48 protein-coding genes (2 of these 48 only partly in view) are annotated in these 57,671 nt (G+C 61.6%); 21 read left to right on the plus strand and 27 right to left on the minus strand.

Features of this window, described 5'->3' with window-relative positions; translation table 11 throughout:
- From rsmH to lpxC, 15 genes are all read left to right on the plus strand, one after another.
- Positions 1–902, plus strand: the 3' portion of a protein-coding gene (rsmH, locus tag M2397_RS01405; RefSeq protein WP_010213048.1) for a 16S rRNA (cytosine(1402)-N(4))-methyltransferase RsmH. Its footprint begins 46 nt before the window's first position; 902 of the gene's 948 nt are visible here — the last part of the coding sequence; its start codon lies beyond the left edge, outside the window; its stop codon occupies positions 900–902.
- Complete coding sequence (gene ftsL / locus M2397_RS01410) at positions 899–1,192, plus strand: cell division protein FtsL (protein WP_003216203.1); 294 nt, start codon at positions 899–901, stop codon at positions 1,190–1,192. The genes rsmH and ftsL overlap by 4 nt, the downstream gene beginning before the upstream one ends.
- A complete protein-coding gene (locus tag M2397_RS01415; RefSeq protein WP_167654876.1) occupies positions 1,192–2,934 on the plus strand; it encodes a penicillin-binding protein 2 in 1,743 nt (580 codons plus the stop codon). The genes ftsL and M2397_RS01415 overlap by 1 nt, the downstream gene beginning before the upstream one ends.
- Entirely contained in the window at positions 2,934–4,397 is a 1,464-nt protein-coding gene (gene murE / locus M2397_RS01420) for a UDP-N-acetylmuramoyl-L-alanyl-D-glutamate--2,6-diaminopimelate ligase (RefSeq protein ID WP_145335309.1), read from the plus strand. Before M2397_RS01415 ends, murE begins: the two co-directional genes overlap by 1 nt.
- Positions 4,390–5,760: a UDP-N-acetylmuramoyl-tripeptide--D-alanyl-D-alanine ligase gene (gene murF, locus M2397_RS01425; protein WP_259242165.1), complete on the plus strand. Its 1,371-nt coding sequence runs from the start codon at positions 4,390–4,392 to the stop codon at positions 5,758–5,760. Before murE ends, murF begins: the two co-directional genes overlap by 8 nt.
- Positions 5,760–6,842, plus strand: a complete 1,083-nt coding sequence (gene mraY / locus M2397_RS01430) for a phospho-N-acetylmuramoyl-pentapeptide-transferase (RefSeq protein ID WP_003171875.1) — start codon at positions 5,760–5,762, stop codon at positions 6,840–6,842. The genes murF and mraY overlap by 1 nt, the downstream gene beginning before the upstream one ends.
- A gap of 6 nt (positions 6,843–6,848) precedes the next feature.
- A complete protein-coding gene (gene murD / locus M2397_RS01435) occupies positions 6,849–8,195 on the plus strand; it encodes a UDP-N-acetylmuramoyl-L-alanine--D-glutamate ligase (protein WP_131698383.1) in 1,347 nt (448 codons plus the stop codon).
- Positions 8,192–9,415 carry a putative lipid II flippase FtsW gene (ftsW, locus tag M2397_RS01440; RefSeq protein ID WP_259242166.1) on the plus strand — a complete coding sequence of 408 codons (1,224 nt, stop codon included), beginning with the start codon at positions 8,192–8,194 and terminating at the stop codon, positions 9,413–9,415. Before murD ends, ftsW begins: the two co-directional genes overlap by 4 nt.
- Entirely contained in the window at positions 9,405–10,475 is a 1,071-nt protein-coding gene (gene murG / locus M2397_RS01445) for an undecaprenyldiphospho-muramoylpentapeptide beta-N-acetylglucosaminyltransferase (RefSeq protein WP_131698382.1), read from the plus strand. The genes ftsW and murG overlap by 11 nt, the downstream gene beginning before the upstream one ends.
- On the plus strand, positions 10,468–11,913 hold the full coding sequence (gene murC / locus M2397_RS01450; RefSeq protein ID WP_131698381.1) for a UDP-N-acetylmuramate--L-alanine ligase: 1,446 nt from the start codon (positions 10,468–10,470) through the stop codon (positions 11,911–11,913). The genes murG and murC overlap by 8 nt, the downstream gene beginning before the upstream one ends.
- Positions 11,910–12,866, plus strand: a complete 957-nt coding sequence (locus M2397_RS01455) for a D-alanine--D-alanine ligase (protein WP_012722298.1) — start codon at positions 11,910–11,912, stop codon at positions 12,864–12,866. The genes murC and M2397_RS01455 overlap by 4 nt, the downstream gene beginning before the upstream one ends.
- A 4-nt stretch (positions 12,867–12,870) precedes the next feature.
- Positions 12,871–13,740, plus strand: a complete 870-nt coding sequence (locus M2397_RS01460) for a cell division protein FtsQ/DivIB (RefSeq protein ID WP_131698380.1) — start codon at positions 12,871–12,873, stop codon at positions 13,738–13,740.
- 15 nt (positions 13,741–13,755) lie between these two features.
- Entirely contained in the window at positions 13,756–15,018 is a 1,263-nt protein-coding gene (gene ftsA, locus M2397_RS01465) for a cell division protein FtsA (protein WP_027604757.1), read from the plus strand.
- Positions 15,019–15,092: 74 nt separating this feature from the next.
- Positions 15,093–16,289 (plus strand): cell division protein FtsZ, encoded by a 1,197-nt coding sequence (ftsZ, locus tag M2397_RS01470; protein WP_053131424.1) that lies wholly within the window; start codon positions 15,093–15,095, stop codon positions 16,287–16,289.
- A 112-nt stretch (positions 16,290–16,401) separates the two neighbouring features.
- Positions 16,402–17,313, plus strand: coding sequence for a UDP-3-O-acyl-N-acetylglucosamine deacetylase (lpxC, locus tag M2397_RS01475; protein ID WP_003171886.1), 912 nt, complete (start codon positions 16,402–16,404; stop codon positions 17,311–17,313).
- A 113-nt stretch (positions 17,314–17,426) separates the two neighbouring features.
- Here lpxC and M2397_RS01480 read toward each other — a convergent pair whose 3' ends face one another.
- The 6 genes from M2397_RS01480 to M2397_RS01505 form a co-directional block, all read right to left on the minus strand.
- Positions 17,427–18,920, minus strand: coding sequence for a sensor domain-containing diguanylate cyclase (locus M2397_RS01480; protein WP_184744621.1), 1,494 nt, complete (start codon positions 18,918–18,920; stop codon positions 17,427–17,429).
- Between the two features lie 85 nt (positions 18,921–19,005).
- Positions 19,006–20,334, minus strand: coding sequence for an OprD family porin (locus M2397_RS01485; protein ID WP_259242167.1), 1,329 nt, complete (start codon positions 20,332–20,334; stop codon positions 19,006–19,008).
- Between the two features lie 288 nt (positions 20,335–20,622).
- Positions 20,623–21,987: a heavy metal sensor histidine kinase gene (locus M2397_RS01490; RefSeq protein ID WP_259242168.1), complete on the minus strand. Its 1,365-nt coding sequence runs from the start codon at positions 21,985–21,987 to the stop codon at positions 20,623–20,625.
- A complete protein-coding gene (locus tag M2397_RS01495) occupies positions 21,977–22,654 on the minus strand; it encodes a heavy metal response regulator transcription factor (RefSeq protein WP_027604753.1) in 678 nt (225 codons plus the stop codon). Before M2397_RS01495 ends, M2397_RS01490 begins: the two co-directional genes overlap by 11 nt.
- A 31-nt stretch (positions 22,655–22,685) precedes the next feature.
- Entirely contained in the window at positions 22,686–25,775 is a 3,090-nt protein-coding gene (locus M2397_RS01500; protein ID WP_259242169.1) for a multidrug efflux RND transporter permease subunit, read from the minus strand.
- On the minus strand, positions 25,772–26,938 hold the full coding sequence (locus M2397_RS01505) for an efflux RND transporter periplasmic adaptor subunit (RefSeq protein WP_259242170.1): 1,167 nt from the start codon (positions 26,936–26,938) through the stop codon (positions 25,772–25,774). Before M2397_RS01505 ends, M2397_RS01500 begins: the two co-directional genes overlap by 4 nt.
- 213 nt (positions 26,939–27,151) lie before the next feature.
- Between M2397_RS01505 and M2397_RS01510 the strand changes: the two genes are divergently transcribed.
- Both M2397_RS01510 and M2397_RS01515 read left to right on the plus strand, forming a co-directional pair.
- Entirely contained in the window at positions 27,152–27,385 is a 234-nt protein-coding gene (locus tag M2397_RS01510) for a hypothetical protein (RefSeq protein WP_131698374.1), read from the plus strand.
- Between the two features lie 166 nt (positions 27,386–27,551).
- On the plus strand, positions 27,552–28,334 hold the full coding sequence (locus tag M2397_RS01515; protein ID WP_259242171.1) for a transporter substrate-binding domain-containing protein: 783 nt from the start codon (positions 27,552–27,554) through the stop codon (positions 28,332–28,334).
- 30 nt (positions 28,335–28,364) lie between these two features.
- On the opposite strand, the gene M2397_RS01520 is transcribed toward M2397_RS01515, so the two are convergent.
- The 6 genes from M2397_RS01520 to M2397_RS01545 form a co-directional block, all read right to left on the minus strand.
- Positions 28,365–29,108, minus strand: a complete 744-nt coding sequence (locus M2397_RS01520) for a YkgJ family cysteine cluster protein (protein ID WP_131698372.1) — start codon at positions 29,106–29,108, stop codon at positions 28,365–28,367.
- A gap of 108 nt (positions 29,109–29,216) precedes the next feature.
- Positions 29,217–29,699: an N-acetyltransferase gene (locus M2397_RS01525; protein ID WP_131698371.1), complete on the minus strand. Its 483-nt coding sequence runs from the start codon at positions 29,697–29,699 to the stop codon at positions 29,217–29,219.
- Between the two features lie 3 nt (positions 29,700–29,702).
- The gene (locus M2397_RS01530; protein WP_131698370.1) at positions 29,703–30,605 is read right to left on the minus strand and encodes a chemotaxis protein CheV; all 903 of its coding nucleotides are present in this window, start codon (positions 30,603–30,605) and stop codon (positions 29,703–29,705) included.
- 99 nt (positions 30,606–30,704) lie between these two features.
- Entirely contained in the window at positions 30,705–31,679 is a 975-nt protein-coding gene (locus tag M2397_RS01535; protein ID WP_259242172.1) for a D-glycerate dehydrogenase, read from the minus strand.
- Between the two features lie 213 nt (positions 31,680–31,892).
- A complete protein-coding gene (locus tag M2397_RS01540; protein ID WP_027604744.1) occupies positions 31,893–32,861 on the minus strand; it encodes a LysR family transcriptional regulator in 969 nt (322 codons plus the stop codon).
- Between the two features lie 96 nt (positions 32,862–32,957).
- Complete coding sequence (locus M2397_RS01545; protein ID WP_259242173.1) at positions 32,958–35,147, minus strand: hypothetical protein; 2,190 nt, start codon at positions 35,145–35,147, stop codon at positions 32,958–32,960.
- Between the two features lie 229 nt (positions 35,148–35,376).
- Between M2397_RS01545 and M2397_RS01550 the strand changes: the two genes are divergently transcribed.
- Genes M2397_RS01550 through M2397_RS01565 form a run of 4 tightly spaced genes read left to right on the plus strand, consistent with a single transcriptional unit; the run spans position 35,377 to position 40,136 of the window.
- A complete protein-coding gene (locus M2397_RS01550; protein ID WP_259242174.1) occupies positions 35,377–36,888 on the plus strand; it encodes an efflux transporter outer membrane subunit in 1,512 nt (503 codons plus the stop codon).
- A 10-nt stretch (positions 36,889–36,898) separates the two neighbouring features.
- Positions 36,899–39,076, plus strand: coding sequence for an FUSC family protein (locus M2397_RS01555; protein ID WP_259242175.1), 2,178 nt, complete (start codon positions 36,899–36,901; stop codon positions 39,074–39,076).
- Positions 39,066–39,266 (plus strand): DUF1656 domain-containing protein, encoded by a 201-nt coding sequence (locus tag M2397_RS01560; RefSeq protein ID WP_017738673.1) that lies wholly within the window; start codon positions 39,066–39,068, stop codon positions 39,264–39,266. Before M2397_RS01555 ends, M2397_RS01560 begins: the two co-directional genes overlap by 11 nt.
- A 9-nt stretch (positions 39,267–39,275) precedes the next feature.
- Positions 39,276–40,136 carry an HlyD family secretion protein gene (locus M2397_RS01565; RefSeq protein WP_167654752.1) on the plus strand — a complete coding sequence of 287 codons (861 nt, stop codon included), beginning with the start codon at positions 39,276–39,278 and terminating at the stop codon, positions 40,134–40,136.
- A 102-nt stretch (positions 40,137–40,238) separates the two neighbouring features.
- Here the strand turns inward: M2397_RS01565 and M2397_RS01570 are convergent, their stop codons facing one another.
- The 15 genes from M2397_RS01570 to M2397_RS01640 all read right to left on the minus strand — a co-directional run.
- Positions 40,239–40,640 carry a nuclear transport factor 2 family protein gene (locus tag M2397_RS01570; protein ID WP_145335283.1) on the minus strand — a complete coding sequence of 134 codons (402 nt, stop codon included), beginning with the start codon at positions 40,638–40,640 and terminating at the stop codon, positions 40,239–40,241.
- Positions 40,641–41,453: an SDR family oxidoreductase gene (locus M2397_RS01575; protein WP_259242176.1), complete on the minus strand. Its 813-nt coding sequence runs from the start codon at positions 41,451–41,453 to the stop codon at positions 40,641–40,643.
- 14 nt (positions 41,454–41,467) lie between these two features.
- Positions 41,468–41,932, minus strand: coding sequence for a multidrug transporter (locus M2397_RS01580; protein ID WP_131698358.1), 465 nt, complete (start codon positions 41,930–41,932; stop codon positions 41,468–41,470).
- A gap of 264 nt (positions 41,933–42,196) precedes the next feature.
- On the minus strand, positions 42,197–43,648 hold the full coding sequence (locus M2397_RS01585; RefSeq protein ID WP_027604735.1) for a mannose-1-phosphate guanylyltransferase/mannose-6-phosphate isomerase: 1,452 nt from the start codon (positions 43,646–43,648) through the stop codon (positions 42,197–42,199).
- Positions 43,649–43,797: 149 nt separating this feature from the next.
- The gene (locus tag M2397_RS01590) at positions 43,798–44,454 is read right to left on the minus strand and encodes an alginate O-acetyltransferase AlgF (RefSeq protein ID WP_259242177.1); all 657 of its coding nucleotides are present in this window, start codon (positions 44,452–44,454) and stop codon (positions 43,798–43,800) included.
- Between the two features lie 16 nt (positions 44,455–44,470).
- Positions 44,471–45,655 (minus strand): alginate O-acetyltransferase, encoded by a 1,185-nt coding sequence (locus tag M2397_RS01595; protein WP_145335279.1) that lies wholly within the window; start codon positions 45,653–45,655, stop codon positions 44,471–44,473.
- An 11-nt stretch (positions 45,656–45,666) separates the two neighbouring features.
- Positions 45,667–47,199 carry an MBOAT family protein gene (locus M2397_RS01600; RefSeq protein ID WP_053131362.1) on the minus strand — a complete coding sequence of 511 codons (1,533 nt, stop codon included), beginning with the start codon at positions 47,197–47,199 and terminating at the stop codon, positions 45,667–45,669.
- Between the two features lie 219 nt (positions 47,200–47,418).
- Positions 47,419–48,528 carry a mannuronate-specific alginate lyase gene (locus tag M2397_RS01605; protein WP_090409225.1) on the minus strand — a complete coding sequence of 370 codons (1,110 nt, stop codon included), beginning with the start codon at positions 48,526–48,528 and terminating at the stop codon, positions 47,419–47,421.
- An 8-nt stretch (positions 48,529–48,536) separates the two neighbouring features.
- On the minus strand, positions 48,537–49,985 hold the full coding sequence (locus M2397_RS01610) for an alginate O-acetyltransferase (RefSeq protein WP_131698534.1): 1,449 nt from the start codon (positions 49,983–49,985) through the stop codon (positions 48,537–48,539).
- A gap of 11 nt (positions 49,986–49,996) precedes the next feature.
- Complete coding sequence (gene algG / locus M2397_RS01615; protein ID WP_167654756.1) at positions 49,997–51,565, minus strand: mannuronan 5-epimerase AlgG; 1,569 nt, start codon at positions 51,563–51,565, stop codon at positions 49,997–49,999.
- The gene (locus M2397_RS01620) at positions 51,565–53,052 is read right to left on the minus strand and encodes an alginate export family protein (protein WP_259242178.1); all 1,488 of its coding nucleotides are present in this window, start codon (positions 53,050–53,052) and stop codon (positions 51,565–51,567) included. Before M2397_RS01620 ends, algG begins: the two co-directional genes overlap by 1 nt.
- Positions 53,049–54,440, minus strand: coding sequence for an alginate biosynthesis TPR repeat lipoprotein AlgK (gene algK, locus M2397_RS01625; RefSeq protein ID WP_259242179.1), 1,392 nt, complete (start codon positions 54,438–54,440; stop codon positions 53,049–53,051). The genes M2397_RS01620 and algK overlap by 4 nt, the downstream gene beginning before the upstream one ends.
- 2 nt (positions 54,441–54,442) lie before the next feature.
- A complete protein-coding gene (locus M2397_RS01630; RefSeq protein ID WP_131698351.1) occupies positions 54,443–55,609 on the minus strand; it encodes an alginate biosynthesis protein Alg44 in 1,167 nt (388 codons plus the stop codon).
- Positions 55,610–55,647: 38 nt separating this feature from the next.
- Complete coding sequence (gene alg8 / locus M2397_RS01635) at positions 55,648–57,129, minus strand: mannuronan synthase (protein WP_053131348.1); 1,482 nt, start codon at positions 57,127–57,129, stop codon at positions 55,648–55,650.
- 83 nt (positions 57,130–57,212) lie between these two features.
- Positions 57,213–57,671 carry the 3' end of a nucleotide sugar dehydrogenase gene (locus tag M2397_RS01640; RefSeq protein ID WP_131698349.1) on the minus strand. It continues 858 nt past the right edge of the window, so only the last 459 of its 1,317 coding nucleotides appear in the window; the start codon falls outside the window, past its right edge — the gene reads right to left on this strand; it ends in the stop codon at positions 57,213–57,215.

A 57,671-nucleotide genomic window follows, 5' to 3' on the forward strand; every position in this document is an offset into this window, starting at 1 on the left:
AAGCCGTTGAGGCTCTCGCCGTACGCGCGGATGGCTGCTATTTGGACGGTACCTTCGGCAGGGGCGGGCATAGCCGGTTGATACTCAGCCAGCTCGGGCCCGACGGCAAGCTCCTCGGGTTTGACAAAGACCCCCAAGCGATTGCCACCGGGCAAGCGCTAGCGGCCGAAGACGGCCGCTTTGTCGTTGTGCAGCGCAGCTTTGCCGAGCTGGGTGCCGAAGTCGCCGAGCGCGGCATGGCGGGCAAGGTGGCCGGGGTTTTGCTCGACCTGGGCGTGTCTTCGCCGCAGCTGGATGACCCGGAGCGCGGGTTCAGCTTCATGAACGACGGCCCCCTCGACATGCGCATGGACCCTACCCGTGGCGTCAGTGCCGCGCAGTTCATTGCCACCGCGCCGGTGGAAGAAATTGCCCGCGTGTTCAAGGAGTACGGTGAAGAACGCTTCGCCGGCCGCATGGCCCGTGCCGTGGTGGAGCGCCGCGAAATCCAGCCGTTCGAGCGCACCGCCGACCTGGCCGAAGTGCTTAAAGTCGCCAACCCAGCGTGGGAAAAGGGCAAAAACCCGGCGACCCGTGCGTTCCAGGGCCTGCGTATTCACGTCAACAACGAATTGGGCGACCTGGAGGCTGGCCTTGAGGCTGCCCTTGAGGCGCTGGAAGTGGGCGGTCGCCTGGTGGTGATCAGTTTCCATTCCCTGGAAGACCGCATCGTCAAGCTGTTCATGCGCCGCCTGGTCAAGGGCGAGTCCGATAACCTGCCGCGCAACCTGCCGGTACGTTTCGAAGCCTTTGTGCCGAAAATCAAAATCCATGGCAAAGCGCAGTTCGCTTCCGAAGCCGAACTCAAGGCCAACCCACGTTCCCGTAGCGCCGTCATGCGCGTTGCGGAGAAGCTGCGGTGAGCAAGCTTTTCGCCAAGCCCCTCCCGGGCGGCAGCTTCTTTATGTTGCTGCTGTTTGTCGGCGTGCTGGTGTCCGCAATTGCGGTGTCCTACAGCGCCCACTACAACCGTCAACTGCTCAATACCCTCTATGGGGAATTGAGCGTGCGTGACAAAGCGCAGGCGGAGTGGGGCCGGTTGATCCTCGAGCAAAGCACCTGGACGGCCCATAGCCGTATCGAAGTGCTGGCCACCGAACAGCTGAAAATGCACATCCCGGGCGCGGCCGAAGTTCGCATGGTGGCGCCATGATGAAACTTGAAGGTGCACTCTACCCATGGCGCTTCCGCCTGATGCTCGGCTTGCTGGCATTGATGGTGGGGGCGATTACCTGGCGGATCATCGATCTGCAAGTGGTCGATCGTGACTTCCTGATCGGCCAGGGCGATGCCCGTAGCCTGCGTCATATTCCGATCCCTGCGCACCGCGGCCTGATCACCGACCGTAACGGCGAGCCGTTGGCGGTGAGTACGCCGGTGACCACCCTGTGGGCCAACGCCAAGGAATTGCAGGTTGCCAAGGACAAGTGGCCGCAACTGGCTGCCGCCCTGGGCCAGGACCCGAAAGCCTTGGCCGAGCGCCTTGAAGCCCAGGCAAATAAAGAATTTATCTACCTCGTTCGCGGCCTTACCCCCGAGCAAGGCCAGCAAGTGCTCGACCTTAAAGTCCCCGGTGTCTACGGCATCGAGGAATTCCGTCGTTTCTACCCGGCCGGTGAAACCACTGCCCATATGGTGGGTTTTACCGACATCGATGATCACGGTCGTGAAGGCGTGGAACTCGCCTACGATGAATGGCTCGCCGGGGTTCCCGGCAAACGACAAGTCATCAAGGATCGGCGCGGCAGACTGATCAAGGATGTCCAGGTCACCAAGAACGCCAAGGCCGGTAAGCCCTTGGCGTTGTCGATTGACCTGCGCCTGCAATATCTGGCCAACCGCGAGCTGCGTAACGCGATCATCGAGAACGGCGCAAAGGCCGGTAGCCTGGTGATCATGGACGTGAAGACCGGCGAGATCCTCGCCATGGTCAACCAGCCGACCTACAACCCGAACAACCGTCGCAACCTGCAACCGGCGATGATGCGTAACCGCGCAATGATCGACGTGTTCGAGCCGGGTTCGACCATGAAAGCCATCTCCATGAGTGCCGCCCTGGAAACCGGTCGCTGGAAGCCCAGCGACAAGGTCGAGGTGTATCCGGGTACTTTGCAGCTGGGTAAATACACCATTCGTGACGTGTCCCGTACTGAAGGTCCGGTGCTGGATTTGACAGGTATCCTGATCAACTCCAGTAACGTGGGCATGAGTAAGGTCGCCTTCGATATCGGTGGTGAAACCATCTACCACCTCGCGCAGAAGATCGGCCTGGGGCAACCCACCGGCCTGGATTTTCCAGGTGAGCGCGTCGGCAACCTGCCCAACTACCGCGAATGGAAAAAAGCCGAGACCGCCACGCTTTCCTACGGCTACGGCCTGTCGGTGACCGCGATCCAACTGGCCCATGCCTTCTCCGTGCTGGCCAACAACGGTCGCATGGTGCCGCTGAGCCTGATCCACGTCGATGAGGCGCCGAAAGCAACCCAGGTGATCCCTGAAAACGTCGCCAAGACCATGCAAGGCATGCTGCAACAAGTGATCGAAGCGCCGCGCGGTGTATTCCGCGCCCAGGTGCCGGCGTATCACGTGGCGGGCAAGTCCGGTACCGCGCGTAAAACGTCGGTCGGCACCAAGGGCTATGCCGAAAACTCCTACCGCTCGCTGTTCGCCGGATTCGGCCCGATGAGCGACCCGCGCTACGCCATCGTCGTTGTGATCGATGAGCCGAGCAAAGCCGGTTACTTCGGTGGCCTGGTATCGGCGCCGGTGTTCAGCAAAGTGATGTCCGGCACCCTGCGCCTGATGAACATCACGCCGGATAACCTGCCGCCGACCCAACAAGCGAATGCCGGACCACCGGCCGCTGCAGTAAAAGCCAATGGAGGGCGCGGCTGATGTCTCTTAGCCTGAACAAGATTTTTGCCCACGCCGGCCGCGATCTGCTGATTCGCGAGTTGACCCTGGACAGCCGTAACGTGCGCGCTGGCGACCTGTTCCTGGCGGTGCCGGGCGGCAAGTACGATGGCCGTGCGCACATCGCCGACGCCTTGCAGCGCGGCGCGGCTGCCGTGGCGTATGAAGTGGAAGGCGCCACCGTGCTGCCGATCACCGACGTGCCGCTGATTCCGGTCAAGGGTCTGGCCAAGCAGCTGTCCGATATTGCCGGGCGCTTTTATGGCGACCCTAGCCGCCACCTCAATCTGGTGGGCGTGACGGGCACCAATGGCAAGACCAGCGTGACCCAACTGGTTGCCCAGGCCCTCGACCTGCTGGGCCAGCATTGCGGCATTGTCGGCACCCTGGGCACCGGTTTTTATGGCGCGCTGCAAAGCGGCCTGCACACCACGCCGAACCCTATCGCCGTGCAAGCGACCCTGGCCGACCTGAAGAAGGCCGGTGCCAAGGCGGTTGCCATGGAAGTGTCGTCCCACGGCCTGGACCAGGGCCGCGTCACCGCCCTGGCCTTTGATGTGGCGGTGATGACCAACCTGTCCCGCGATCACCTGGATTATCACGGCACCATGGAGGCGTACGCCGCCGCCAAGGCCAAGCTGTTTGCCTGGAATGACCTCAAGTGCCGGGTGGTCAACCTGGATGACGCCTTTGGTCGCCAACTGGCCGCCCAAGACAGCGAAGCGCGCCTGATCACCTACAGCCTGGAAGACTCCAGGGCGTACCTGTATTGCCGTGAAGCCCAATTCAATGATGAAGGCGTGCGCGCCACGCTGGTGACGCCTCAGGGCGAGCACCACTTGCGCAGCACCCTGCTCGGGCGTTTCAACCTGAGCAACGTACTCGCCGCCATCGGCGCGTTGCTCGGCCTGGATTACGCCCTCGACGAAATCCTCAAGGTACTGCCGAAGCTGGACGGCCCGGCCGGTCGCATGCAGCGCCTGGGTGGGGGTACTCAACCGTTGGTGGTGGTCGATTACGCCCATACCCCGGACGCCCTGGAAAAAGTCCTCGAAGCCTTGCGCCCTCACGCCAAGGGCAAATTGCTTTGCCTGTTCGGCTGCGGTGGTGATCGTGATCGCGGCAAGCGTCCGTTGATGGCCGAGATCGTCGAGCGTCTGGCCGATGGTGTAGTGGTCACCGATGACAACCCACGCAGCGAAGATCCGAGCCGGATTTTCGATGATATCCGCACCGGCTTCAAAGACGCGTCCAAGGTCACCTTCGTTGCCGGTCGCGGCGCGGCAATTGCCCAGTTGATCGCCAGTGCCAGCGCTGACGACGTGGTCGTGTTGGCCGGTAAAGGGCACGAGGATTACCAGGAAATCAACGGCGAGCGTCATGCCTTCTCCGATCTGGTCGAGGCCGATCACGCCTTGACCGCCTGGGAGGTCGCCCATGCTTAAGGCGATGACGTTCAGCGAACTGACTCAAGCCCTGTCGGCACGCTTACTGTCGAGCGATTGCAGCTTCAGCGGCGTGAGCATCGACAGCCGTGCTATCAAACCGGGGCAACTGTTTGTCGCCCTGGCCGGCCCGCGTTTCGACGGTCACGACTACCTGAACGAAGTCGCCGCCAAAGGTGCTGTAGGTGCCTTGGTACAGCGCGAAGTGGCCGATTCCACCTTGCCGCAACTGCTGGTCGCCGATACTCGCCTGGCCCTCGGCCAATTGGGGGCGCTGAACCGCGCCGCTTTCGATAAGCCCGTTGCCGCCATCACCGGCTCCAGCGGCAAGACCACGGTCAAGGAACTGCTCGCCGGTGTCCTGCGTACGCGCGGCCCCGTGTTGGCGACCCGTGGCAACCTGAACAATGATTTCGGCGCTCCGCTGACCCTGCTCGAACTGGCCCCGGAACACACGGCGGCGGTGATCGAACTGGGGGCTTCGCGCATCGGCGAAATCGCCTACACCGTGGCGCTGACCAAGCCCCACGTTGCAATTATCAACAACGCCGGTACTGCCCATGTTGGCGAGTTCGGCGGCCCGGAAAAAATCGTCGAAGCCAAGGGCGAGATCCTTGAGGGCCTCGATGCATCGGGCACCGCAGTCTTGAACCTGGACGACAAGGCCTTCGAGACCTGGCGTGTACGCGCCGCCGGTCGCAAGGTCCTGACGTTTGCCGTGCTTAACGCAGCGGCTGATTTCCATGCCTCCAACATCACCGTCGATGCCCGTGGCTGCCCGTCCTTCACCTTGCACACCCCGCAAGGTGACGAACACGTACAACTGAATTTGTTGGGCAACCATAACGTCGCCAATGCCTTGGCCGCCGCCGCTGCCGCCCATGCCTTGGGCGTGTCGCTGTTCGGCATCGCCACAGGCCTGGGCGCGGTGCAACCGGTCAAGGGCCGTACCGTGGCGCAGTTGGCAACCAACGGCATGCGTGTGATTGATGACACCTACAACGCCAACCCATCCTCCATTAATGCCGCTGTAGACCTGCTCAAGGGTTTTGACGGTCGCAAGGTGCTGGTACTGGGTGATATCGGCGAATTGGGCGACTGGGCTGAACAAGGCCACCGCGAAGTCGGCGCGTATGCCGCAGGCAAAGTCGACGCCCTCTACGCCGTTGGCACGAACATGGCCCATGCGGTAAGCGCCTTCGGCCCCGGTGCGCGACATTTCGCAACCCAGGCCGAGTTGATCCAGGCGCTGGGCGTGGCAGAACAAGACAAACACACAACCATTTTGATCAAGGGATCGCGCAGCGCGGTGATGGAAAACGTCGTCGCGGCCTTGTGTGGCTCAAGTACGGAGAAACATTAATGCTGCTGCTGCTGGCTGAGTATCTGCAACAGTTCCACAAAGGCTTCGCGGTCTTTCAGTACCTGACCCTGCGCGGGATCCTGGGTGTGCTGACCGCGCTGTCTTTGTCGCTGTTTTTGGGGCCGTGGATGATCCGCACCCTGCAGAACCTGCAAATTGGTCAATCGGTTCGTAATGACGGCCCGCAGTCGCACCTGTCCAAGTCCGGCACCCCGACCATGGGCGGCGCGCTGATCCTCTCGTCCATCGGTATCAGCACCTTGCTGTGGGCTGACCTGCACAACCGCTACGTGTGGGTGGTGTTGCTGGTGACCCTGCTGTTCGGCGCCATCGGCTGGGTCGATGACTACCGCAAAGTGATCGAGAAAAACTCCAAGGGGCTGCCAAGCCGCTGGAAGTATTTCTGGCAGTCGGTGTTCGGCCTGGCCGCCGCGATCTTCCTCTACACCACCGCGCCAAGCGCCGTGGAAACCACCTTGATCATCCCGATGCTCAAGGACGCCAGCATCCCACTGGGCATCGGCTTCGTGGTGCTGACCTACTTCGTGATCGTCGGCTCCAGCAACGCGGTGAACCTGACCGACGGCCTCGACGGCCTGGCGATCATGCCGACGGTGATGGTAGGCGGCGCGCTGGGCATTTTCTGCTACCTGTCGGGTAACGTGAAATTCGCTGAGTACCTGCTGATCCCTTACGTGCCGGGCGCGGGTGAGCTGATCGTGTTCTGCGGTGCCCTGATCGGTGCCGGGCTGGGGTTCCTGTGGTTCAACACCTACCCCGCACAAGTCTTCATGGGTGACGTCGGCGCACTGGCGCTGGGCGCAGCCCTGGGCACCATCGCGGTGATCGTTCGCCAGGAAATCGTGCTGTTCATCATGGGCGGTGTGTTCGTGATGGAAACCCTGTCGGTGGTCATCCAGGTGGCGTCCTTCAAATTGACCGGGCGCCGCGTGTTCCGCATGGCGCCGATTCACCACCACTTTGAACTCAAGGGCTGGCCTGAGCCGCGTGTGATTGTCCGTTTCTGGATCATCACCGTGATTCTGGTCCTGGTCGGCCTTGCCACCCTGAAACTGAGGTAGAAACGAGTGTCCCTGATCGCTTCAGACCACTTCCGCATCGTTGTCGGCCTCGGCAAGAGCGGCATGTCCCTGGTTCGCTTCCTGGCGAACCGGGGCACGTCGTTTGCCGTGGCCGATACGCGGGAAAATCCACCGGAGCTGGTCACGCTGCGCCGTGACTACCCGCACGTGGAAGTGCGTTGTGGCGAGTTGGATGTCGAGTTTCTGTGCCGCGCCGATGAGCTCTACGTGAGCCCCGGCCTGGCCCTGGCGACTCCGGCCCTGCAAGCCGCTGCGGCGCGTGGCGTGAAGCTGTCCGGCGACATCGACCTGTTCGCGCGTAATGCGAAGGCGCCGATCGTGGCCATCAGCGGTTCCAACGCGAAAAGTACCGTGACCACCCTGGTCGGCGAGATGGCGATGGCGGCCGGCAAGCGCGTGGCCGTGGGCGGTAACCTCGGCACGCCGGCGTTGGACCTGCTCAGCGACGACATCGAGCTGTACGTGATGGAGCTGTCGAGCTTCCAACTGGAAACCACCCACGACCTGGGCGCTGAAGTGGCCACCGTGTTGAACGTCAGCGAAGACCACATGGACCGCTACAGCGGCCTGCCGGCGTACCACTTGGCCAAGCACCGGATCTTCCGCGGCGCCAAGCAATTTGTTGTCAATCGCCAGGACGCGCTGAGCCGTCCGCTGATGGGCGATGGCATGCCGTGCTGGACCTTCGGCCTGAGCAAACCCGACTTCAAGGCCTTCGGCATTCGTGAAGAGAACGGCGAGAAATACCTGGCCTTCGAATTCCAGAACCTGATGCCGGTGCGCGAGCTGAAAATTCGTGGCGCCCATAACCAGTCCAACGCCTTGGCCGCATTGGCGTTGGGGCATGCCGTGGGTTTGCCGTTCGACGCCATGCTGTCGAGCCTGCGCACCTTCGGCGGCCTTGAGCATCGTTGCCAGTGGGTACGCGACCTTAATGGTGTCAGTTACTACAACGACTCCAAAGCCACCAACGTGGGGGCCGCATTGGCCGCCATCGAAGGCCTGGGTGCCGATATCGACGGCAAACTGGTGCTGATCGCCGGTGGCGACGGCAAGGGTGCCGATTTCAAAGACCTCAAGGCACCGGTGGCTGCGCATTGCCGCGCCGTGGTGTTGATGGGCCGCGACTCCGATTTGATCGCCGCCGCGCTTGGCGACGCGGTGCCACAGGTGCGTGCCACCTCCCTGGACGACGCCATTGCCCAGTGCCAAGCCCTGGCCCAACCAGGCGATGCGGTACTGCTGTCGCCGGCGTGCGCCAGTTTCGACATGTTCAAGAACTACGAAGAGCGTGGCCAGTTGTTCGCCCGCGCCGTGGAGGGCTTGGCATGAGCATCGATTTCAGAAGCATCATCAAACCGTACCCGTCGCCGATTATCACCGGGCGTGGCATCGACCTTGATTTCCCAATGCTCGCCGGTTGCCTCGCGCTGCTGGGCCTGGGCCTGGTGATGATCACCTCGGCCTCTTCCGAAGTGGCCGCCGTGCAGTCGGGCAACACCCTGTACATGATGATCCGTCACCTGGTGTACCTGATCATCGGCCTGGGCACGTGCATCGTGACCATGATGATCCCGATTGCCACCTGGCAGCGCCTGGGTTGGCTGATGCTGATCGGCGCGTTCGGCTTGCTGATCATGGTGATCCTGCCCGGCATCGGCCGTGAGGTGAACGGCTCCATGCGCTGGATCGGTTTCGGCGCGTTCAACGTGCAGCCGTCGGAAATCGCCAAGGTCTTCGTGGTGATCTACCTGGCCGGTTACCTGGTGCGTCGCCAGAAAGAAGTGCGCGAAAGCTGGATGGGCTTCTTCAAGCCATTCATCGTGCTGCTGCCCATGGCCGGCCTGTTGCTGATGGAACCCGACTTCGGCGCGACCGTCGTGATGATGGGCGCGGCGGCGGCGATGCTGTTCCTCGGTGGCGTGGGCTTGTTCCGCTTCAGCTTGATGGTGGTGCTGGCGGTGGCTGCGGTGACCATCCTGGTGCAGGCGCAACCCTACCGGATGGCGCGTCTGATCACCTTCACCGACCCTTGGTCCGACCAGTTCGGCTCCGGCTACCAATTGACTCAGGCATTGATCGCCTTCGGTCGCGGCGAATGGCTGGGCGTCGGCCTGGGCAACAGCGTGCAGAAGCAGTTCTACCTGCCGGAAGCGCACACCGACTTCGTGTTCTCCGTACTCGCCGAAGAACTCGGCGTGGTGGGGTCGCTGTGCACCGTCGCGCTGTTCGTATTCGTGTGTGTCCGCGGCATGTACATCGGCTTGTGGGCCGAAAGGGCTAAACAGTATTTCGCCGCTTACGTGGCGTACGGCTTGTCGTTCCTGTGGATCGGCCAGTTCCTGATCAACATCGGGGTGAACGTCGGCCTGCTGCCGACCAAGGGCCTGACCTTGCCGTTCCTCAGTTACGGCGGCAGTTCGTTGGTGATCTGCTGCGCCTGTCTTGGCTTGTTGCTGCGCATCGAGTGGGAGAGTCGAACCCATCTGGGCAGCGAAGAGATGGAGTTCAGCGAAAGCGACTTCGCCGAGGAGCCGACCCATGGGCGCTAACGTGCTGATCATGGCCGGCGGCACCGGGGGCCATGTGTTCCCGGCCCTGGCGTGCGCGCGGGAATTCCAGAACCGTGGCTACACCGTGCACTGGCTGGGTACACCGCGCGGCATCGAAAACGAGTTGGTACCGAATGCCGGTCTGCCGTTGCATCTGATCAACGTCACGGGCCTGCGCGGCAAGGGCAAATTGTCCCTGCTCAAGGCACCGTTCGTGTTGCTCAAGGCGGTGTGGCAGGCGCGCAAGGTCATCCGTGACTTGCAGCCGGTGTGCGTGCTCGGCTTCGGTGGTTATGTGACTGGCCCGGGTGGCGTCGCCGCCAGACTTGCTGGCGTGCCGGTGATCGTGCACGAGCAGAACGCCGTGGCCGGTACCGCCAACCGTTTGCTGGTGCCGTTGGCTGCGCGGGTGTGTGAAGCGTTTCCCAACACCTTCAGTGTGTCGGATAAGCGCCGTACCACCGGCAACCCGGTGCGCACCGAGCTGTTTATGGACATCGCCCGCGAAGCACTCGCAGGGCGTAAGGCGCACCTGCTGATCCTGGGCGGAAGCCTGGGCGCCGAGCCGCTGAATAAATTGCTGCCGGAAGCCGTGGCGCAACTCCCTGTGGAATTGCGCCCGGAGATTTTCCACCAGGCCGGCAAGAACCACGATGAAGTCACCGCCACGCGTTATCGCGACGCCGGTGTGGAGGCCAATGTGCAGCCCTTCATCAAAGACATGGCCCATGCCTATGGCTGGGCCGACCTGGTGGTCTGTCGCGCGGGTGCGCTGACCGTCAGTGAACTGGCCGCCGCCGGTCTGCCGTCCTTGCTGGTGCCTTTGCCCCACGCCATCGACGATCACCAGACCCGCAACGCCGAATATTTGGCCGGGGAGGGCGCTGCCTTCCTGCTGCCGCAAAGAACGACTGGCGCCGCCGATTTGGCCGCACGCCTGACTGAGGTTTTGATGCAACCGGAACGACTCAACAACATGGCGAGCACTGCAAGCCGCCTGGCCAAACCTGACGCAACCCGCACCGTGGTCGATATCTGCCTGGAGGTGGCCCATGGTTGAGAATCAGAAAGCCATGCCACAACCGGAAATGCGCCGCATCCGTCGCATCCACTTCGTCGGTATCGGCGGCGTGGGCATGTGCGGTATCGCCGAAGTGTTGCTGAACCTGGGCTACCAGGTGTCCGGCTCGGACTTGAAAGAGTCGCCGGTCACCGAGCGCCTGAAGTCCTTTGGCGCGCAGATCTTTATCGGCCACCGCGCCGAGAACGCCGCCGACGCTGACGTGCTGGTGGTGTCGAGCGCCGTGAACACCTCCAACCCGGAAGTGGCCACCGCCCTCGAGCGCCGCATTCCCGTGGTGCCACGCGCCGAGATGCTCGCCGAGCTGATGCGCTATCGCCACGGCATCGCCGTCGCCGGTACCCATGGCAAGACCACCACCACCAGCCTGATCGCTTCGGTGTTCGCCGCCGGTGGCCTGGACCCGACCTTCGTGATCGGTGGCCGCCTGAATGCAGCCGGTACCAATGCCCAGCTCGGTACCAGCCGCTACCTGATCGCCGAAGCCGATGAAAGCGACGCCAGCTTCCTGCACCTGCAACCGCTGGTCGCCGTCGTCACCAACATCGACGAAGATCACATGGCTACCTACGACGGTGACTTCAACAAGTTGAAGAAAACCTTCGTCGAGTTCCTGCACAACCTGCCGTTCTACGGTTTGGCCGTGGTGTGCCTGGACGACCCGGTGGTGCGTGAAATCCTGCCGCAGGTCAAGCGTCCGACCGTGACCTACGGCTTCAGCGAAGACGCTGACGTGCGCGCAATCAATGTGCGCCAGGAAGGCATGCAGACCTACTTCACCGTGCTGCGTCCCGACCGTGAGCCGCTGGATGTGTCGGTGAACATGCCGGGCAACCACAACGTGTTGAATTCCCTGGCGACCATCTGCATCGCCTCCGATGAGGGCGTCAGCGATGAGGCCATCGTCGAAGGCCTGTCGCGCTTTGCCGGTGTCGGCAGGCGCTTCCAGGTCTACGGCCAACTGCCGGTGGAAGGCGGTGACGTGATGCTGGTGGATGACTACGGCCACCACCCGACCGAAGTCGCCGCAGTCATCAAGGCCGTACGGGGTGGTTGGCCGGAGCGTCGCCTGGTGATGATTTACCAGCCGCACCGCTACAGCCGCACCCGCGATTTGTACGACGATTTCGTCAATGTATTGGCCGATGCCAACGTACTGCTGTTGATGGAAGTCTATCCGGCCGGTGAAGAACCGATCCCGGGCGCCGACAGCCGCAAGCTGTGCAACAGCATTCGCCAGCGCGGCCAGTTGGACCCCATCTACATCGAGCGCGGTGTGGACCTGGCTCCGATCGTCAAGCCGCTGCTGCGTGCCGGCGACATCCTGCTGTGCCAGGGTGCCGGTGATATCGGTGGCCTTGCCCCTAAACTATTGGCGAGCTCGCTGTTTGCCGCCGAGAAGGGGAAGTCGAAATGACCACTGACTACGGCTCCCTGTTCTCCACCATCACGCCTGCCGATTTCGGCCGCGTGGCCGTGCTGTTCGGCGGCAAGAGCGCCGAGCGCGAAGTGTCGCTCAAGTCCGGCAATGCCGTGCTCGAAGCGCTGCAAAGCGCCGGTGTGAATGCGTTCGGTATCGACGTGGGCGATGACTTCCTCGCCCGCCTGCAGGCCGAGAAGATCGACCGTGCCTTCATCATTCTGCACGGCCGTGGCGGTGAAGACGGCAGCATGCAGGGCCTGTTGGAGTGCGCCGGTATTCCTTATACCGGCAGCGGCATCCTTGCTTCGGCACTGGCCATGGACAAGTTGCGCACCAAGCAGGTGTGGCACAGCCTGGGCATTCCAACGCCGCGTCACAGTGTTCTGTGCAGTGAAGACGATTGTATTTCTGCAGCCAAGGAACTGGGCCTGCCTTTGATCGTCAAACCAGCCCATGAAGGCTCCAGTATCGGCATGGCTAAAGTGAACTCGGCCGCCGAATTGATCGACGCATGGAAAGCGGCAAGTACCTACGATTCGCAAGTGTTGGTGGAACAGTGGATCCAGGGTCCCGAGTACACCATCGCCACCCTGCGTGGCCAGGTATTGCCGCCTATCGCATTGGGCACACCCCACACCTTTTACGACTACGACGCCAAGTACGTGGCTTCCGATACTCAGTACCGGATCCCGTGCGGCCTGGACGCAACCAAAGAACAGGAATTGATGGACCTCACGGCGAAAGCCTGTGAGGCGTTGGGTATTGCCGGTTGGGCACGGGCAGACGTGATGCAGGATGACCAAGGGAATTTCTGGTTCCTGGAAGTCAACACTGCGCCGGGTATGACCGACCACAGCCTGGTACCTATGGCCGCTCGCGCAGCCGGCCTGGATTTCCAGCAGTTGGTGCTGGCAATTCTTGCCGCCAGCATTGAGCCAAGAGGCTAAGGACATGAAAGGCGCATCGCTTCGTCATCAGCCCCCACAAGCACCGAGCCGCAAGCCGGTGCCACGGGGTGCCAGTCGAATGGTGGCTAAAGAGCCGATGTCGGCGCGCCTGCCGAAAGCCAACTTTGGTTTCCTCAAGGCGCTGTTCTGGCCGGTGTTGCTGGTGGTGTTGGGCTTCGGCACTTACGAAGGTGCACAGCGTCTATTGCCCTATGCCGATCGGCCAATCACCAAGATCAGCGTGCAGGGCGACTTGAGCTACATCAGCCAGCAAGCGGTGCAGCAGCGTATTGGTCCGTTCCTGGCCGCGAGCTTCTTCACCATCGACCTGGCCGGCATGCGCCGGGAGCTGGAACAGATGCCGTGGATCGCCCACGCCGAAGTCCGCCGCGTATGGCCGGACCAGGTGACGATCCGCCTGGAAGAACAACTGCCCGTGGCCCGTTGGGGCGAAGAGGCGCTGTTGAACAACCAGGGCCAGGCGTTCACCCCGCGTGAGCTGGCCAACTACGAGCACCTGCCGCAGCTGTTCGGGCCGCAGCGGGCGCAGCAGCAAGTGATGCAGCAGTACCAGGCCCTGAGCCAGATGCTGCGGCCAATGGGCTTCTCCATTGCACGCCTGGAATTGCGTGAACGGGGCAGCTGGTTTTTGACGACCGGGGCAGGCAGTTCCGGCCCGGGCATCCAGTTGTTGCTGGGACGCGACCGCTTGGTGGAAAAGATGCGCCGCTTCATCGCCATCTATGACAAGACCTTGAAAGAACAGATTACGAACATTGCGAGCGTCGACCTGCGTTACGCCAACGGCCTTGCCGTCGGCTGGCGTGAACCGGCTGCGCCCACGGCAGCGCAACCCGCTGTCGCGAAGAATTAAGAAGAGGCAGGACCCATGGCAAACGTGCAAAGCGGCAAAATGATCGTCGGTCTCGATATCGGCACCTCCAAGGTGGTGGCGCTGGTAGGCGAGGTCGGGGAAGACGGCACGATCGAAATCGTCGGTATTGGCACGCATCCGTCCCGTGGCCTGAAGAAGGGCGTGGTGGTCAACATCGAGTCCACCGTGCAATCGATCCAGCGCGCCATCGAAGAAGCGCAGCTGATGGCCGGTTGCCGGATTCACTCGGCGTTCGTCGGCGTGGCGGGCAACCATATCCGCAGCCTGAACTCCCACGGCATCGTGGCGATTCGCGACCGTGAAGTCAGCGCAGCCGACCTTGAGCGCGTCCTCGACGCCGCCCAGGCCGTGGCGATCCCGGCTGACCAGCGCGTGCTGCACACCCTGCCGCAGGACTACGTGATCGATAACCAGGAGGGCGTTCGTGAGCCCCTGGGCATGTCGGGCGTACGTTTGGAAGCCAAGGTCCACGTGGTGACCTGTGCCGTCAATGCCGCGCAGAACATTGAAAAATGCGTGCGCCGCTGCGGCCTGGAAATCGACGACATCATTCTCGAACAACTGGCTTCGGCCTACTCGGTACTGACCGACGACGAAAAAGAACTGGGCGTTTGCCTGGTGGACATCGGCGGCGGCACCACCGACATCGCGATCTTCACCGAAGGTGCGATCCGTCACACCGCTGTGATCCCGATTGCCGGCGACCAGGTCACCAACGATATCGCCATGGCGCTGCGTACGCCGACCCAGTACGCCGAAGAAATCAAGATCCGCTACGCCTGCGCCCTGGCCAAGCTGGCTGGTGCAGGTGAAACCATCAAGGTGCCAAGCGTGGGCGACCGTCCACCGCGCGAGCTGTCGCGCCAGGCCCTGGCCGAAGTGGTCGAGCCGCGCTACGACGAGCTGTTCACCCTGATCCAGGCTGAACTGCGCCGCAGCGGCTACGAAGATTTGATCCCGGCCGGCATCGTGCTGACCGGTGGCACCTCGAAGATGGAAGGCGCGGTCGAACTGGCCGAGGAAATCTTCCACATGCCGGTACGCCTGGGTGTCCCCCATGGCGTGAAAGGCCTGGGCGACGTGGTGCGCAACCCGATTTATTCCACCGGTGTGGGCTTGCTGTTGTACGGGCTGCAGAAGCAGACCGACGGCATTTCCCTGTCGGGCCCGAGCAACCGTGACAGCTACCGCAGCGACGACGAGGCCAAGGCGCCGTTGTTCGAGCGGTTGCAGGCTTGGGTAAAAGGCAATTTCTAAAGATTTACCGCAACACCGCAGCACCGAAACAAGCAGTAGGCGAAAAAACTAGAGAAAATGAAAGGAGAGGGAACATGTTCGAACTCGTAGACAACATCCCCGCCAGCCCGGTCATCAAAGTGATCGGTGTCGGCGGTGGCGGCGGCAACGCTGTCAACCATATGGTCAAGAGCAACATTGAAGGCGTTGAATTCATCTGCGCCAACACTGATGCCCAGGCGCTGAAAAGCATCGGCGCGCGGACCATCCTGCAATTGGGCACAGCCGTGACCAAGGGCCTCGGCGCTGGCGCCAATCCGGAAGTCGGCCGTCAAGCCGCCCTGGAAGACCGCGAGCGTATTGCCGAAGTGCTGCAGGGCACCAACATGGTGTTCATCACCACTGGCATGGGCGGCGGTACCGGTACCGGTGCAGCGCCGATCATTGCCGAAGTGGCCAAGGAAATGGGGATTCTGACGGTCGCTGTCGTGACTCGTCCGTTCCCGTTCGAAGGCCGCAAGCGCATGCAGATCGCCGACGAAGGTATCCGTCTGCTGTCTGAAAGCGTCGACTCGTTGATCACCATTCCCAACGAGAAGCTGCTGACCATCCTGGGCAAGGACGCAAGCCTGCTGTCCGCGTTCGCCAAGGCTGACGATGTACTGGCCGGTGCCGTTCGCGGTATCTCCGACATCATCAAGCGTCCAGGCATGATCAACGTCGACTTTGCCGACGTACGTACTGTCATGAGCGAAATGGGCATGGCAATGATGGGCACTGGCTGCGCCAGCGGTCCGAATCGTGCACGTGAAGCCACCGAAGCGGCCATCCGCAACCCGTTGCTGGAAGACGTGAACCTGCAAGGCGCACGCGGCATCCTGGTGAATATCACCGCCGGTCCTGACCTGTCCCTGGGTGAGTACTCCGACGTGGGTAGCATCATCGAAGCCTTCGCTTCCGAGCACGCCATGGTCAAAGTCGGTACCGTTATCGACCCGGACATGCGCGACGAACTGCACGTGACCGTGGTTGCTACCGGCCTGGGCGCAAAAATCGAGAAGCCTGTGAAGGTCATCGACAATACCGTTCATACCAGCCACGCCAGCCAAGCGGCTGCCGCTCCAGCGCCTTCGCGCCAGGAACTGCCGTCGGTGAACTACCGTGACCTGGACCGTCCGACCGTGATGCGCAACCAGGCTCAGGCCGGTGCTGCGGCGTCCCGTAGCCCGAATCCGCAAGATGATCTGGACTATCTGGATATCCCGGCATTCCTGCGTCGTCAGGCCGATTAATGGAATGTATCAGGGCTATGAAGGTGATTGGTGTTCAGCAAAGGTCTGGTCTGCTATTATCGCCAGCCTTTGTTGATACCAGTTCGCAATTTGCGCTGAAGCGGTCCAAGCCATGATTAAACAACGCACCCTGAAGAATATTATTCGTGCCACAGGTGTAGGTCTGCACTCCGGGGAGAAGGTATACCTGACCCTCAAGCCTGCACCTGTCGATACCGGCATCGTGTTTGTGCGTGCCGACCTGGACCCTGTGGTGCAGATTCCTGCTCGCGCGGAAAATGTTGGCGAAACCACGATGTCGACCACGTTGGTCAACGGTGACGTCAAAGTGGACACGGTGGAGCACTTGCTCTCGGCCATGGCCGGTTTGGGCATCGATAACGCCTACGTCGAGCTCTCCGCGTCCGAAGTCCCTATCATGGATGGCAGCGCTGGACCCTTCGTATTCTTGATTCAATCTGCCGGCCTGGAAGAACAGGACGCAGCCAAGAAGTTCATACGCATTCTGCGGGAAGTGACAGTAGAAGACGGCGACAAGCGCGCCACCTTCGTCCCGTTCGAAGGCTTTAAAGTGAGCTTTGAGATCGATTTCGATCACCCGGTATTCCGTGACCGCACCCAAAGTGCAAGCGTGGATTTTTCCAGCACTTCGTTCGTAAAAGAAGTCAGCCGCGCCCGTACTTTTGGTTTCATGAGTGACATCGAGTACCTGCGCAAGCACAACCTCGCACTCGGCGGCAGCGTTGAAAACGCCATTGTGGTCGACGCGGATGGTGTACTGAACGAAGACGGCCTTCGCTATGAAGACGAATTCGTGAAGCACAAGATCCTCGATGCAATCGGTGACCTCTACCTGCTGGGCAATAGCCTGATAGGCGAGTTCAAAGGCTTCAAGTCGGGCCACGCCCTTAACAACCAGCTGCTGCGCAAGTTGATTGAGCAGACAGACGCTTGGGAAGTCGTGACCTTCGAAGATGCCAGCACCGCACCGATCTCTTACATGCGTCCCGTTGCGGCGGTGTAAGTAACAACTCTCTTTCTTTAGTTTTTAAAGGCTGCCTTCGGGTGGCCTTTTTTATTGTCTGGACACTTCCCTTGCCGGGCAAGCCCGCTCGCCACGAGGGCCGCTTGCGCTATTCAGGCTGCCGAGGCATCCACAATCCGATTGCGCCCCGTGTGCTTGGCCTCATACAACGCCCGGTCCGCACTGAGCAGCAACGCCTCCAGGGACATACGGCTGCGCTTGTCCCAGGTGCTCATGCCGATGCTCGCCGTAATCGGCCGCTCATCCCCGGCCATCCTTGGCAAATGCTCGATGCTGCTGCGGATATGCTCGGCGATGACCCAGGCACCCTTCGCGTCCGTATGGGGCAGCACCACCGCGAATTCCTCGCCGCCATAGCGCGCCGCGAGATCAGCCGGGCGGCGGATATTGGCGCCTATCACCTGAGCCACAATGCGCAATGCCGCGTCTCCACCGTGATGGCCATGGCGGTCATTGAAGGCTTTGAAGTGGTCGACGTCGATCATCAGCACGGTCAGTGGTTCGAGCGAGCGTTGCGCGCGGTCCCATTCAAGGCGCAGGCGTTCATCCAGGATGCGACGGTTGGCCAAGCCGGTCAGCGCGTCGATGGCTGCCAGTTCTGACAGCACACGTTCCGCGCGATAGCGGCGTCGCAGTTCGCGGCGCAGCATCCAGGTCAGCCATAACAAACCGATACACAGGATGCCGGTGGCGCCACTGGTCAGTAGCGCAGCGCGTTTCCAGGGGGCGAATACATCCTGGCTGGACAGTGCCACCACCACAATCAGCGGTAGCTCACCCACATTGGTGAAGGTGTACAGACGCTCCTTGCCGCTGATGGCAGAGATGGCCTGGAAGGTGCCACTGCCTTCATGCAGTATCCTCTTGAAATTCGGTCGATCGCTCAGGTCCTTGTCGATCATGTCGCTTTCGAGCAGCGGCTGCTGGGCCAATAAAAAGCCTTTTTTATTAAGCAGGTTGACGCTGCTGCTGTTGCCGATGGTGACGGTGTTGAACAACTGGTCGAAATACGCCAGGCGCATGGTCGCGACCGCAACGCCAGCAAACTCACCGTTAGGCCCCGACACACGCCGGCTGAATGCCATGCGCCAGACCTGGTCGCAGTCGCAATGAATCTTGAACGGCCGGCTGATATACAAGCCGGCCTGGGCGTCCTTGGTATGCACCTGGAAGTAATCGCGGTTGGCAAAATTGCGCGGGGTGGGCTGCAGGGTGGAAGAATCGGCGATCACCGCGCCATTGGCATCCAACAACAGCACTTCACCTTTGAAAGGCGCGGCGGTGGACAGGTCAAACTGCACCAGGTGCTGGATATTCGCAGAAACCTGGGACAGATCCTCACGTTGCCTGGCAGCAATCAACCCCTTGAGGGCCAGGTCGTAGAGTTCGACGTTACGCAGCACGTCGGCATTGATCAACTGGGCAATATTGGTGGTTGAACGCGTCGCGGCCTGCAGGGTGCTGGCGTGTTCGCGAATCAGCAACACCGCGACGATGACCACGATCAGGGCGACGGTAAGGCCACTGCCCAGAAGCAGTAATAGCTCTGGGTGTGCCGGTAGGTTTCGAACGCGGGGTGGACTCATCGGGCAAACTTCAGCGGGACAATACTGGCAGTTTAGTTGTACCCGATGAAAATTAAATACTCGGTAAAAAAGAAAGATCCGAGTGTCAGAACACGTTGATCGGATAGTCGACGATCACCCGGTATTCATCCACATCCCGATCCACCGCCGAGTAGCCATTGCTGCCACGATTGGTCGCCCATTGCAGGCGCACCGCCAAGTCCTTGGCCTTGCCGCCCTGCACCACATACTTCAAATCGATATCCCGTTCCCAGTGTTTGGCGTCCTTGCCATCGGCGCTGTACCAGGCACTGTAGCCACGGCTTTGCGGGTCGACCTTGGTCAGGTCGGTCTTGCCGCTGATATAGGACACCGCCGAGGTCAGGCCGGGCATGCCGAGGCCGGCAAAGTCGTAGGCGTACTTGAGCTTCCACGAGCGTTCGTTGGGGCCGTTGAAGTCCGAGTATTGCTGGGAGTTGTCCAGGTACACGCTGTCGCCCTGGCTGATGTAGTCGAACGGCGTGTTGCCGTTGACCCGCTGGTAGGCGGCGGTGACGCTGTGGTGACCCACGCCGACGGTGAAATGCAGGCTATAGGTGTTGTTGTCGATATCACCGAGCAGCGACTGTCCGGTGTCCTGGGTGTGGTAGTAGTGCAGGCCCGGGTTGAGGCTGACCAGGTCATTCAACGCATAGGTGTAGTCCAGGTCGTAGTAGTACTGGTGCCACACGTCCTTGAGTTCGGAAGCGTACAGGTTGCTGGTCACTCCCGGGATGCCGCTGAACGACACGCCCGCCCAATTCATGTGCTGGCTGTCAGCGTTACTGGGCAATACGCCATAGCTGGTGCCGATGCGTCGGTGGCCGCTCTGGTTGTAGAGCTTGGTGAAGCTGGCCTGGCCGCCTTCGAGCAACCAGCCGTCGAAGCTGTGGTTAGTCAGGCTCACACCCCGGAAGGTCTGCGGCAGCATGCGCGTCATGCCGCCGGCGATCACCGGGTTGTTGAGGAACAGGTCACCGGCCTTCAACTCGGTGTCGAAGGCGCGCATCTTCAAGGTACCCCCTGCGGTGGAGAACGAACCGGGCGCTTTACCGCTGCCGTCAGTGCTGCCGTAGGGAAGGATGCTGGAACCGTCGGTGCCGCCACCGCCGTCGAGCTTGAGGCCGAGCATGGCGTGGGCGTCCAGACCGAAGCCGACGGTGCCCTGGGTGTAGCCGGATTCGAAGGTGCCAATAAAACCTTGGCCCCACTCCTTGCTGTCATCGGTGTGGATGTCGCGACGGTCGCGGTTCATGTAATAGTTGCGGGTGTTGATGTTGAGGTGCGAGCCTTCGACGAATCCGTCGGCGGGAGTGGTGTCTGCCGCGTGGGCAAGGGGAACGATCGTTGCTGCAATCGCGAGGAATAACGGGGTGAACGTCAGCGAGTTCTTCACCGGTACAGCTCCTTTGGTCAATCGAAAACGGCCAATGTCGTGGGGGTGTGCCTGGCCTTTTTTTACGGCAAAAAAAAGCCGCTGAAGTCAGCGGCTTTAAGACAGATTCCCAGTGTAGAGCCCTGGAAATAAGTCGAGGGAAATTCGGGTAAGCGGGTCAGCTGCCTTTGCCGTCGCGCTCATCGATGCGTCAAATTAACGCAGGCGAGCGCTGCGATACAGAGTGTAACAAGATAATGACTGTTGCCCAAATCGCAACAGTGATGCTGAAGGCCATGTGAGAGGTGTCTAGACCGGCAAGGTAATGCCGAAGGTATTGCCACTGACGTCGCTGCGCACGAACACATCGCCGCCATGCATCAGCGCAATTGCCTTGACGATGGCCAGGCCCAAACCGTGGTTCGCCCCGCTGTTGCTGCGCGACGCATCCACCCGATAGAAGCGTTCGAACAAGCGTGGCAGGTGTTCGCTGGCGATCACCTCGCCAGGGTTGGTCACGCCGATGGCGACCTGATGCTCCAGCACATCAATGTTCACGTCGATCACCTGCCCGGGCGCGGTGTGCTGCACCGCATTGCTCAGCAGGTTGATCAGGGCGCGGCGCAAGTGGGCTTTTTCGATCTGCACCTGGGCGTCGCCGTGGACCTGCACCCGGACCTGGGCGTCTTCGAGGATGAAGTCCAGGTAGTCGAGGGTGGTGGCGACCTCGTCGGCCAATGAGCTTTCAATCAGCTTGGTGGCCTTGCTGCCCTGGTCGGCGCTGGCGAGGAACAGCATGTCGTTGATGATCGAACGCAGGCGTTCCAGTTCCTCGAGGTTGGATTGCAGCACCTCGAAGTAATGCTCGGCCGAACGCCCGCGCGTCAGGGCAACCTGGGTCTGGCCGATCAGGTTGGTCAACGGCGAACGCAGTTCGTGGGCGACGTCGGCGTTGAACGACTCCAGTCGCGAGTAAGCCTGTTCCACGCGGTCCAGGGTGGCGTTGAATGAGTTGACGAACTGACTCAGCTCCGGCGGCAGCGGCGACAGTTGCAGGCGCCCGGAGAGCTTCGGCGGCGCCAGCTTCTGCGCTTCATCCGAAAGTTTGCTCAGCGGCTTGAGGCCAATGCGCGAAACCCAGAACCCCAGCAGCGCTGCCAGCACCACGCCGACCAGCGCCAGACTGACCAAAGCCACCAGCAGATGGTGCTGGGTGGCACGGAAGTTTTCGGTGTCGATGGCGATCATGAACCGCAACGACGGGCGTTGGTCCTTGGCCGGGAACTGGCTCACCAGCACTTTGAATGGGTAGTCGCGCCCCGCCAGGCGCAGATCGCGCTTACCCGTTGGGCCTTCGGCGAAGGCGCGGATCTGCGCATCGGGGTTGCCATACTCGTAGTTCGGATCGCTGCTGACGACCCAGAAGCGAATACGCTTGTCTTCCTCACCCAATAATTTGAGCTTGGCTTGAATCTTCACCCAATGGTCCGGTGTGCCGAAGCGGTTCACGGAGGATTCCAACACGCTGTAGCGCGCATCCAGCTCCGCCCCGGGTAGCAAGCCCAGGCTGCGGTCTACCTGCTGATACAGCGCGCCGCCGATCAACAGGAATATCAGCGCCGCCACCAAGGTGAACATGCTGCTGAGGCGCAGGGCAATGGAGTTAGCCGACACTGCGATTCTCCAGTACATAACCCATGCCGCGAATGGTGTGCAGCAGCTTGTGTTCGAACGGCCCGTCAAGCTTGGCGCGCAGGCGCTTGATCGCCACTTCCACGACGTTGGCGTCGCTGTCGAAATTGATGTCCCAGACCATTTCTGCGATCGATGTCTTGGAGAGGATCTCGCCCTGGCGCCGCGCCAATACGCTGAGCAGCGAGAACTCCTTGGCGGTCAGGTCCAGGCGCACGCCGTTGCGGCTGGCCTTGCGGCTGATCAAGTCGATCCACAGGTCGGCGACGGTCACTTGCACGGGCTCGTGGCCGCCGCTGCGGCGGGTCAGGGCTTGCAGGCGCGCCACCAGTTCAAGGAATGAAAACGGTTTGCCGAGGTAATCGTCGGCACCTTCGCGTAGCCCGCGGATACGGTCTTCCACGCGCTCACGGGCGGTGAGCATGATCACCGGCGTTTGCTTGCGCGCACGTAATGCGCGCAACACGCCAAAGCCGTCGAGGCCAGGCAGCATCACGTCGAGCACGATCACCGCGTAATCGTTCTCCAGCGCCAGGTGCAGGCCCTCGACGCCCTCGCGCGCCACGTCGACGGCGTAGCCTTGCTCCGTCAGGCCACGGTGCAGGTAGTCGGCGGTTTTTTCTTCATCTTCAACAATCAGTACGCGCATGAGCCTTTTGCTCCAGGGCGGTGCCTTGGCCTCAGTGTGTGGTCGCCAGCTCGGCAGCTGGTTTGGGCCGGTGGAAAAATTTCTCAAGGTACAAGTATATGACCGGTGTGGTGAACAGCGTCAGCGCCTGGCTCACCAGCAAGCCACCGACCACCGCGATCCCCAGCGGCTGGCGCATTTCCGCGCCGGGGCCGGCGCCGAGCATCAGCGGTACCGCACCGAGCAGGGCGGCGAGGGTGGTCATGATGATCGGGCGGAACCGCGTGACGCAGGCTTCGTAGATCGCATCTTCCGGCGACATGCCCCTGACGCGCTGGGCCTCCAGGGCAAAGTCGATCATCAGGATGCCGTTCTTCTTCACGATGCCGATCAGCAACACCAGGCCGATCAGCGCCATGATCGAAAAGTCCCGGCCCATCAGCGACAGCATGATCAGTGCGCCCAACCCCGCCGAGGGCAAGGTGGAGATAATCGTCAGCGGGTGCACGAAGCTCTCATACAACACACCCAGAATGATGTAGACCGCCACCAGCGCCGCGAGTATCAGCCAGGGCTGGCTGGCCAGCGAACTCTGGAACGCCTGGGCCGCGCCCTGGAAGTTGCCGATGATGGTGGTCGGCATGCCGATTTCATTCTTGGCCTGGTTGAGCATGATCACCGCGTCACCCAGCGCCACACCGGGTGCCAGGTTGAACGACAGGTTGGCGGCGGGGAACATACCGTCATGGCTGATGGACAAGGGCCCCACGGTCGGTGGGTCGACCTTGGCCACCGCCGACAACGGCACCATCTCGTTGGTCAACGGCGAGCGCAGGTAGAAGTAGTTCAGGCTTTCGGCCTTGCCGCGCTGTTGGGTGTCCAGCTCCAGCACTACCTGATACTGGTTGATCTCGGTCTGGAACTCGTTGATCTGGCGCTGACCGAAAGCGTCGTACAGCGCCTGGTCGACATCGGTAGCGGTCAGGCCAAAGCGCGCGGCGGCCTGCCGGTCGATGCTGATATGGGTAATGCTGCCGCCCAGTTGCAGGTCGTTGGACAGGTCGCGAAACGCCGGGTTGGCGCGCAGTTTTTCGGTCAGGCGCTGGGTCCAGGTGTTGAGTGTCGGGCCGTCATTGCTCTTGAGTACGTACTGGTACTGGGCACGGCTGGGGCCGGAGCTGAGGTTGATGTCCTGGCCGGCGCGCAGGTACAGCACGATGCCCGGCACTTTTGCGAGCTTGGGCCGGATGCGGTCGATAAACTGGCTGGCGGACACGTCGCGATCACCCCGGTCTTTCAAGGCGATCCAGAAGCGGCCATTGGCGATGGTCTGGTTGCTGCCGGTCACACCCACCGAATGGGAAAACGCCTGCACCGCGGGGTCATCCTTGACGATCTCGGCCAGGGCCTTGTGCTTGGCCACCATGTCCGGGTACGAAACATCGGCCGCCGCTTCGCTGGTGCCGAGCACAAAGCCGGTGTCCTGTACCGGAAAGAAGCCCTTGGGGATAAACACGTAGCCGACCACGGCCAGGGCCAGGGTCACCACGAAAATGGCGGCCATGGTGCGTTGATGGGCCAGCGCGCGGCGCAGGTTGCGCGCATAGCCGGCCAGCAGGCGCTCGCTGAAGCCGGGTTTGTCGTGGGCGGGATGAGTCGGGGCACGCATGAACAGCGCCGCCAATGTCGGCGCCAGGGTCAACGAGACCACCACCGAAATCAGGATGGTCGAGGTGGCCGTCAGCGCGAATTCCTTGAACAACCGTCCGACCACACCGCCCATGAACAGCAGCGGAATAAACGCCGCCACCAGCGAGAAGCTGATGGACACCACGGTAAAGCCAATCTCGCCGGCGCCCTTGATCGCCGCTTCGCGCTTGTCGAGCCCCGCCTCAAGGTGGCGGTGAATGTTCTCCACCACCACGATGGCATCGTCCACCACAAAGCCCACGGCGATCACGATCGCCACCAGGGTCAGGTTGTTCAGGCTGAAGCCCATCAGGTACATCAGCGCAAAGCTGGCGACCAGCGACACGCCGAGCACGCTGGACACAATCAGCGTCGCCGACAACTGGCGCAGGAACAGCGCCATCACCGCCACCACCAGCAGGATGGCGATCAGCAGGGTCACTTCCACTTCATGCAGGGACGCGCGGATGGTCTTGGTGCGGTCAGACAATACGCTGACCTGCACCGAGGCCGGCAGCATGCCTTGCAGGCGCGGCAGCTCGGCCTGGATGCGGTCCACCGTCTCGACAATGTTGGCGCCTGGCTGGCGCGAAATCACCAGGTTGACCCCCGGAGTGTCGCCGGACCAGGCCTGCACGTAGGCGTTTTCCGAACCATTGATGACTTTGGCAATATCGCGCAGTTGCACCGGTGCGCCGTCCTTGTAGGACACGATCAACTGCGCGTAGTCCTCCGGATGGAACAGTTGGTCGTTGGTCGACAGGGTCGACACGCTGTTTTCGCCGTAGATCGCACCCTTGGCCAGGTTGAGGCTCGATTGCTGGATGGCCAGGCGTATATCGGCCAGGGTCAGGCCGATGGCCGCGAGTTTGTCGGGGGAGGCCTGCACGCGGATCGCCGGGCGTTGCTGGCCGGTGATGTTGATCTGGCCGACGCCGTCGATCTGGCTGATCTGCCGCGCCAGCAGGGTTTCCACATAGTCACTCAGTTCGGTGCTGGGCATGCTGTCGGAGCTGACACTGAGGATGAGTACCGGGCTGTCCGCCGGGTTGACCTTCTTCCAGGTGGGCAGGCTTGGCATGTCGCTGGGCAGCTTGCCGGATGCGGTGTTGATCGCCGCCTGCACTTCTTGCGCGGCGGTGTCGATGCTCTTGTCGAGGGTGAACTGCAGCGTCAACAGACTTGAGCCCAAGGCACTGCTGGAGGTCATCTGGGTCATGCCGGGGATGGCGCTGAACTGCACTTCCAGCGGCGTCGCCACCGAGGAGGCCATGGTATCCGGGCTGGCGCCGGGCAATTGTGCGGTGACCTGGATCGTCGGAAATTCCGCCTCCGGCAGCGGCGCGATGGCCAGGCGCGGGAAGGCAATGATCCCGAGCAGCACCAGGGCGAAGGTCAGCAGCAGGGTGGCGACCGGGTGGTCGACGCACCAGGCTGACGGCGAGCGGCTCATGGCTGCACCTTGGCGTCGACGGTCTGGATCACCTGCGGGGGTTCCTTGAGCACCTCCACCTGGGCACCGGCCTTGAGCCGCGACTGGCCATCACTGACCAGCACGTCACCGGCCTGCACGCCCTTGATGATGTTGACGTCACTGTTTTGATAGGTGACTTGCACCGGCACCACCTCAACCTTGTCGCCATTGACCCGGTACACGAAGTGCGAATCCAGGCCGCGTTGCACCACGGTCGGCGGCACCACCAAGGCATTTTTGTCGAGGGCCGTCTGGATCTTGATCGTCACCAGTTGCCCCGGCCACAGGCGTTGCGAGGCGTTGTTGAACTCGGCCTTGGCGCGCAGGGTGCCGGTGGTGGAGCTGATCTGGTTGTCGATCAGGCTCAAGTGGCCTTCTCCCAGCAAATCACCGGTCTGGCCGTCGGTGTCGGCACCCAGGTAGGCGTCGACGCTGGCCTGGGTGGGTGCGGCGATCAGGCCTTGCAGGGTCGGCAGCATCTGTTGCGGCAGAGAGAACTCAACGGCAATCGGGTCGATCTGGGTCACGGAGAACAGGCCCTGGGTATCGCTGGTGCGCAGGAAGTTGCCTTCATCTACATTGCGAATACCGACGCGGCCGCTGACGGGTGAGCGAATCCGGGTGTAGGAAAGCTGGACCTGGGCTGCATCGATTGCGGCCTGGTTACCTTGGGCGGTGGCCTTGAGTTGGTTGACCAGCGCTTGTTGCTGGTCGTAGGTCTGCTTGGACACGCCGTCGTCGACGCTCAATTCCTTGTAGCGCTTGAGGTTGACCAGCGCCACCTGCAACTGCGCCTGGCTCTCGCCCAGTTGTGCCTTGGCCTGGTCGAGGCTGGCGCGGATCGAGCGATCATCGATTCTGGCCAGCAGGTCGCCGGCCTTGACCAACTGGCCTTCCTTGACCAGCAATTGGGTGAGAATGCCGTCGACTTGCGGGCGAATGACCACGCTGTGCAAGGACAACACCGTGCCGATGCCGCTGACAAAGCGTGGAATGTCCTGCTGCGCTACGCTCACCACCCGCACCGGGATCGCGGTCGGTGCCGCCAGTCTGGCCTTGGCTGGGCGGGTCAACGCCCAGGCTGCAACCGCCACGACCACGAGGACACCCACGATCAGGGCAGTTTTTCGTTGAATGTGCATGGGTGAGGCGCCGGGGCAAAGGATGGGGAGAGTCAGCGGTCTTTATAGCCCTTCAACCCGGTCAGCACGGTGACGGCTAACTGACAGCGCTGTCAGCAAACTCCGACCATTCGTACAGGTGGTGGTTAAAGATCTGAAGCTCGCAGGTATACTGCGCGCCAGTGTGGCCCGCAAGCCGGCCTCGCATCATTTTTTGCACGCTCCGGAGCTTTCATGACTTCCCCGACACAACCCCCTGTTGAAGCGACCGACATCGTCGATCCGGCCAACGCCGAAGGCGTTGAAAAGGCCGAGATCCCGGCGTTCAAGTTTCCGTTCAAGCCGGGTGAGCTGGCTGGGGCCAGGAATGCGGCCCAACCGTGGTACAAAAACGGCGCCAAGAACGGCCATACCAAGTCGCCAGGCATGGCACCGCCGGGTACGCGTCGTTCGATGGGTAAACGCTGAGGTTAACAAGTCGCACGTTGTGTCGACTATTGCCTACAGTTTCTGCTGAAATTTCTGATTGTAGGTCTACGACCGTTTCTTGAAAGCTTGCACAGCCTTTGCTCTGCCCCAGTGGTTTCAGGGGGGAGTGGGGTGATGCTGGTCTTTCCGGAAAAGGACGTCTCCCTTGGCCCTGATACACATTTGTGTAGTGCTTGCCCTGTTGCTTTTGGCTGATGCCTCTGCGGCTGATGATCAACCACGTCGCGAAATCCGTTTTGCTGTTGCCGCCCAATTCCCCCCCTTCCAGAGCCGCGACCCGCAAGGGCAGTTGATAGGCTTGAATATCGAGCTGGGCAACGCCCTGTGCGTGCAGTTGAATGCACGCTGCATCTGGGTCGACCAGGTGCTTGCCGAAGACTTCACCTCCCTTGAAGCCAGAAAATTCGACGCAATCATGGGGATGGCACCTACGTCGCAACGGCGGCGCTGGGTGAGCTTCACCGATAACCTCTACCCCTTCACCACGCGTCTGGTGGCCCGCAGCACGTCAGGCTTGCAGCCGCGTGCAAAGTCGCTCAAGGGCAAGCGCGTCGGCGTGTTGCTGGGGAGCAATCGTGAGGCTTTTGCGCGGTCGGCGTGGGTACCCAAGGGCGTCATCGTCAAGAGTTTCTGGCTCAATAGTGAGCTGGTCCGCAGCCTAATAGCCGACGAAATTGACGCGACCCTGCAAGGCACCGTCGAAATTCGTGAAGCTCTGCTCGACACTGAAGACGGTCAGGATTTCGACTTCGTCGGCCCTGCCATTTCGTCGACGTTACTGGGTGATGGCGTGGCCATCGCGGTGCGCAAGCCCGACACGGCATTGCGCAACGAACTCAACTGCGCCCTTGAACAGCTGAAGCAGAATGGCGAGTACCAGCGGATCATCCAGCCCTACCGCCTTGACGCCGTTCCTGCCGAGCAGTGATCGACCGCCGCGCGATGTGGCCAGTGAGGTTTAGGCGGCCCGCAGCGAAATAAACGCATAGTTGGCCGGCACCTCGGTGGCAATCTGCGCGCCGGCGTCCAGCAACTGCTCGGCGATGTCCATCCCCGATACATGAAACACCCATTCATTGGCCACGGCAGGCCGGTCGACTGCCCGCTCAATCGCCTGGGCAAATGCGCCCATGTCCGGCAGGTAGGCGGTAAACCCATCCCCCTTGAGCGCCGTGGTGCGAATGCCGAGCAACGCGCAGACGGCCTCCTTGGTCTGCACGTCGTCTCGGTCGGCCTGGCGTGAGCGGTGGATCAGTTCCACCAGTTCCTGATCGATCAATTCACCACCGACGATCAACGCCGGGCCCTGTTCCCAGGATTCCGGCGGGCAATCCTTGGCGGCGGGGTTGAGCGGGATATGCGGGTTGATCTCCATCGGGTAGATGCGGCACACCAACGGGCGACGCTCATAGATGCGGCACAGGTTGTCTGCGTCAAGATTCCGGCAGCGCCCGACGTTATAGGCGGCAAAGGTGATGGCCACAAACGCCTCGGTGTTGCCGCTGGGTACCACCACCGAACGGCGCTCGGCATGTTCGCGCTGCTGTTGAGGCAGGCCCAGGCCATTTCCGAGGAAACCCTCTACCAGAACAATGACGTTACCGCCGTCCGCCGCCCACATACGGGCTTCCGCGAGGGTCAGGGGAACGTGATGGTCGGTGCAGCATTTGCCGCAGCCGACGCAGGAAAAATGGGTGTTCATGGCGGATCTGTCACCAGGCTAGGTCAGAGGGTACGCAATAACGGTGACGGGTTTTTACCTCTGTCCACCGTTGTACTGCTCTGGAAGCAAGTTATGCGCCAGCGCCTGTCAGTCGTCGGCGACCACGTCCCGCAGCACAAAGACCATGCCCGCGCTTTCGTACAGTTGTCGCGCACGCAGATTGCTCTCCAGCACCTTGAGGTCGACATAAGGTTCGCCGCGCTGCTTGAACACCTGGAAGCAGTGCAGCAACAACGCCCGGCCCAAGCCCTGGCCTTGAGCGCAAGGATGCACGGACAGGTTCTTGATAAATGCGCTGGTCCAGCACTGCGCCACACCGAGAATGCCATCGCCGTTGCTGGCCACCAGGCATAGCGTGGGATCGAATTCGGCATCGCTGACGAACAGATGCTGCCAGGCTTTCAGAGGGGGAACGCGGCCACCACCTTGTTCCTGGGTCATGCGCAGCACCGCATGGATCGCCGGGGCCCGCTCGTCGCGGTAATGATCCAACTGTGTATGGGCCGGCCATTGCGGAGCAGGCAGGCTGCCGGTGAGGTCGCGGCGCAGCAGTTGGAAATACTCCGCCACCGGTTACAGCCCCTGTTGCGCCACGGTCTGGGCGGCGACCACCAGGCACTTGGTCAGTTCGGGCGAGGAGAACTTGGTCAGCACCGCGTTGGCACCGGCCAGGCGCGCCTTTTCGCTGTTCATCGCGCTGTCCAGGGAGGTGTGCAGCAACACGTAAAGATCCTGGAAGTCCGGGGTTTCGCGCAGGGTGCGGGTCAGGGCATAACCATCCATTTCGGACATCTCGATGTCCGACACCACCACATTGATCTGCGCGGCCGTGCCTTGCAGCTCCAGCAGCACATCGATGGCTTCCTTGGCGCTGCGCGCGGTGTGGCAGGTCAGGCCGAGGTTGCGCAAGGTATGCACCGACTGCTGCAAGGCGACCTGGCTGTCATCCACCACCAGGATCCGCGCATTGCCGAGCACTTCCGCCTCTTCCATGGTCAGGTCGGTGGGCGCCGCTTCAATCGGCGCCGGGGCGATACCGTGGATGACTTTTTCGATGTCCAGCACCTGCACCAGCCCGCCTTCCACTTGGGTTACCCCGGTGATAAACGCCCGGTTGCCGCCGGATCCGTAGGGTGGCGGGCGGATATCGGTGGTCAGGCAGTGCACGATCTTGCTCACGGCCTGCACATGCAGGCCCTGCTTGGAACGGCTCACGTCGGTGACGATCAGGCAGCCGCCGTCCGGGTCTTCCAGGGGCATTTCCCCCAGGGCGCGACTCAGGTCGATCACCGCCAACGAATTGCCTCGTAGGGTGGCGATGCCTTTGACGTTCGGATGGGACTCCGGAAGCTTGGTCAGCGGCGGGCAAGGGATGATTTCACTGACTTTCAGCAGGTTGATGGCCATGAGTTTGCCGCTGCGCAAGGTAAAGAGCAGAAGCGAGAGTGAGTCTGCGCGGGCTTTGGTGGTGGACATAAAAACCTTCTGTGGATCAGGGATGACGAACTTCTATTGAAGGTTATCGACTCGGGAGAGCCAGGCTTTAACCCGATTTTGTTTCGGGTTGGGCCCGTCTCAGCCCTTCCACACCTGCGGGTTCACCAGATCCTGCGGACGCTGGCCCAGCAGGGCGCTGCGCAGGTTGTCCAACGCGCGGTTGGCCATGGCTTCGCGGGTTTCATGGGTCGCCGAGCCGATGTGCGGCAGGGTCACCGCATTGCTCAACTGGAACAGTGCCGACTCGGCCAACGGCTCCTGTTCATACACATCCAGCCCGGCGCCGCGAATGGTCTGGTTTTGCAGGGCCTGGATCAGCGCCGGTTCGTCGACCACCGGACCACGGGAGATATTGATCAGAATCGCGCTGGACTTCATCAGACCCAATTCGCGGGTGCTGATCAGGTGGCGGGTCTTGTCGCTCAACGGCACCACCAGGCACACGAAATCCGCCTCGGCCAGCAACTGGTCCAGGCTGCGGAACTGCGCGCCCAGTTCCTGTTCCAGCGCGGTCTTGCGGCTGTTGCCGCTGTACAGGATCGGCATATTGAAGCCCAGGCGTCCACGACGGGCCACGGCCGCGCCGATATTGCCCATACCGACGATGCCGAGGGTCTTGCCATGCACGTCACAGCCAAACAGCGGCGCGCCGACGCTGGCTTTCCATTGTCCGGCCTTGGTCCAGGCGTCCAGCTCGGCCACCCGACGCGCGCTGCTCATCAGCAGGGCGAAGGCCAGGTCAGCGGTGCTTTCGGTGAGTACGTCCGGGGTGTTGGTGAGCATGATCCCGCGCTCGTTGAAGTACGGCACGTCGTAGTTGTCGTAGCCCACCGACACACTGGACACCACCTCCAGCTTGCTCGCGCCTTCGAGCTGCGCGCGGCCCAGCTTGCGACCCACGCCGATCAAACCGTGGGCGTGGGGCAGGGCTTCATTGAATTGAGCGTTGATATCGCCCAGCTTGGGGTTGGGCGCGATTACGTCGAAATCCTGTTGCAGGCGTTCGATCATTTCCGGGGTGACACGGCTGAAGGCGAGGACGGTCTTTTTCATTGCAGGCGGGCTCATCGACTACGGAAGAATGCCAAGCAAGCTAACATTCCTTGCCACTGTTGTCAGGACACTGCAGACCTAAAGTGGACAGGGAAAAATGTGGGAGGGGGCTTGCTCCCGATAGCGGTGCGTCAGTCGCCAGATGTATTGACCGATCCACTGCCATCGGGAGCAAGCCCCCTCCCACATTTGACCTGTATCGCCTGGTAGAAATCAGTTCGCCAGCCGCGCACCGCTCAGGCTGCCGCTCAATTCATACGCCACCAGCTCTGCCTGGTGCGCCGCCAGGATCTCAGGCAGCGAGCCGCGCAGGTATTCCACCCAGGTCTTGATCTTCGCATCCAGGTACTGGCGCGAGGGGTAGATGGCGTACAGGTTCAGTTCCTGGGAACGGTAGGTGGGCATGACCCGCACCAATGTGCCGTTGCGCAGGCCTTCGATGGCCGCATACACCGGCAACAGGCCGACGCCCATGCCGCTGGTGATCGCGGTTTTCATCGCGTCGGCCGAGTTGACCAGGAACGGCGATGTATTGATCGCCACGCTCTCCTGGCCTTCGGGGCCGTTGAAGGTCCACTTGTCCAACTGGATCACCGGGCTGACCAGGCGCAGGCAGGCGTGGTTGAGCAAGTCCTGGGGCCGTTGCGCGCAGCCCTTGGCCTTGACGTAGTCCGGCGAGGCGCAGGCGATGCTGTAGGTGATGCCCAGGCGTTGGGAGACGAAGCCCGAGTCCGGCAGTTCGCTGGCCAGCACGATGGACACGTCGTAGCCCTCGTCCAACAGGTCCGGCACGCGGTTGGCCAGGGTCAGGTCGAAGGTCACGTCCGGGTGGGTGCGGCGGTAGCGGGCAATTGCGTCGATGACGAAATGCTGGCCGATACCGGTCATGGTGTGCACTTTCAGCTGCCCGGCGGGGCGAGCGTGGGCATCGCTGGCTTCGGCTTCGGCTTCTTCGACGTAGGCCAGGATCTGCTCGCAGCGCAGCAGGTAGCGTTTACCGGCCTCGGTGAGGGCAATACGACGGGTGGTGCGGTTGAGCAAGCGGGTTTGCAGATGGGCCTCAAGGTTGGAGACCGCGCGCGAGACGTTGGCGGTAGTGGTGTCCAGTTGCGCGGCGGCGGCGGTGAAACTGCCGGCTTCGGCCACGCAACTGAAGGCGCGCATGTTTTGCAAAGTGTCCATGGAGAGTTCTCAGGGGAGATGCCAAATTGTGACATGAAGTTGCGCGCAGGTGTGCATCCGCTGGGCGCGCTCCGCCTGGACATTGCTGGCGCAGGCTCAGGATAAGGTCCAGGCCTGACTGACTTTCGCCTCATAGTGCGGCAGGTATTCCCGCAGCAGGTGATTGAATGCCTCCCGTGCACTGGCGCGGTGGTCGGCGGTAGGCGCTTCAAGGGCGGCGTTGGCCCGCCGGGTCAAGTCTTCAGCCGCCCGTTCGAGTGCCGGGCTGATGCGTTTGATCGCGTCGAGATCGGCCGCCAGTGTTGTACCGTGTGACGGCCGGCCGAGGGCGTCGAGCAACGCGTGAAAGTCATCGGCGTGGCGCTGTACATAATTGTCCCAACCCGGCTTCTCATCAGGGTTTCCCAGATAGCGGCGAGCGATGGGTAAAACATGATCCAGCGAGTCGGTGCCCAGTTGTTCGGTACGCAAGGTTTGCCGTGTGCGCAGAGACTGCATATCAATGCCGCTGAACCGTTCAACGGGCTTGGGCAGTCCCAGGTTGCGCTGTTTGTTCATCGTATGGCGCGTGAGTAATACCACGGGTTCGCCGTGCTTGATTTTTACCAGCACATGGGTAGACGAAGGTCTGGCAGGATCGAGCAGTGATTCACTGATCGAACGGACCAGCTTTTCCCAGTCGAACGCCTGGTCTCCGATGGATGACAATGCGTGCCGCAGCGTTTTTTGTACCACCGCCACGGACTTGAGCGCTGCGATGTCGATCGTCAGGTAATCGCCACTCAGATGCGGGTCATCACTCTTGCGATGGCTGAATTCGATGGACACCCCTTTACCGCCTGCCTCGGCCCGTGACGAAGCCGTGACCCCTGCTGAGCCTGACCGTGTTTGCGCCTGGGCTGTCAGCGTGTAGGTCCTTAACGCTTCGGGGCGAAGCAGCACAGGGTTGCGCTGGATCAGCGCGCGTATTTCGCGGTCCAGGTGCGTGTCCAGGCGTGAGTCGGTCTTGAGCAGTACATACCGTTCCAGCAGTGACCTGGCCTGTCGGTTGCTTGTGTGCAGGGCGGCGTTCAACTCGGACGCCGGCACGGGCTTGCTGACGCTCCGGGTGAATTGCCGGCTGCTGGAAATGACATGGTTTTTCATGTCATTCAACAGGGCCGTGGGGCTGTCATCGGGACGCTTGAGAGAGACCAGTTGCTGCTTCGCCAGCACCGTGGACATTTCGTGCAAGCCGAGAATATCCAGTGCTTTATGTTGCCGGGTGCGCTGCAAAGTAAGTTCGATCGTGGTGTGCACATTCAGGAAATTGAAGAAGTCGACCGCCACCTTGCCTCGCATAGTCAGGGCGATGCCCCTTTCGGTCATGACTGGTTGGGAGGGGGGATGCAGGCAGGGCAGTTCAACGTCGACCAGGCCTGCGCGGGCAAGCGTGTCCCTGACATAGGGTTGGCTCTGTGCTGAGTAAGCGCAGTGCCTTTGCAGGTTGCAGCTGTCACTCACCAGGTTGCGCAAGTTATTGGCGGTGCGCCCGATGCTCTCGCTCAGCGACGTGCGTACAGAATGGCTGCGGGCATCGGCGTAGTGCTCCAGGCTCGAGTATTCGCGAGACGATACATAGCCAAGGCCAAGTTGGGCGCGAGACCGGGACTCGCTCGGTTGTGACAGCGTTGATTTCAATTTGCCCTGCAGGGCAATGATGCGCGTGCTCTTGATCCGCTGATCTGCCGTGGTTGCCAAGCGAGAGTCGGCAGCCAGATGCGGCCCGGCACTGATCTGTCGCGTCGATTCCAGGGCAATGTCGTAGCCGATATGACGATGGTTGATCCGTTCGCCGCCGTCGCGGATATAGCTCAGCGACTGCAGCAGATTGTGCGTGAGGCGCTGGTGGTTGCCCTCGCTGACGGCTGCGCGAAACTGCCATTTGAGCGCACGACACAGTGTGTAATCGGCCTCCATCTCCGGGTTTTGACGAGATCGATGACGGCTGAGCACGTGTTCGGCTTTTTTGAAAAACGCGTACAAGTCAGGTAACGCCTCAACCGACACTTCCAGGCTTGGTGGGCCGTTGGACAGTCTGTAGTGGAGCGCCTCTATTGCCAACTGGTCGCGAGGGTAGCCTGCAAGAGCGGTCAGCTTTTCCAGAATCTTGTCGGCGATCCAGTGCACATCCCTTTGTAGAGGCAGCATCCCGGGACGCAGAGCCACAGGATCGAGGTGCAGCTGCCTGCGCAGAGCATCGACGCTTTCTTGTGTGGACAACCGCGTATTGAGGGCTGAAAGCATGAGGCGCTCCGGGGCAGTCGGCTGACTACTCTGGTGCCCGGTTACGCGGATCGATGTAGGGCAAGTATGCAGATGCCTGGATAAATATCCGAACCACACGCCCGTCGAACCGGGATTGTCGCTGGAACGGTAATAAAGAATCACAGGAATACCTGCTTATCGTCCTCCGTGCCGCCGCCTAGAATTGCGCCACCTCTCCCCGCAACACCACCTCAGGAATTCGTTCGCCGTGCCGCGTCGCATCAACAGAGAGCTGAAGGCTCTCAGTGTTTGGGCTTTATCGTTAGCAATCAGCGGCTGCATCGGAACCGGAGGAATCGCCCCCCAAGGCCAGGCCCTCAATGCCACTACCCTGGCCACCGACGAAGCGATCCGCAGCGCCGCCCAGGACGCCCACTGGCCCACCGCGCAATGGTGGCAGGCCTATGGCGACCCTCAGCTCAACCGCTGGGTCGAACTCGCCACCCAAAGCAGCCCGAGCATGGCCATGGCTGCCGCACGGGTGCGGGAAGCGCGGGCCATGGCCGGGGTTGCCGAGTCGGCCGAGTCGCTGCAGATCAACGGTGATACCACCCTCAAACGCCACAATTGGCCCAAGGATCAGTTCTACGGCCCGGGTGAATTGAGCGGTGCCAACACCTGGGACAACAATGCGTCCCTGGGTTTGAGCTACGCCCTCGACCTGTGGGGCCGCGAAAGCAACGCTACCGAACGTGCCGTCGACCTGGCCCACATGAGCGCGGCCGAAGCCCGCCAGGCCCAGCTTGAGCTGCAGAACAACGTGGTGCGCGCCTATATCCAGCTGTCGCTGCATTACGCCAACCGCGATATCGTCGCGGCGACCCTGGCCCAGCAACAGCAGATCCTTGACCTGGCCAACAAACGCCTGGACGCCGGCATCGGCACCCATTTCGACGTGAGCCAGGCCGAAACACCGCTGCCGGAAACCCATCGCCAATTGGATGCCCTGGACGAAGAAATCGCCCTGAGCCGCAACCAGTTGGCGGCGTTGGCCGGCAAGGGGCCGGGGGAGGGCGCGACGTTGCAACGTCCGACGCTGTCCCTTGCCGCCCCACTGAAACTGCCCTCGAGCCTGCCCGCGCAATTGCTCGGCCAGCGCCCGGATGTGGTCGCCAGCCGTTGGCAGGTCGCGGCGCAGGCCCGTGGCATCGATGTCGCCCACGCCGGTTTCTACCCTAACGTCGACCTGGTCGGCAGCCTCGGCTACATGGCCACCGGCGGCGGCATGCTGGCGTTTCTCGCCGGCAAGAAATTCAACTACACCGTCGGCCCGGCGATCAGCTTGCCGATCTTCGACGGCGGTCGCCTGCGTGCCGAGCTGGGTGAGGCCAGCGCCGGCTATGACATCGCAGTGGCGCACTACAACCAGACCCTGGTCAATGCGCTCAAGGGTATCAGCGACCAGTTGATCCGCCGCGAGTCCATGGACAAGCAAGCTTCGTTTTCCGCGCAGTCGGTGGCCTCGGCGCAGAAGACCTACGACATCGCGATGATCGCCTACCAGCGCGGCCTCACCGATTACCTCAATGTGCTCAACGCCCAGACCCTGCTGTTTCGCCAACAACAGATCGAGCAACAGGTACAGGCCGCGCGGCTTGGCGCCCATGCCGAACTGGTGACCGCACTGGGTGGCGGCCTCGACGCCGGCAAAGACGTACCGCAAGACGCCAAGACCCTCCCGAGCAAGACCCCGGCGGCGCTTGCCGTGTTTGACCACTGAGTAGGATTTAATGACTCCCTTGCCTGCACCGCTGCGCTGGCTGCATTCCCTTGAGTGGCGCCGTGGTTTTTTTGACTGGGCACGCAGCGACGGCGTGACCTGGGTGTACATCTTCAAGGTGCTGATCGCCGCGTTCCTCACGCTGTGGCTGGCGATGCGCCTGGAACTGCCGCAACCGCGCACCGCGATGATCACCGTATTTATCGTGATGCAACCCCAGAGCGGCCAGGTATTCGCCAAGAGCTTCTATCGTTTCCTCGGCACCCTGGCGGGGTCGGCGGTGATGGTATTGTTGATCGCGTTGTTTGCGCAGAACACCGAGTTGTTCCTGGGGGCGCTGGCGATCTGGGTCGGCATTTGCACCGCTGGCGCGACACGCAACCGTAACTTTCGCGCCTACGGCTTCGTGCTGGCCGGTTACACGGCAGCGATGGTCGGCCTGCCGGCCCTGGCCCATCCGGATGGCGCCTTTATGGCGGCGGTATGGCGGGTGCTGGAAATCTCCCTGGGGATCCTGTGTTCCACCCTGGTCAGCGCGGCGATCCTGCCGCAGACCTCCAGCGCCGCGATGCGCAATGCGCTCTATCAGCGCTTTGGTGTGTTCGCGTTGTTTGTCACCGACGGCCTGCGTGGGCGCAGCCAGCGTGAAGGGTTCGAGGCCAGCAACGTGCGCTTTATCGCCGAGGCCGTGGGCCTGGAAGGGCTGCGCAGCCTCACGGTGTTCGAAGACCCGCACATGCGCCGGCGCAACGGTCGGCTCAGTCGCCTCAACAGCGAGTTCATGAGTATCACCACGCGTTTCAATGCCTTGCACCAGTTGCTCGAACGCCTGCGCACGGACTCCGCGGATCATGTGGTGGCGGCGATCAAACCGGGCCTGCAGGACCTGGCCGAAGTGCTCGACGGCTTCTCCGGTCGCGCCCTCACCAACCCCGATGCCGCACGCCTGGTCAACCAACTCAGCGCCTACAAGGACAGCCTGCCCGCCAAAGTGCGCAGCCTGCGTGCGACCTTCCAGGAGGGCAACCCGAGTGAAGCCGAGCAGCTGGATTTTCACACTGCTTATGAGCTGCTCTACCGCTTCGTCAATGACCTGCACAACTACGCGCAAACCCATGCCTCCCTGGCCGATCACAGCCATGCACGGGAGCAATGGGACGAAACCTTCAGCCCGAAAACCAACTGGCTGGCCTGCGCCGCCTCGGGGATTCGCGCGTCGTTCATCCTGATTGTGCTGGGCAGCTATTGGGTGGCCACGGCCTGGCCCAGCGGCGCCACCATGACCTTGATCGCCGCCGCAACCGTCGGCTTGTCCGCCGCCACACCCAACCCCAAGCGCATGGCGTTCCAGATGGCCTGCGGCACCTTGATCGGCGCGTTGGTGGGCTTTGTCGACATGTTCTTCGTGTTCCCGTGGATCGACGGCTTCCCGCTGCTGTGCGTGATGCTTGCGCCGGTGATCATCCTCGGTGCGTTCCTCGCCTCACGCCCGCAATACGCCGGCGTTGGCGTGGGCTTGCTGATTTTCTTCAGCACCGGCTCGGTGCCGGACAACCTCACGGTCTACAACCCCTACACCTTTATCAACGACTACATCGCCATGATCATTGGCATGCTGGTGTGCGCGGCGGCGGGGGCGATCATCCTGCCGCCCAACAGCCGCTGGCTGTGGCGCCGCCTGGAGCAGGACCTGCGCGAACAGGTGGTGTATGCCATCAGCGGCAAGCTCAAGGGGTTGGCGTCGAGTTTCGAAAGCCGCACCCGAGACCTGCTGCACCAGGCCTACGGCCTCGCTGTCGGCCAGCCGCAAGTGCAACGCGACTTGCTGCGCTGGATGTTCGTGGTGCTGGAAGTCGGTCACGCGATCATCGAGCTGCGCAAGGAACAGGCGATCCTGCCGGTGCATCCGGCCTATGCCGAATCCCAGCCGTGGCGCCAGGCGATCCGGGTGATGGGCCGCTCGTTGGTGCGACTGTTCCTGCAACCCAGCGCCAGCAACCTGGAGCGTGGCCTGATCGCCGTCGACCACGCGATCAGCCGCGTGCAGGCCACCGACGAACCCTTCGCCCCACACTTCGACACCTCGGCCCTGCGCCGGGTGAAAAGCTACCTGCACTTTATCCGCACCTCGTTGTTGGACCCGCAATCACCGCTGGCGGCCCTCAAAGGAACCCCGAATGCCTCGTGAAATCGCATTCCACGGCATCTATATGCCGACCATGACTCTCATGTTCCTGATCGCGGCCGTGCTGGCCTGGGCCCTGGACCGCTTCCTGGCCGGGTTCGACCTGTACCGTTTTTTCTGGCACCCGGCGTTGCTGCGCCTGAGCCTGTTCGTTTGCCTGTTCGGCGCCCTGGCGCTGACCGTCTACCGTTGAGAATGCCCGATGAAAAAGTTTTTCAGCCTGCTCGCGACCTTGCTGGTACTGGCTTTGGCGATCTGGATTGGCCGCACGTTGTGGGTGCACTACATGCAAACGCCGTGGACCCGCGACGGCCGGGTGCGCGCCGACATCATCAACGTGGCCGCCGACGTCACCGGCGAAGTGGTCGACGTGCCGGTGCGCGATAACCAGTTGGTGAAAAAGGGCGACCTGCTGATGCAGATCGACCCCGAGCACTACCGCATCGCCGTCAAGCAGGCGCAGTCCCTGGTCGCCTCGCGCAAAGCCACCTGGGAAATGCGCAAGGTCAACGCCCACCGCCGCGCCGACCTCGACGCCCTGGTGATCTCCAAGGAAAACCGCGACGACGCCAGCAACATCGCCGACTCGGCCCTGGCGGATTACCAGCACGCGCTGGCGCAACTCGAAGCGGCCGAACTCAACTTGAAACGCACCCAGGTCGTGGCGGCGGTGGACGGCTACGTCACTAACCTCAACGTGCATCGCGGCGACTACGCACGCATCGGCGAAGCCAAGATGGCCGTGGTCGATATGAACTCGTTCTGGGTCTATGGCTTCTTCGAAGAAACCAAATTGCCCCATGTGAAGGTGGGTGACAAAGCCGACATGCAGCTGATGAGCGGCGAGACGTTGAAGGGGCACGTAGAAAGCATCTCGCGCGGCATCTACGACCGCGACAACCCGGAGAGTCGTGAGCTGATCGCCGATGTGAACCCGACCTTCAACTGGGTGCGCCTGGCCCAGCGGGTGCCGGTGCGGATTCACATTGATGAAGTGCCGGAGGGGGTGTTGTTGGCAGCGGGGATTACCTGCACGGTGATCGTTAACCAAACGCCGAACTGAAATGTGGGAGGGGGCTTGCTCCCGATTGCGGAGTATCAGTCACTTGATACGTTGACTAAATCACCGCAATCGGGAGCAAGCCCCCTCCCACATTTGACCGAGTCAGGCCTTGATAAATGTTTCATGCAGATGACGCCACAGCAGTGCACCACTGGCCTGTTTCTCAAACACCACGGTCGCCCGGCGATCCGTCCGGGTGCCGCTGGCATCGACCTGATGCTCGCGATAAGTCACCGTGGCCCCGCGTGCATGCCGGTCAATCCCGGTCATTTCACTCAAGGTGATTTTCAACCCGGGGCGCATGCCGCCCAGGCGCGTGAACAGCGCATTGACCCCGGCTGCATTGACGCGTGTACCGGTGGCGGGGGCGATCATGCTGAAGTCGGGGGAGAAGCGCGCAAGCAGGCTTTGCAGGGTGCCTTCTGGCGCAACCCCGGCAAACCATTGTTCGATCTCGACGTGGGTCTGGATCACTTCTTCAAAAAAATCGCTGTAGTCGATCATTTACAAACTCCCATTCAAACCAAAGCGTTTTTTCAACACGGCTTCCAATAATCCCTTGGGCAACAACGCCGCCATCAGCGGCAACGCCCGGCTGCCATTACCCGAACGCAACAGGCGCGGCGGCTGTGGTTGTTGCACCGCCTTGAGCACATCCGCTGCAAACACGCTGGCTGGGGTGGGCTTGTCCTGAGAGGCCTGGCTACGGGCGCGAATGCCCTCGCGCAACGGCCACCACGGCGATTTTTCGTTGATCAACAGCTCGGCCTGGGCACCGGCGTTTTTTGCAAAGCTTGTATTGATGGCGCCGGGCTGCACTTCCATCACTCGGATGCCAAAGGGTGACAGCTCCATGCGCAATGCATCACTCAGCGCATGCACTGCCGCTTTGGAGGCGCAGTAGGCGCCGGCAAACGGCGTGACCAATACGCCGGAAACGCTGCCGATATTCACCACCAGGCCTTTGCTGCGGCGCAGGGCCGGGAACAGTGCCTGGGTCACGCCGACGATGGAAAATACATTGGTCTCGAACTGGCGCTGCATCGCTTCGGTGCCGCCATCGAGCAGCGGGCCCATGGCGCCGTAGCCGGCGTTGTTGATCAGTACATCCAGCTCGCCCAGCTGTTCGGCCAGGCGCTGTAACGCCGCACTGTCATTGACGTCGAGTTCGACGGCATTGAAACCCGCAGCGGCGAGGGCGGTGACGTCTTCCGGGCGGCGGGCGCTGGCCCACACGTTGAAACCGGCGGATTTGAAGGCATCGGCCAAGGCGCGGCCAATACCGCTGGAGCAACCGGTGATCAGTACGTTGGGCATGGATCAGTCCTTTGTCAGTCCGAGAAACTGCCTTGCAGGTGCTCGGCGCGAAATTCCAGGGTTTGCGGGCGGTAGCCGGGGCGCAGGGGCGGTGTGGGCAAACAATCGTCCCAGGTGGCGCCGGCCTGCAACTCGCCGGGGCCGCGATAGCGTGGAGCGGCGTAGACGTTGTCGGCCAGGTTGACCGTGTCGCCCGGCGCATAGGCGGCGACGCGCCAGCGCAGTTCAGTCAGCGGCACGTCGTTGCCGTTGTTCAGGGTCAGCTTGAGCGGGCGGTCAGCCGGGCATTCCTGCGGGGCGTAGCTGATGCGCAGTTCAAGGCGCGCCAGTTGCGAGGCTTCGCGGCTGTCCAGCCAGACCACCCAGACGGCCACGCAACCCAGGCCTGCCAAGGCAGCCAGGGAAACCGGAAGGGCCTTGGCCGGGTAGCGCAGCAGGAGGATCAGCCAGGTGATGATCAGGAGAACGCCGAAGAACATGGAGACCACCTCGAATAGGGAACGAGCATCCTAACTTAAGCGTAGGTGGGATTGGCTACCTTGAGTGCTGTGGTGGGTGTGCCGGCCTCATCGGGGGCAAGCCCCCTCCCACCTTTGATCTGCGAATACATTCAAATGTGGGAGGGGGGTTGCCCCCGATGAGGCCCGCCCAGCCAGCGCAAATCCCAAACAAAAAGCCCCCACCCAACCCACTGCGGATAGGGGACGCAATGGGCTGGGCGAGGGCTTCTTTTTACGACTGTTTTACTGCGCGATAGTTTTCACCGACACGCCACGTTCAACCGGGGTCGAGCGACCATAGATATCTTCAAACCGCTCGATATCGTCTTCGCCCAGGTAGCTGCCCGATTGCACTTCGATGATCTCCAACGGGATCTTGCCCGGGTTGCGCAGGCGGTGCACCGAAGCGATCGGGATGTAGGTGGACTGGTTCTCGCAGAGCAGGAACACGTTCTCGTCACAGGTGACTTCGGCGGTGCCGCTGACTACGATCCAGTGTTCGGCGCGGTGGTGGTGCATCTGCAGCGACAGGCACGCGCCCGGCTTGACCGAGATGTGCTTGACCTGGAAGCGGCCGCCCATGTCCACCGAGTCGTAGGAGCCCCACGGACGATAGACTTCGCAGTGGTTCTGGGTTTCGCTGCGGCCCTGTTCGTTGAGGGTGTTGACCATCTGCTTGACGCCCTGGACCTTGTCCTTGTGGGCAATCATCATCGCGTCCTTGGTTTCCACCACGACGATGTTTTCCAGGCCGATCACTGACACCAGTTTGCCGTTGCCGTGGATCATGCAGTTCTTGCTGTCCTGGATCACCACGTCGCCCTTGGTGACGTTGCCGTTGGCGTCTTTATCGTTGACCGCCCACAGCGAAGCCCAGCAACCCACGTCGCTCCAACCGGCGCTCAACGGTACTACGCAGGCGCGCTGGGTTTTTTCCATCACGGCGTAGTCGATGGAGTTGTCCGGGCAGCAGGCGAAGGTGGCTTCGTCGAAGGTCACGGTGTCGGCGTCTTGCTGGCTGCGTTCCAGGGTCAGCACGCAGGTGTCGTAGATGTCCGGGTCGTGCTTTTTCAGCTCTTCCAGGAAGCGGCTGGCGCGGAACAGGAACATGCCGCTATTCCAGAAGTAACCGCCGCTTTTGACGAACTCGACGGCGCGTTTTTCATCGGGTTTTTCCACGAACTGCTGCACGCGGCTCACGCCTTCGGGCAGCAGCGAATCGTTGGTGGACTTGATGTAGCCGTAGCCGGTTTCCGGACGGGTCGCCGGCACGCCGAACAGCACCATCTCGCCACGCTCGGCGGCCACGGTGGCCAGGGCCAGGGCACGTTGCAGGGCTTTTTGGTCGTCGATCACGTGGTCGGCCGGCAGCACCAACATCAGTTCATCACGGCCTTCGTTGACCAGCATCATCGCGGTGAGGGCCACGGCCGGCGCGGTGTTGCGGCCGAAGGGCTCCATCAGGATGCGCTGGCACTCCAGCTTACGGTTGGCCAGTTGCTCGTTGACGATAAAGCGGTGGTCCTTGTTGCAGACCACGATCGGGGAGTCCATGCCTTCGAACACCAGGCGTTCCAGGGTTTGCTGGAACAGCGTGTGCTCGCCGGTCAGGGCCAGGAATTGTTTTGGGAACTGTTTACGGGAAAGCGGCCAAAGACGTGAGCCGCTACCACCGGAAAGGATTACTGGGATCATGTGTTTCTCCTTGAATCAATTTGGGTCAGAGCCTGTGGGAGGGGGCTTGCTCCCGATGGCGGTGATTCAGTCAGTACATCTGTTACTGAACCACCGTATTCGCGAGCAAGCCCGCTCCCACAAGGGGGAGCGTCAATTTCAAAAGCTAATCAGCGGGTCGACACCGGGCGCTTGACCCAAACTGGCGACAAACTCGAACCCGAGCCGGTGACATACAGCACCGCCGCTTCACCACGTTCCAACGCAACCGGCTTCACATCGCCGACTTTCTTGTCACCGTCATACAACGCCAGGCTCACCTTCACCGGGTTGATTTCACGTTCGCCACGGCCTTTGGCGGCCACCGACTTGACCACGTCGGTCTTGCCGTCGGCGGTCTTCAAGGTCAGGGCCTTGTCGCTCAGGTTCTGCACGCGCACCAGGGATTTCTGCTTGTTCTTGAACGGCGGTTCTTCGATCAGCTGTGGCTGGCCGCTGCTGTTGTTGACCAGGGTGTAGTAGTGATCGGCGGCGAGTTTGACCGGCACGGTCTGGCTGCCGATCTTGGCGCTGTAGTCGCCGCCGGGCATGAAGCTGAAGTCGCTGCTGGCCAGTGGGGCCACTTCGTTGAGGTTGGTGCTGCCAACTGTCGCGCTGACTTCCTGATTGGAGGCGTTATAGACGCGTACGAAGCTTGAGCCTTTCGGCGCGACAGGGCCGTACAGGGCGGCGTCACCACCGGCGAAGGCAGACATCGATACAACGCTCATGCCGGCAACCAGTGCCAGGTTCTTGGCGAGACGACGCGGAGTAGTAGTGAAAGTCATGTGAGTTACCTCTCTTTCAGTTTTGCGCCCGGTCGGGCGTCTCGGATTTTGGGTTTTTAGCTGGGGTGTTGATTGCCATGTTTTGTTGGCGCGAACCGGCTTGTTTAAGTTGCGCAACCCACGATGGGTCGGCATCACCGATTTCGTTGTTCACGGGCAGATAACGTTCAGGAAACTCCCAGATCAGCACCTGTGGCGGGCTGTTCTTGAAGTCGTCACTTTTCAGGTAGCTGAGCATCGGCAGGATCGGGCCGTGGCCGTCTTCGGCGTAGCTGACCACGTCGCTGCCCAAGGCTTGCTTGAGGGCGCCGACGAAGTTCCAGTTGGGGTTGGCGCTGTAGCTGGTGCCCACCAGTGCCACCGGGGTTTCGCTGTCGCTGAACAGCGCGTCGTCGCCTTTGGTTTCGGCCAGGTGCGTGACGCGTTTTTGCAGCGGCTCCTTCGGCGGCATCAGGTTTTCGAACAGCGGGTCCAGGGGCAGGAACAGACGCAGGTCGCCTTTATGCGGCTCGGTCTTCTCGGCCTCGGTGACAAAACGCTGCGGCTCGCCGTGGAGCGGGGTCTTATCGGCGATGGTTTGAGCCAACTGCTTAGCGGCGATTTCGGCGCCATCCGGGGTCCAGTGGGTGTCGGTGCGCAGGAACACTTGCTTGCCGCTTAGCTTGGCCTGTTGCAGCGGGCCGAGCAGGTCCGGGGCGATGATCTTGTCGGCGGCGACACGGGCGTGGAAGTCCTGGTACAGGTTGGCGTGGATGCTCGCCGGTTTCACTTCACCCAAGTGTTCCGGGTACAGGCGCACCTTGGCCGGCACGATCGCCATCACCAACTGGATGCCCTGGGCCTTGAGCTTCTGGCGTACGCCTTCGACCAGCGCGTAGTTGCCTTCAAGGTTCTGGTCTTCGTTGACGGCGGGGTTGAACTCCTCGTCGCTGTACAGCCAGTGATCGCGGCCCAGCACCACGCCAGGGCGACCTTCATTGAACAGCTTGTAGTCCAGCGCGGCCCAGAGGTTGGTGCCCAATCGCTTGATCGGGAACTCCTCGTCGTAATGGGTCTCGACGGCCTTGGTCCAGCGACCGTTGAGCACGGTCGCGTCGGCGTTGGTGCTGAAGCCCAGGAAGCTGCGCAGCGACCAGGCACCCAGGGCCAGCAGCACCACCAGGAACAGGCCGATATAGAGGACGCGTAATGAACGGGTCATGGTCGGCTCCCTCAGAATTGGAAGTAAAGGAACGGCGAGAAACTCTGCGCCGACAGTTTGAGAATCGACGCCACGAACAGCAGCAGCACCGCAGCGCGCATGGCGTAGCGTGGCCAGTCAGCGGTCCAGTAGGCCGGTTGCACGGCAGCGTCGCGACCTACGGTGAAACCTGGCTCGTGGATGCTGCCTGGGTTGTCGCCCGGCACGGCCTTGATCAGGCTCGGGTCGGCCGGCTTGGTTTTCTCGGCAGGGCGGTTGGTGTAGAAGTCGCGCAGGCCGAAGAACGCCAATGTTGCGTACGCCACCACCAGGGTTGCCACTTGCAGGCCGGTGAGGTTGGCGCGGTTGAGTTCCGACAGCGACCACTCGCCAAAGCTGAACATCGCACCGTACATACGGCCGGCGACGTGCAGGTTTTCGGAGCGGAAGATCACCCAGCCCATCACCACCAGCAGGAAAGTGAAAGCCCAGCGGAGGACGTTGAAACTGCGTGGTGCGGTGTTGAGGCCGATGGCTTTTTCAATCGCCAGCCACATGCCGTGCCAGGCACCCCACACGATGTAGGTGATGTTCGCACCGTGCCACAGGCCACCGAGCAGCATGGTCAGGAACAGGTTGCGGTAGGTGGTCAGCGTGCCTTTACGGTTGCCGCCCAGGGTGATGTACAGGTAGTCACGCAGCCAGGTGGACAAGCTGATGTGCCAGCGGCGCCAGAACTCGGTGATCGACTGGCTGATGTACGGCTGCTTGAAGTTTTCCATAAAGCGGAAACCCATCATCAAGCCCAGGCCGATCGCCATGTCGCTGTAGCCGGAGAAGTCGAAGTACAACTGCGCGGTGTAGGCCAGCGCCCCCAGCCAGGCATCGCCGGTGGTGGGGTTTTGCAGGGCGAAGCAGTGGTCGGCCACCACCGCCAGGGTGTCGGCGATGAAGACCTTCTTGATGAAACCTTGCATGAACCGCGTGCAGCCCTCGGAGAACTTGTCGAGGGTGTGGGTGCGGTTATTGAACTGGTCGGCCAGGTCGCGGAAACGCAACACCGGGCCGGCAATCAAGTGCGGGAAGATCGCCACGAACGCCGCGAAGTCGATGAGGTTGCGGGTGGCCGGGGTATCGCCACGGTACACGTCGATGATGTAGCTGATGGACTCGAAGATGTAGAACGAGATCCCGATCGGCAGCAGCACGTGGGTGAGGATAAACGGCTCCAGGCCCGCCGACTTCATCATCACGTTGATGCTGTCGACGCCGAAGTTGGCGTACTTGAAGTAGCCGAGGATGCACAGGTCGACCACCACGCCGAGCAGCAGCCAGCGCTGGGCCGGCTTAGTGCGCACGCCGGCGGCACCGACCTTGAGGCCGATCCAGTAGTTCCACAGCGTGACGGCCGCAAACAGCGCCAGGAAGTCCACTCGCCACCAGGCGTAGAACACGTAGCTGGCCAACAGCAGCAGCAGGTTGCGATAGCGTTGCCCGCTCAAGTAGTACAAGCCGAGAAAGATCGGCAAGAACAGAAACAGGAACACATTGGACGAGAAAACCATCCCGATCTCTCCATGTTTAACCAACAGTCAAGGGCCAGAGCCCCCCCAAACCCCCCCACGAAAAAACGGGGAGGGCGGTACAACATTCCTACTGACGAAACCGGCTCAAAAATGTGGGAGGGGGCTTGCTCCCGATGGCGGTGTAACAGTCGCCATCTGTGTTGAATGACACCCTGCTATCGGGGGCAAGCCCCCTCCCACATTTTTTACCGAGTTCGCTCAGGAACCTTTGTTGCCTTTTTCATGCGCCGGGTCGTAGACCTTGGTCAGGTCACCCCCGAGGCGGAAGGTCTTGAACGGTTGCATCCCGTGCTTGCGCTCGATCACATCCGGCGCGCAGGTGTAGAGGGTGCAGAACGGTTCGAGCCAGGCATACTTCATGTCCTCCTTGAGGTCCTTCATGTCCTGCTCTTTGCCGTTCTTCTGTTCGAAGATCTCCGGGTCCTTGACCCCGGCCAGCACTTTGTCGCCCAGGCGCTTGAGCGCGCTGTTGTTTTCCTGGCGCAGGTCAACACCGTTGACCAGGGCAAAACTGGCGATCATCGACAGCGGCGGCAGGGCGTAGTTGTGGTACGACAGGGCACGTTGCTGACGTTTCAACTCGTTCGGCAAGAAGCCTTGGTCGTCGACCTGGTTCACGCCGACCTTGTATTCCTTCACGGCCCAATCAAACAGGTCGCGACGGTTGGTGGCGATGGAGGTTGCCATCACCGACCAGGCAGCCCAGTAGGAGTGGTTGTTGGTTTTTTCCAGCGGCAGGTTGTCCCAGTCGCTCACCACCTGATCGGCCAGTTTGTTGAACCAGGCTTCGATCAGTTGCGATTCCTGCTGGTGATTGGCCAATGGGTGCGAGTCGGAGAACTTCAGGCGTACATAGGCCGACGCCATGCTGCCCAGGGCCCATTTGCGCATGGACTTGCCGGTGTGGTTGAAGTCCTTGGACATCAACGCATCGGCCTTGGCCCAACTGGTCAGCCAGTTGAGCGTGCATTCCAATTGTTCCGGACGACCGTCGCGCATGAACTGCATCACGCGCTTGCTGGTGTCTTTTTCCAGCTTGGTGATGTCGGCGGTGCTGTCGCGAAAGGCTTTTTCCGACTGAACATTCAGCGTGGAACGGGCCTTGTCGGAGCCTTCGTACTTGCTGCGAAATTGCAGCGAGCCGGTGTACGGCGCCGGCATGGCATCGCAGTCATTCTTGAAGTCGCCGGTCTTGAACGCTTCAATCGGTGCGAAGTAGCCCTGGGGCGGACGCAGTGGCGCGGCGGCGTTGGCTGCACCGGCGAAGATCGCCAGGCCCAGCAACGATGGAATCAATAACTTCTGCATAAGTAACCTCATTGCCCGAGTGAGGCAGTCTTCTGACCGCCGCTTGGGAATACGTTGCGTGTGCAAATTTTCGCTTCGACCTTCTGCGCGGCAGCGCCCGCTTCGGGGCCCTGTACTTCGACCGCCAGCAAGTTCTGCGAGGCCCAGTCTTCATCGGTGCGCAGTTCAAAGGCGAAACGCCCGTCTGTATCGGATGTTTCGGGCTTCTCGATCTTGATGTCCTCGTGGCGCCCGTTCATGTACCAGAGGGTGGCTTGCAAGGTTTTCACCGACGGGTCGGCGAAGCGGATATCAACCTGGTGATTGGCGTTACGCAGGTCTTTGTTCGAACTGTTAACCATCAATTCGTTCTTGCCGGGTTTCAAGGTAGTGCTCGCGCTCATCTGCGCGGTCTTGCCTTCGCAGCCGTTGTCGAGCAGCGACATCATCTGGCGGTAGATGGTCTCCTGGTCCAGGCGATACAGCGGCGAGAACTCCCAGATAAGGATTTTCGGCGGGCTCTTCTGGAAATCGTCGCTGCCCAGGTACTGGATCATCGAACCTTCCAGGCCACCGCCGGGGAAGGCGACGTTGAGGATATCGGCGCCGATTTCTTCTTCCAGGAACCCGGCGAAGTTGTAGTTCTTGCCGCTGTGGCTGGTGCCCACCAGGGTGATCTGCGGGTTGCCCGAATCGCCGAACAGGTCGCCATCACCGGCTTCGCCTTTCGGCTCGGTGGTGAACTGGTCCATGTACTGGATCGCGTAGCTGGTGCCGCACAGTTGCCCGGCCATGTTGTGCAGGGTGCCGGTCTTGCCCATGCGCCCGGAGCGCTTGGTCTCGAATTCGCGCTTGGGAATCTCGGCATATTCAGGCATCTGCTTAACCTTGGCCGCGACGATTTTCGCCGTGCGCTGGGCGCCGTATGGGGTCCAGTGCTGGTCGCCGCGGAAGTAGAAGTCGTGGGCCGGCAGTTCGTCCGGCAGTTGCTCGTTGGTCAACGGCGACAGGTCCGGCACCACATAGCCCATCTTGGCGAAACGGCCGAGCATGGTCTTGTAGTTGCCCAGGGCCTTGTCGAAATCGAACGAGGCTTTTTCCGCAGGGTTGAGCTTGTTGCGGTTCACCAGGCCACGGGTCGGCTGGTAGACCACCACCAGTTCCACGCCCTTGGCCTTGAACGCATCGTGTAACTGCTGCATGCGCTTGTAGCCGGAAGGGCTGGTGTCGAATTCGGTGCGCAGGTCTTCCTGGGTACGGAACAGCCAGTCGCCCTGGGCTTGCACCAGGGTGGTGAAGTTCTGCTGGTAGCGCGTGGTGTAGTTCTTCGCGTCGTGGGCGGCCGGGCACAGGCTGCAGCACGGTTCGGCAGTGAAAGTCGGCGCCTTGATTTCGTCGGCGCGCACGCCCTGGCTGGCCGCGAGCAGGCCGAGGGTCAGACCCGAGAGGCTCAGCAGTTTGATCATGTGTGGGTGCATAAGGGTCATCCTCAGTCCTGCATTTCGGTCTGGCGTTCGACAGGGTCGATCAGCACGGCTTTCTGCTGGCGCACCAGCAGGTCGAGAATTTCTTCCTGACGATCGCCCAGCACGCCGGAGAAGCTGATGCCGCTGGATTTGGTCGGCGCCAGCATCGACACGCGGTACAGCTCGATACTCAATGGCGAGTCGATGGACAGCGGCCCGCTGCCGTTACCCGCCAACTCACCGCCGACCACGATCAGCGAGACCTTGGCGTCGAAGGGGTCGAGGGCGATGTCGCGGTCGGTGTCGGTCAAATCCTTGATGTGGCCGTACACGCCGGTCAGGCCGTTGGCCATGGCGGTGTTTTCGTACAGCTTGATGTTCACGCTGTTACGCACGCGGATGCCGTGGCGACGGTTGCTGATCACCTTGTTGCCCCACAACAGGTTGTCGCCGCTCTCATAGAGGGTGATGCCGTCGGTGTGGTTGCGGTAGATCTCGTTGTCGGCAATCAGGTTGTTGACGCTGTTACGGTCGATCACCAGGCCCGAAAGCTTGTTGTCGTAGCTGCGGTTGTTGAAGATGAAGCTGTCGTTCACTTCCCGGGAAATGATGATGCCGTGCTTTTTCTTGGTGCCGTAGACGGTGTTGTCCGCGATGATCAGGCCGTGGGAACGGTCGTGGGGGTCAATGCCGTAGACGATGTTGTCTTTGTAGGTATTGCCCTTGATCACGAAGCCCGTGGTCTCGTAGCAGTAGAAGCCGTACCACATGTCCGAGAACTCGGAATCGATGATCCAGCCGGTCGGCTCAGGGCGCTTGAGCACCTTGGCCATGTTCGGCGTGTACTGGGAAATACTCACCCCGTACGACTTACTGTTGGCATAGCCGAAGCTGGCCATCTTGGTCTTGGAGATGTAGGTCTCGGTGCCGCCCCAGGACAGCAGGAACGGGCGGAATTCCTTGGGCGACTTGAACAGCGCCGGGCCATTGGCCTTTTCGTCCCAGCCGGTGATCTTGGTGTCACGCACAAACAGCTGGCCGTCGTTGATCAGGAACGAACCGGCCTGCTGGGACAGGCGCAGCTCCTGGGTGTGTTTATCGATGTCCAGGATGCCCTTGCGGCCGACCACGATCGGCAACTTGGCCAGGAACACGCCCGGCGAAGTTTCGCTGAAGTACTGCTTGGGCACTTTGCCCAGCAGGTCCTTGAGGTTCATGTAACCGTCGTCGACAAAGATCGCCTGGGGAATGCCGTGCTGGCGCACCACCCATTCGGCCATCTTGTTGTCGCCGCCGATAAAGTCCTTGAGGGCGTCTTCCTGCATCATGCGGCGGATGCTGATCTTGCCGGGCTTGGTGCGTACGATCTTCTTTTCCATCGCTGCGGCGGTGTAGCCCGACAGGTCCGGCAGGGCAGGCTTGGCCATTTCCAGCGGCGCGGTCGGCGGGCTGGAAATGGTGTAGGTCTTGGCCTGTTGCAGTTCCTTGGCGATGGTCGGCGCCTTGGCCGCCGTATCGGCGAACGCTGTGGCACTGGCCACCAGCATTGCCGCGACGAGTAGGCTTTGAGCATTCATTGCACAGGCTCCCATCAGAATTTCCAGATCACGTCGACAAACGCGCGATGCATGTACGAGTCGACCTGGCTGCCGTAGGCGTCACCCGGTTTGAACACACCTGCACGGAAACGCACCAGGGCCGACGGCTCGTCGATCGACTGGCTGAGCGCGGCCGGCAGCAGGCCGGTCTTGAAGTACTTGGTGACGACCAGGTCCATTTCCTGGCCCAGGTCTTTCTTGCCGTCTTCAAGCGGCAGGGAAGTGCTGGACAGGATCGCGCCGGTCACGTCATCGGTGTTGTTCTGCACGGCGTCGATGCCGTTGCTGCCCACCGGCTTGTTGCCGTCGACACGCCAGAACTTGTGGTACACGAGGCTGGCGTCATAGTCCTCACGCAGTTGCCAGGAACCGAACAGGCTCATGGACTGCATGTTGTTCATCTCGCCACGAAACGCTTCGCCGAAACGGTGCACGCGGGACTGGGTGCCGGTGAAGTTCGAACGGTTGCTTTGCAGGCCGTTCTGCTCGTACTCGGCACTGGCGCGGGCATAGGCCGCACCCACTTGCCATTGCGGGTCCAGACGCAGGCGAATACCCAGATCGGTAGCCCAGCCACTGACGTCATCGCTGCGCTTGGCCTCTGTCGGACGGGTGCCGTCGGCGTTCAAGGCATTGACCGAGTCGCGGTCGCCTTTCATGCCGGTGATGCTGGCCCAGTAGTTGACGGTGTTGGTGTTGCGCCAGTTGTAGGCGTCGCTGTTGGCTTCGATGCCGAGCCAAGTCAGGTCGCCGTTCTCGCGTTTGTCCAGCGAATCGGTGGCCACGCCCGGTTCCGGGTAGTCGAGCTTGCCGTTGTCATGGGTGTGGTGGCCACGCAGGCCGATCCACTGGCCTGGCGTCCACTGGTAGGACGCGTCGGCGTAGAGGTGCTGACGGTCCTTGTCCTTGGGCGACAGTTCCTTGAGGTCGGTGCGGTATTCGCTGAAACGTTCGGCGACGCCGACGTTGGCCTTGAGCAGGGTGGTGTCGAAGGTCCAGTTCAGCGCTTCGATGTTGGTGTCGCGCCATTGGCCGTCGTCGTTGCGCAGGCGTTGGCGACCGAGCTTGAGAATCTCGCCGGGGTAGGGCGTGAAGCCGCTGTAGCCAACCCAGAACTCGCGCATGGCCAGGTAGTTTTTCTTGGTCTTGCGGTCGTTGTTGGTGGTTTGCTGGTTTTCGTCATCCGCCGACTGTTGCAGGGTGTCGGTCTCGATGATGTCGCTCGACACGACTGCTTGGCCCATGGCGTAGGCACTCCACGCGCCGCTTTCGCCGTAGATCCACGGGCGCAGATCGAGGCCGATACCGTTGACGTCGCCGCCTTTCTGGGTGCCGAGGTCGCGGTCATCTTCGGACTGCGCGGTGGCTTTGACTTCCAGGCCGAAGTTCTTGGCTTCGGTCAGCGCGGCCAGGGTCGGGCACGACCACAGCAGGGCGAAGGTCAGGCCGATGCCGGCCTGCACGAATGGATTGAGCTTCATAGGGATTCCTCGCCGTCTTCTTCTTCCAGGGCGTGCAGTTGCAGCGTGCTCTGGGCCAGGGTGCCGCGTGCGGCCAGTTCCTGTTGCACCAGGCGTTGGCCTTGGGCGCGTTGTTCTGGCGTGAGCGGGGCTTCGAGCTGCGTGGCCAGGTCATTGGCCTCTGGCGTGTCCTGGGCTTTAGCCAGTTGGCTGAAGACATAGGCATTCAATGGGTCGGGCTTGGTGCCCTTGCCTTGGGAAAACAATTGGGCGATGGCGAAGTCGGCGCTGTTCTGGCCGTTGCGCGCAGCGGTCAGCAGATGGTCCAGGGCTTTTTGTGAATAGACCTGGCCCAGGTAACCACGGCGGTAGATCTGGCCGAGGTAGTAGTCGGCAGCCACTTCGCGGCCCACTGCTTTCTGGAAGTGCGCTTCAGCCGCCTTGGCGTCCGCCGGCACCCACTTGCCTTCGTAGTAGAGCTTGCCCAGCAACAGCTCGGCGCGCGGCTGGTCGGCGGCGCGGCCGTTGTCCAGGTACTTCATCATCTGGTCGACGTCGCCCAGTTCGGGGAAGTCGTAGAGCAGTTGCGCCAGGCTGACCCAGGAAGCGGGGTAGCCGGGGGCGATTTTTTCCAGCAGGGCCTGGGCGGTTTTCTCGTCGGTCTTGCCCAGCGTGGCGTCGCCCAATACGCGGGCTACGCTGTCGACGCGTTGGGCGGTGACGGTGCCGCGGCTGTAGCCGGCTTCCATCTGCTTGAGCAGTTCGGCCTGTTTTTCCGGCTCGGCTTTTTTCTGGTAGACCGTGGCCAACTCGACGTAGCAGATATCGGTGGCGTTCAACGCGGCCTTACAGATGCGCTCAACGTCATCCAGATGCTGGTCGTAGGTGTCCTGGGTGCGATACAGCAGCACCTGGGCCAGGCCGGCTTCCGGGTAACCGGCGGCCTGCCACTTGCTGATCTGCTGCTGGGCATTCACGTTGGGGAAGCTGTGCGGGTATTGCAGGTACAGCATCGCCAGCGGGATCAACGTGTTGCCTTCGCCATTGGCAAAGGCTTTTTTCAGCAGGCCTTCGGCTTCATGGTGTTCGGCTTCGGTGGAGCCTGGCTTGGCCACCAGCAGGCGACCGAGACGCGCCTGGGCACGCGGCGAGGTATCCGCCGCGGCACGGTAAGTGGCCTCGGCCTGTTTGATTTGCGCCGGATCGCGGGTGCCTACCTGGATATCGGCCAGGCCCACCTGGGCCTCGCTGTAACCCAGGTCTGCCAGTTGCTGGTAATTCTGCTGCGCGGTGACGGTATCGCCACGCTTGAGCGCTTCATTGGCCAGGCGTTGGTCGGGCAGGCCGGCGCAACCGGCGAGGGCGATGGCCAGCGCCAGGGGCACCGGCAGGGTTCGAAGGGCGCTCATGATTAAAGACCCGCAGCCATGGCTTTATCGATCAGCCAGTTCAGGGATGGGCCACGGTCGCTGGTCACTTCCACCGGGCGGCCGGCGTAGGCGCTGTCCAGCGGGGCGTCAGGCTTGATCTGTACGCGGATGTCGGAGGACAGGTCGGCGCTGTTCAGGCTGGTGCTGCTGACGATGGTGCCGGTGCGGGTCTGCTCTTCGTCGGCCACCTGGAAGCTCACCGGGGTGCCTGGGCGCACGTCACCGAACTGACGATAGGAGAAGCGTGCTTCCACATTGGCCTGGCTGCCGCGTGGCACCAGTTGGAAGATCACGTCGCCTTTGCTGGCGTACTGGCCGTCGGCGACCAGTTGCTGGGCGACCACGCAATCGCACGGCGAGGTGAGGGTGCCGGTCATTTGCTTGCCGAACAGTTCTTCGACTTTGGCCGGTTGCAGCTGGTCTTCGTCCAGGTGGCCCTTGAGCACATCCAGCATGCTGGTGCTGAAGGTCGCCAGTGGCGCACCTTTGGCCGCCACCGCGTCGCCTTTGAGCAGGCTTTGCACGGTGCCGTCGCGCGGCATGGTCACGTTCATGCCAGGCACGCTTACCAGGCCCGCCTGGGCGTGGCTGACGAAGTACATGCCGTACACCGACTTGAAGACGAAACCGAAGGCTGCGAGACCCACCAGGAAGATCGCCAGGCTGAACGTCACGGCGCGCAGGCGGCCGAAGGCGCTCATGTTGCTGCCGCCGTCCTTGACCTTGCGCGCCTTGGTGAAGTTGTCGCGTTGCAGGGTCGCCAGCACATCACCCATGGTCACGATGTCGCCCGACAGGTGCGAGGTGATCAGGTGGCGCAGGGTGGAAATATCCTGGGCGTCGAGGTTCTGGAACTGGCAACCGGTGCGGCCGCTCTGGCGGTCGTAGGAGCGGATCTGCAGCTCCACATCCATGGCCAGGCCGAGGTTATCGATGACGAATTGCAGGCGACCCTTGTGCACTTCACCCACGGTCAACGGCTGGGTGGCGGTGAACGCCAGGCCGCCGGCGGACAGGTCGATGACCCGTGCTTCGGTCTGGGTGCGGTCAGTGTTGAAAAAGCGCAGCTTGGCCGGGATTTTGACCCGGGCATGTTGGCGCTGGGCTTCGGATTCGTGGACAACGTTGGCGTTTACTTGGCTGTTCATGACGGTGTAATTCCTTGGTTAATTCAGGCTTGGCAGGGTCAGACCATCATCAGCAACACGGCAACGAAGATGCTGCCGGCGGAGAAGGTCATGGTCCGAGACGACCAGGTGTTGAACCAACGTTGAAAGCTGGCCAAATCGCGGGTCAGTTTGGTGTCCTGGCGTGTCCAGGACTGTTGATCAAGGCGGAAGAACACGTAGATCTTCACCAGCGCGCCCATGATCTGGTTGTAATAGAGAATCACCGGGTAAGCCGGGCCGATCTTGTGGCCGGAGCACGACAGCAGCAGGGTCAGGATCAGGCGGGTGATGCCGATCCACAGCAGGTACGCGAGGATGAACGCGCCGCCGTACTTGAAGGTGGCGATGATTGCCACGGTCAGGCCGAGCAGGGAGGTCCACATCGACACGCGCTGGTCGAACAACACGATGCTGGTGAACAGGCCGAGGCGGCGTACACCCAGGCCGAGGGCTCGAGAGTTCTGGCGCAGGTTGTTGCCGTACCAGCGGAACATCAGCTTGCGGCTGGCCTTGATAAAGCTCTTTTCCGGCGGGTGTTCCACGGTATGGATCGCGGCATCGGGCACGTAGAAGGTGTCGTAGCCCAGGCGCATCAAGCTGAACCAGCTGGACTTGTCATCACCGGTGAGGAACTTGAAGCGGCCCAGGCGCCAGTGTTGCAGCGAGTCGCTTTCCACGTCGGCGATAAAGCCTGGGTCAGTCACGACGTTGGCACGAAACACCGACATGCGACCGGTCATGGTCAGTACGCGCTTGGACAGGGCCATGGAGCACATGTTGATGTGGCGCTGGGCGAAGCGCAGTTTGTGCCACTCGCTCATGATGTAGCCGCCGCGCACTTCGCAGAATTCGTTGGTGGTCAGGCCACCGACGTTGCCGAACAGCTGGAACCACGGCACGGTCTTGCGCACCACGCCTTCGGCGAGCACGGTGTCGCCATCGATCACGGCAACCACGGCGCGGTCGTCCGGCAGGTGGCGGGAGATGGCGCGGAAACCGAAGGCCAGGCCGTCGCGTTTGCCGGTACCGGCGATACGCACGAAGTCGAGCTTGACGTGGTCCGGCGGGTTCATGCGTTCCCACAGGCTCTTGACCAGCAGCTCATCGGACATTTCCACCAGCGAGCAGACCACGGTGGTCGGGAAGCCGCATTCGATGGCCTCGCGAATCACCGAGCTGTAGACCTGCGCGGTGGTCAGCGCATCGATACGGAAGCTGGTGACCATCAGGAACACGTGGGACGGGTCCGCAGCCTTGCCCAACTTGCGTACTTTACGGCGCAGGTGCGGGTAGACCACGTACAGGAACAGCATGCCGCGAAAGAAATGCGTAGCACCCATCGAGTAGCGCCAGATACCGACGGCGCCAATCAGGAAAATAAAATTCTTCGACTCGGAGTCGAACGTACTCGCCGGCAACAGCAGGGCGAGACCCATCAGCAGGCTCAGAAAGAACAGCCAGCCGGCGGAGTGGAGCAGTACGTGTTTTAACTTGGACATAAGCGTCATCCGAAGGTGAAGAAGGCTTCGAGCTGCAAGCGCTGGGGATTGATACGCCTGCAGCTCGAAACTTACCGTTGCTGTTACCAGCAAATGCCTTCGGTACGACCGGTCGTGCAGGTCGCCTTGGACATGAAGCCCACCAGGTCGATCACTTGCTTGCCGTGCGGTGCGTTCTGCGCCAGGGAACGGAACTTCTCGTCGCGGTTGCCGAGGATGATCACGTCGGAGTTGTTGATCACGTCATCGAAGTCCGAGTTGAGCAGGGACGACACGTGGGGGATTTTGCCTTCGATGTAGTCCTTGTTCGCGCCGTGCACACGGGCGTACTCGACGTTGCTGTCGTAGATGCTCAGGTCGTAACCCTTGCCGATCAGCATCTCGGCCAGTTCTACCAGCGGGCTTTCGCGCAGGTCGTCGGTACCGGCCTTGAAGCTCAGGCCCAACAGGGCGACTTTGCGTTTGTCGTGGCCGGCGACGATGTCGAAGGCGTTCTGCACCTGGGATTCGTTGCTGCGCATCAGCGAGTTGAGCAGCGGCGC

The sequence above is a fragment of the Pseudomonas sp. BIGb0381 genome, assembly GCF_024809815.1.
Classification (GTDB): domain Bacteria; phylum Pseudomonadota; class Gammaproteobacteria; order Pseudomonadales; family Pseudomonadaceae; genus Aquipseudomonas.

What these genes read in the sequence shown, in the direction of transcription:
- alg8 (WP_053131348.1), bottom strand. Translation starts at nt 57,129, where the DNA reads ATGTCCAAGTTAAAACACGTACTGCTCCACTCCGCCGGCTGGCTGTTC.
- algG (WP_167654756.1), bottom strand. Translation starts at nt 51,565, where the DNA reads ATGGGAGCCTGTGCAATGAATGCTCAAAGCCTACTCGTCGCGGCAATG.
- M2397_RS01590 (WP_259242177.1), bottom strand. Translation starts at nt 44,454, where the DNA reads ATGACTTTCACTACTACTCCGCGTCGTCTCGCCAAGAACCTGGCACTG.
- M2397_RS01500 (WP_259242169.1), bottom strand. Translation starts at nt 25,775, where the DNA reads ATGAGCCGCTCGCCGTCAGCCTGGTGCGTCGACCACCCGGTCGCCACC.
- M2397_RS01585 (WP_027604735.1), bottom strand. Translation starts at nt 43,648, where the DNA reads ATGATCCCAGTAATCCTTTCCGGTGGTAGCGGCTCACGTCTTTGGCCG.
- M2397_RS01570 (WP_145335283.1), bottom strand. Translation starts at nt 40,640, where the DNA reads ATGATCGACTACAGCGATTTTTTTGAAGAAGTGATCCAGACCCACGTC.
- M2397_RS01630 (WP_131698351.1), bottom strand. Translation starts at nt 55,609, where the DNA reads ATGAACAGCCAAGTAAACGCCAACGTTGTCCACGAATCCGAAGCCCAG.
- M2397_RS01520 (WP_131698372.1), bottom strand. Translation starts at nt 29,108, where the DNA reads ATGAACACCCATTTTTCCTGCGTCGGCTGCGGCAAATGCTGCACCGAC.
- lpxC (WP_003171886.1), top strand. Translation starts at nt 16,402, where the DNA reads ATGATTAAACAACGCACCCTGAAGAATATTATTCGTGCCACAGGTGTA.
- ftsW (WP_259242166.1), top strand. Translation starts at nt 8,192, where the DNA reads ATGAGCATCGATTTCAGAAGCATCATCAAACCGTACCCGTCGCCGATT.
- M2397_RS01455 (WP_012722298.1), top strand. Translation starts at nt 11,910, where the DNA reads ATGACCACTGACTACGGCTCCCTGTTCTCCACCATCACGCCTGCCGAT.
- M2397_RS01555 (WP_259242175.1), top strand. Translation starts at nt 36,899, where the DNA reads ATGACTCCCTTGCCTGCACCGCTGCGCTGGCTGCATTCCCTTGAGTGG.
- M2397_RS01600 (WP_053131362.1), bottom strand. Translation starts at nt 47,199, where the DNA reads ATGGTTTTCTCGTCCAATGTGTTCCTGTTTCTGTTCTTGCCGATCTTT.
- M2397_RS01610 (WP_131698534.1), bottom strand. Translation starts at nt 49,985, where the DNA reads ATGCACCCACACATGATCAAACTGCTGAGCCTCTCGGGTCTGACCCTC.
- ftsZ (WP_053131424.1), top strand. Translation starts at nt 15,093, where the DNA reads ATGTTCGAACTCGTAGACAACATCCCCGCCAGCCCGGTCATCAAAGTG.
- ftsA (WP_027604757.1), top strand. Translation starts at nt 13,756, where the DNA reads ATGGCAAACGTGCAAAGCGGCAAAATGATCGTCGGTCTCGATATCGGC.
- M2397_RS01540 (WP_027604744.1), bottom strand. Translation starts at nt 32,861, where the DNA reads ATGGACACTTTGCAAAACATGCGCGCCTTCAGTTGCGTGGCCGAAGCC.
- M2397_RS01565 (WP_167654752.1), top strand. Translation starts at nt 39,276, where the DNA reads ATGAAAAAGTTTTTCAGCCTGCTCGCGACCTTGCTGGTACTGGCTTTG.
- M2397_RS01575 (WP_259242176.1), bottom strand. Translation starts at nt 41,453, where the DNA reads ATGCCCAACGTACTGATCACCGGTTGCTCCAGCGGTATTGGCCGCGCC.
- M2397_RS01460 (WP_131698380.1), top strand. Translation starts at nt 12,871, where the DNA reads ATGAAAGGCGCATCGCTTCGTCATCAGCCCCCACAAGCACCGAGCCGC.
- M2397_RS01495 (WP_027604753.1), bottom strand. Translation starts at nt 22,654, where the DNA reads ATGCGCGTACTGATTGTTGAAGATGAAGAAAAAACCGCCGACTACCTG.
- M2397_RS01530 (WP_131698370.1), bottom strand. Translation starts at nt 30,605, where the DNA reads ATGTCCACCACCAAAGCCCGCGCAGACTCACTCTCGCTTCTGCTCTTT.
- M2397_RS01505 (WP_259242170.1), bottom strand. Translation starts at nt 26,938, where the DNA reads ATGCACATTCAACGAAAAACTGCCCTGATCGTGGGTGTCCTCGTGGTC.
- M2397_RS01415 (WP_167654876.1), top strand. Translation starts at nt 1,192, where the DNA reads ATGAAACTTGAAGGTGCACTCTACCCATGGCGCTTCCGCCTGATGCTC.
- M2397_RS01545 (WP_259242173.1), bottom strand. Translation starts at nt 35,147, where the DNA reads ATGCTTTCAGCCCTCAATACGCGGTTGTCCACACAAGAAAGCGTCGAT.
- murC (WP_131698381.1), top strand. Translation starts at nt 10,468, where the DNA reads ATGGTTGAGAATCAGAAAGCCATGCCACAACCGGAAATGCGCCGCATC.
- M2397_RS01535 (WP_259242172.1), bottom strand. Translation starts at nt 31,679, where the DNA reads ATGAAAAAGACCGTCCTCGCCTTCAGCCGTGTCACCCCGGAAATGATC.
- murF (WP_259242165.1), top strand. Translation starts at nt 4,390, where the DNA reads ATGCTTAAGGCGATGACGTTCAGCGAACTGACTCAAGCCCTGTCGGCA.
- M2397_RS01480 (WP_184744621.1), bottom strand. Translation starts at nt 18,920, where the DNA reads ATGAGTCCACCCCGCGTTCGAAACCTACCGGCACACCCAGAGCTATTA.
- M2397_RS01595 (WP_145335279.1), bottom strand. Translation starts at nt 45,655, where the DNA reads ATGACCCGTTCATTACGCGTCCTCTATATCGGCCTGTTCCTGGTGGTG.
- M2397_RS01620 (WP_259242178.1), bottom strand. Translation starts at nt 53,052, where the DNA reads ATGAAGCTCAATCCATTCGTGCAGGCCGGCATCGGCCTGACCTTCGCC.
- algK (WP_259242179.1), bottom strand. Translation starts at nt 54,440, where the DNA reads ATGAGCGCCCTTCGAACCCTGCCGGTGCCCCTGGCGCTGGCCATCGCC.
- M2397_RS01605 (WP_090409225.1), bottom strand. Translation starts at nt 48,528, where the DNA reads ATGCAGAAGTTATTGATTCCATCGTTGCTGGGCCTGGCGATCTTCGCC.
- murG (WP_131698382.1), top strand. Translation starts at nt 9,405, where the DNA reads ATGGGCGCTAACGTGCTGATCATGGCCGGCGGCACCGGGGGCCATGTG.
- M2397_RS01510 (WP_131698374.1), top strand. Translation starts at nt 27,152, where the DNA reads ATGACTTCCCCGACACAACCCCCTGTTGAAGCGACCGACATCGTCGAT.
- murE (WP_145335309.1), top strand. Translation starts at nt 2,934, where the DNA reads ATGTCTCTTAGCCTGAACAAGATTTTTGCCCACGCCGGCCGCGATCTG.
- M2397_RS01560 (WP_017738673.1), top strand. Translation starts at nt 39,066, where the DNA reads ATGCCTCGTGAAATCGCATTCCACGGCATCTATATGCCGACCATGACT.
- mraY (WP_003171875.1), top strand. Translation starts at nt 5,760, where the DNA reads ATGCTGCTGCTGCTGGCTGAGTATCTGCAACAGTTCCACAAAGGCTTC.
- M2397_RS01580 (WP_131698358.1), bottom strand. Translation starts at nt 41,932, where the DNA reads ATGTTCTTCGGCGTTCTCCTGATCATCACCTGGCTGATCCTCCTGCTG.